The sequence below is a fragment of the Aidingimonas halophila genome, assembly GCF_900106955.1.
In the GTDB taxonomy this organism is placed as follows: Bacteria; Pseudomonadota; Gammaproteobacteria; order Pseudomonadales; family Halomonadaceae; genus Aidingimonas; species Aidingimonas halophila.
This window is the reverse complement of the sequence record NZ_FNNI01000002.1, coordinates 401,703-459,373: the sequence shown is the minus strand read 5'-3', so window position 1 is coordinate 459,373 and position 57,671 is coordinate 401,703. Positions and strand designations below refer to the sequence as shown.

Below are 57,671 nucleotides of genomic sequence, written 5' to 3'. Positions count from 1 at the left end.
TCGACGTATTCGGTGATTTCACCTGAGGGCTGTGCGTCGATTCTCTGGAAAAGCGCCGAGAAGGCCTCTGAGGCGGCTCAGGCGATGGGCATCACGGCTGAACGGTTGAATGAACTGGGGTTTGTGGACACCCTGATCGATGAACCTCTGGGTGGTGCACACCGCCAGCCTGGCGAAACCGCCGAACGCATCAAGCATGCCTTGCTCGCGAGCCTGGATCGTCTGCAGTCCATGGAGGTCTCGGCACTGTTGGCACGGCGTTACGACCGGTTGATGAGTTACGGCGCTCCGGCCTGAGCGTCATGACGGCACGTGAGGTGGCCCCTCCGGCTTCATGTCTCTCCAGTCATTAGTCGATCATGCCCTGGCGGAGACACCGCCAGGCAGTGCTGTGTGGGTTGCGCTTTCCGGTGGGCTCGACTCATCACTGCTGTTGTGGTTGGCAACCGAGGCGAACCGCCACTACGACCGTGATCTTCACGCCTTGCATATCAATCACGCCTTGCAGGGCGCTGCTGCCGATTTCGAAGCACACTGCCATCGCCTATGTTCCTGGCTCGGGATCCCGTTGCGCGTCGAACATGTCGATGTGCCCGATGACAGCGATCTCGGTCCGGAGGGAGCAGCGCGCCAGGCGCGCTATGCCGCATTCATGCGATGCGTCGCCGAAGGCGAGACTCTGTGGCTGGCCCAGCACCGGAATGACCAGGCAGAAACCTTTTTGCTGGCGGCGCTGCGCGGTAGTGGTACGCGTGGATTGGCCGGCATGAGCCGAGTGCGCGACTGGCATAACCGCCACCTTATGCGTCCGTTCTGGGCTGTGCCTCGCGCCAGGCTGGAAGCCGCCGCTCATGAATTGAAGGTACCCTGGATCGAGGATCCGACCAATGCAGATACTGCGTTCGACCGTAATTTCCTGAGACATCAAGTCCTGCCACTATTGCGATCACGCTGGCCGGCAGTCGACAAGTCGCTGGCGGCGTCGGCGCGGCTCGCTGGCGAAGCGGATGCGTTGCTTGACGACCTGGCGTCCTTGGATCTGGGAACGGTAGGTGGGGAGCCCGGCTGTCTTTCCATTTCCCGGCTATTGCAACTCAGTGAGCCGCGGATGCGGCTTCTGCTGCGCTATTGTTGCCAGCAACTCGGCCTGCCCACCCCGCCAGCGGCGCGCCTGACGACCCTCATCGAGCAGTTGGGGAGTCGTCGGGATGCCTCGGTTCATGTGGCGTGGAACGGCGCTGAGGCGCGTTGCTGGCGTGATGGCCTCTATCTGCAGTCCCCCGGTGTCAGTATGCCTTCCGATTGGCAAGCGGTCTGGGATGGCCTCTCGACACTGGAAACGCCGCTGGGACCACTGCGTTGGCAACTTCTCGCCCCTTGGACCGGAACCATCGAACTGCACGTTCGGCCGCGGACCGGGGGGGAGCGGTTGAAGTTGCCGCAGCGTGGTCATCGGGATCTCAAACGCCTGCTCCAGGAACAGCATGTGCCTCCTTGGCAGCGTCGGGCGTTGCTCGTGATCTGGCATGATGATCAGGTCGTAGCCGTAGTGAACCCTGTCGGAACCTTTGGCCTGTGTGCCGAATGCTGGCAACTCATGTCGTTCTGACATCGAGAGTGAAGCCGGCGGCACGCTGGTATTCGACCTCTTGTTCGAGGTCATTGATGATCAGGGCGAGTTCGGGGAGGTGCCGATCCAACGTGATGTCGAGCCTGTCACCTTCGGCCTTGATGGAGAGTTGTGTCATGGCACGTTCCGGCCGTGAATGGTTGAGAATGACCGCCAGGCGAAGCAAGCGTGCCAGCTTGGCCAGTACCGGGCGGAAACCGGCCGGCACTGTCTCGAGTTCCTTGGTCGGAAACTTGCGACGGTGGGCGCGAACCAGGAATGCCAGCGCCTGTTGTTCAGGGCGGGAAAATCCCGGCAGATCGGAGTTGGCAATCAAGTAGGCGCCGTGGCGGTGAAATTGGCTGTGCGAGATGGCCAACCCGATTTCATGTAATTGGGCAGCCCAGTCGAGATATTCGATCTGCTCGTCGCTGAACGGCCAGTCTGACGCCAGTTGTGTCAGGCAGGTTCTGGCCGTTTCGCCGACATTGTCAGCCTGACGGGGATCGGTGCGGTAACGTTGGCGTAATGCCTCCAGCGTCTGTAGACGCGAGTCTTCAGCAGTATGGCGGCCGGCGAGATCATAGAGCACGCCTTCGCGCAATGCGCCGTCGGAGTAACGCATATGGTCGAGTTCGAAGGTATCGAAAATAGCGCACAGGATGGCCATCCCGGCGGGAAATACCGTGGCGCGGTCCGCTTTCAACCCTGACATGGAGAGTTTGTTGAGCTGCTTTTGCTTCAGGATGCGCCCGCGCAGTGCCCATAAGCCTTGTCGGGTGATGATCCCTTCCGGTCCATCGCCATGAGCGGCGATAACGGCGGCGGCTGCTTTGATCGTGCCGCTGGATCCTACCGGGTCGCTCCAGCCGAGCTCACGATAATGACGGCGTATGTGGGCCAGTTCGGAGGTTGCGGCGAGTTGCGCCTTGCGAAAGCGTTTCTCGCTGATTTCACCGTTGGCAAAGAAGCGCTGGGTATAAGCGACGCACCCCATGTGCAGGCTTTCCAGAGCCAAGGGTTCGAACTGCTCCCCGATGATGAATTCCGTCGAGCCGCCACCGATGTCGACGATGAGTCGTCGGCCATGAACGTCCGCCAGCGCGTGGGCAGCCCCCAAATAGATCAGGCGGGCTTCTTCGCGTCCGGAGATGATTTCGATCGGATGGCCGAGCACCGTTTCCGCCCGTTCTATGAATGTCTGACTGTTCTTGGCGTCGCGCAGGGCATTGGTGCCCACGACACGAAACCCGGTGGAAGGAATGTCGGCGATGAAAGGGTAGAAGCGTGTCAGACAGTCCAGGGCCCGACTCATGGCAGCGTCATTGAGATAGCCATCCTCCTCGAGGCCCGCTGCCAACTGGACTTTCTCGCCTTGTTTGGCTACTACCTGCAGTTGTCCGCCAATGTGATTGGCGACCAACAGATGAAAACTGTTGGAACCGAGATCGATGGCCGCCAGACGGCGAGGTTGAGAGGGCGTTGAGTCGGGCATCCTGCGAATGGCCGTGGGCGTGGTCATGACGTATCCCTTCGCTCAATATGGGGTAAGGTTGCGGGGCGTTGAAGGGCTTGTCAATCGGTGACCGCAGGCTGGTGATCGATCAAAATGCATCTAAGGGTTGCGTTTCATGTCGTGCTTTACTAACATCGAGTCGTTCGCCTGTTCCGAATGCTTCCCGACCGCGTCGCGGTCATATTCCAAGTCGTCAGATAGCCCGCTGATTCATTCGATGGTGCATAAGCATCATTATTGTTAATCAGGCGACACAATGAATGATCATAACGCCTCTTTCGTGTCCTCTCTGGTCGCTGTCTCCCCTGTGGAGAGATTAATGGCAACCAGCAAGCGTCTACCGTCAGCCTGAATGAAGACGGGTAGGAACGTGCGGCAACACTAAAGTGGCTGAACCCAGGGCTCTGAACGCATCACGCGGCGTATCGTCACCGCCTCCTGTCGTTTCCCGGCGCATAGCCGCCCACGCTGACACGAGCAATTTCTGAACGAACCGATGAATCTTACCGAACTCAAGCAAAAGACCGTTCCGGAGCTTTTGGATATCGCCCGAGAAATGGGCATCGATAACCTGGCCCGGTCACGCAAGCAGGACATCATCTTCTCCATCCTGAAGCGGCATGCAAAAAGCGGCGAGGATATCTATGGAGACGGTGTGCTGGAAATTCTGCAGGATGGCTTCGGCTTCCTCCGCAGTTCCGACAGCTCTTATCTTGCCGGCCCGGACGATATCTACGTCTCGCCTTCGCAAATCCGTCGCTTCAACCTGCGCAAGGGCGATAGCATTGCTGGCAAGATTCGTCCGCCTAAAGAGGGCGAGCGTTACTTCGCGCTACTCAAGGTCAGCCAGATCAACTTTGACAAGCCGGAGAACGCCAAGCACAAGATCCTGTTTGAGAACCTGACGCCGCTGTTCCCTCAAGAGCGACTCGTGATGGAGATCGGCAACGGTTCGACCGAGGATCTCACAGCCCGGGTCATCGACTTGACCGCGCCGATCGGAAAAGGCCAGCGTGGCTTGCTCGTCTCGCCTCCCAAGGCTGGCAAGACGCTGATGTTGCAGAATATCGCGACCTCGATAACCCGCAACAATCCCGAGTGCCACTTGATCGTGTTGTTGATCGACGAGCGTCCGGAAGAGGTGACCGAGATGTCACGAACCGTGCGTGGTGAAGTGGTCGCTTCGACCTTCGACGAACCGCCGGCCCGACACGTTCAAGTGGCCGAAATGGTTATCGAAAAGGCCAAGCGCCTGGTCGAGCATAAACGGGATGTGGTCATTCTTCTCGATTCCATCACCCGTCTGGCACGCGCCTACAATACCGTGGTCCCGTCATCGGGCAAGGTGCTGACCGGCGGGGTCGATGCGCATGCTCTGGAGAAGCCCAAGCGTTTCTTCGGTGCCGCCCGCAATATCGAAGAAGGGGGCAGCCTGACCATCATTGCCACCGCTCTCGTGGAGACCGGCTCGAAGATGGACGAAGTGATCTTCGAGGAGTTCAAGGGCACCGGTAACATGGAGGCGCACCTGGATCGCAAGCTGGCCGAGAAACGTGTCTATCCGGCTCTGAACATTCGCCGTTCCGGTACCCGTCGCGAGGACCTGATTGCCTCGGAAGACGAGATGCAGCGGATGTGGATTCTGCGTAAGCTCCTCAACCCCATGGAAGATGTGGCAGCGACTGAATTCCTCATCGATCGCTTGAAGGATACGAAGACCAATATCGAATTCTTCGAAGCCATGAAACGCCGCTGATGGGAAAGCAGGGCCCTCGATACTCCTCGTGACGGTCTGCTCATGTCATGCGGAGGTCTTGCCGGAATTCGCGCCTTGCTGACCACTGTTCATTATTCTCCGTCAGTTGTGGGCGGAGTGGGAGCAGAAAACCGGAGGGGTAGCATGTTATGCTGCCCTTTCGTTTTTCCGGTCACGGGATAGTCGATGAAATATAAGGACTTGCGGGACTTCATCGCGACGCTGGAGGCACGGGGGGAGCTACAGCGGGTCACTGCTGAGGTCGATCCCTACCTGGAAGTTACCGAAATTTGCGACCGAACGCTGCAGGCTGGTGGACCAGCGCTGCTGTTCGAGAATGTCAAGGGCCATGACATGCCGTTGCTCGGTAACCTCTTCGGCACGCCCGAGCGAGTGGCTGCCGGCATGGGACAGGAGAGCGTCGAAGCGCTTCGGGAAGTCGGCAAGCTGCTGGCCTTTCTCAAGGAGCCGGATCCCCCCAAGGGATTTCGCGATGCCTGGGACAAACTGCCGATCGTCAAGCAGGTCATGAGCATGGGGCCCAAGACCCTGAGCAAGGCACCGGTCCAGGAAGTGGTTCTGGAAGGTGACGAGGTCGATCTGGACCGGTTGCCGATCCAGCACTGCTGGCCCGGCGATGTGGCACCGCTAATCACCTGGGCTCTGGTGGTCACGCGAGGGCCGGAGAAAACGCGTCAGAACCTGGGAATCTACCGTCAACAGAAGCTCGGCAAGAATCGCCTGATCATGCGATGGCTGGCGCATCGTGGCGGTGCCTTGGACTTCCTGTCGTTTCAGCAGCAGTATCCAGGGGAACCATTTCCAGTGGCCGTGGCACTGGGGGCCGATCCGGCCACCATCCTGGGCGCCGTGACGCCTGTGCCGGACAACCTTTCCGAATATGCCTTCGCCGGTTTGCTGCGCGGATCGCGGACCGAACTGGTCAAGTGTGGTCATGCCGATCTGGAGGTTCCGGCCTCGAGTGAAATCGTTCTGGAAGGGTTCATTTATCCGGAAGACGTCGCCGAGGAAGGGCCGTACGGGGATCATACCGGTTATTATAATGAGGTAGAAACGTTCCCGGTGTTCACCGTCGAGCGTATCACGCATCGTCGCGACCCGATCTACCACTCCACCTACACCGGCCGTCCACCGGATGAGCCGGCAATTCTCGGACTGGCCTTGAATGAAGTCTTCGTGCCGATCCTTCAGAAGCAGTTCCCTGAGATCGTCGACTTCTACCTGCCGCCCGAAGGATGCTCATACCGCATGGCCGTGGTCACCATGAAGAAGCAGTATCCCGGCCACGCCAAGCGTGTGATGATGGGAACCTGGAGCTTCCTGCGCCAGTTCATGTACACCAAATTCGTGGTGGTGCTCGACGATGATGTCGATGCGCGTGACTGGAAAGACGTGATCTGGGCCATTACCACCCGCATGGATCCTGCACGCGACACGGTGATGGTAGAGAACACTCCCATCGATTATCTGGATTTTGCCTCACCGGTCGCAGGACTGGGCTCGAAAATGGGGCTGGATGCGACTCGCAAGTGGTCCGGCGAGACTGACCGGGAATGGGGGGTTCCCATCGTCATGGATGAAGCGGTCAAGTCTCGTGTCGAGGCACGCTGGAGCGATCTGGGCATCGATCTGCCTTCCGCTTTCCCCAATGACAAGAGGACATCATGACGGCTAGGACGTTGACCTGCCAAGTTACGACGGTTGAGGACCTGACACCCGATGTGTTTCGTGTGCATCTGGCAGGCCGTGCCGAAGCCATGGTCCATGCACCGGGCCAGTATCTTGAACTCCAGCTCGACGAGATGACCTGGGTGCCGTTTTCCATTGCCAATGCCCATGTCGGCGATGGCTTCCTGGAATTGCATATCCAGCATTGGCCGGAGCGTGAAAACTCCGCACGCCTGCGGGAACTGATGCAGCATGCCGCTCAACTATCCCTGCGCCTGCCGGGCGGCGACTGTATTCTGGATACGTCCAGCCGGCGTCCTTTGACCTTGATTGCGGCGGGCACCGGATTCGCACAGATGAAAGCGATCGTCGAGGCGTCGCTTACTGCTGATGCCTCGCGCGAAATCGATTTGTGGTGGGCCGTGCGTGAACGACGGGATCTCTATCTGGAGAGCTTGCCGCGCGAGTGGGCGGATGCCTATCCTGGTTTTCATTTCCATGGCGTCATCGAGGCGGAAGCACCCGAGGGATTCGATGACGTGCGCGTGAGTGCGCATCAAGGGCGCATCGATGAGGCCCTTGACCACTCGGTCGATTCGCTGGCCGGTCGTGACGTCTATCTTTCCGGATCACCGGGGATGGTTTATAGCTGTATCGATACCCTGACTGCCCGTGATCTGGAGCCATTGCGAACCTTTTCCGATGTCTTTTCCTACGCCCCGCGGGAGCCGCTGTTTCCTCATCATGATCTTCCCCGGAAAGAGGAGAAGCTGACATGAGTGCGGCTCCCATTCTGATCACAGGCGGCGCCCAACGCCTGGGACGCTACTGTGCCGAGCGACTGCTGGATGATGGTCATCCGGTGATCATTAGCTATCGTCGGGAACGTGATGAACTGGCGTCACTCAATGAATTGGGTATCGTGACACTGCCGGCGGACTTCTCCACCGAGGCCGGTATCCACGATTTCATCCGGCGCCTCAAGAGCGAGACGAGGTCATTGAGGGCAATCGTTCACAATGCCAGCGATTGGGCGCCAGATACCTTGGGTGAGGATGCTGGGCACACGTTCGAGCAGTTGTTCCGCGTGCATATGCAAGCCCCTTATCTGGTCAACCTCCATACCCGGGAACTGCTGGAAGCCGGTGATGAACCACAGCGTGATATCATCCACATGACCGACTACGTCGCTCAACGCGGTTCACGCAAGCATGCGGCCTATGCAGCGACAAAAGCCGGCCTGGAGAATCTCACTCTGTCCTTCGCCGCGATGTATGCACCTGCCATCCAGGTCAATGCCATCGCGCCAGCCTTGATCATGCTCAATGAGGATGATGATGCTGTCTACGCCGAAAAGGCCAAGGCCAAGTCGGCCATGCAAATGATTCCCGGCCCTGATGTGATCTACCAGAGTCTACGTTATCTGCTCGACAATCGTTTCGTGACTGGAGTGACGTTACCAGTCGATGGCGGGCGTCATCTGCGTTAGACTAGCCTGAGTCAGCCAATCACATGGCTTGTCAGAGACGCTCAGCCATGTAATATTAGCACCAATATATTTATTGATTGGAGTCTTCATGGTGTTCACTGTTGACACAACCCCCTTGTCGTCCGCACAGACTGTGGTCGATAAGGTCGTGTGCAAGATGAACGCTGCATCCGGCTTCTGGCGCTATTGGTTTAGCGTCGGCGCGCTGTTGGTCGGAAGATAATATCCAGACCAAGAGGCGCGCCCGATGAGCCGGGTTGCCTCCACTGTTTCATGACCCCCGGTCGGCAACCCGATCGGGGGTTGTTCGTTTCTGGACGGCTGTATGATCAGGAAAACGAGGAGAAATTGACATGTTCGACCGACACACTGTTAGCACTATGCCCAGCCTTGCTCTCTATGCCTATGGGTATGGTAGCTGGCGATTTAGTGGCTGTCGGTCGGTTCAGTGTGCCACCTCCGGCCGGCATCGCATCGGTGGCGAAACGACCCGATGTTCGATAATGTGCCGGAGTGTTGACCATGAATGCCGAGCTTGATCTTTGCGATAACGATACCTCTCATCAAACCCTGCCGACCCCGAATGCGTTGCGTCAGCGCCTGCCGGTGACCGACTCCCTGCAGCAGGCCATCGATGCTCAGCGCGATGCGGTCAAAGCCATTCTCGATGACCGTGATGACCGGATGCTGGTGATCGTCGGCCCCTGTTCCATCCACGACCCCCGTGCCGCGCTGGAGTATGCAGAGCGCCTTGCTGAACTGTCATCGCGAGTTGATGACCAACTGTTGCTGGTCATGCGTGCCTATGTCGAGAAGCCACGCACTACGGTTGGCTGGAAAGGCCTGGCCTATGACCCTTACCTGGATGGCAGTAATGACATGGCGTATGGCCTTCAGGTCTCGCGATCATTGCTGCGCGATATCACTGCGCTGGGCTTACCGGTGGCGACGGAACTGCTACAGCCGATGGTGGCGGCTTACCTCGATGATCTTCTGGCCTGGACAGCGATCGGTGCCAGAACCACGGAGTCACAGATTCACCGTGAACTTGCCAGCGGTCTTGAAGCCGCCGTGGGATTCAAGAATGCAACCGACGGGGGGCTCGATGTCGCTATCGATGCCATGTGTGCTGCAGCGCATCCACAACGTTATTTCGCCATGGATCGAGATGGGCGTCCGGCAATGCGTGACACTAGGGGCAATTCGGCAACACACGCGGTCTTGCGCGGTGGTCATTCGGGACCCAACTATCATGCCGAGGCCATCGCACGGTGTCGTGAGGCATTGAGGACAGCCGGCGTGGCGCCGCGTCTGATGGTCGATTGTAGTCACGCCAATTCCTGCAAGGATCATCGCCGCCAGGGAGGGGTATTACGCGAGGTGCTGAATCAACGCCTGGCGGGGGAGGACAGCCTGATAGGCGTGATGCTGGAAAGCTCCTTGCAAGAAGGTAAGCAATCGCTGTCATCATCAGAACTCGCTTATGGCGTATCGATCACTGATGCTTGCCTAGGGTGGGATGAGACACAGGTCTTGCTGCAAGAAGCGGCCGAACGGTTACGATACGACTGAATGGACGCAACGACGTGGTGCCCGGATAATGTCCGGGCCATGTTCATGACCCAAGGAAAACGATGGCAACGATCTTTCGATTCGAGTCGCATGACCCTGATCGCTATCGCCGGAAGGCACGTATCATCAGCCTATCGATGTCCGCTCAGGTCATCGTGCTGGCGGTGGTCTTCTCTCAATTGTTGAGTCTGGGGCTCGACGGCGGATTATGGCGCTATCTGACAGGCATACTGCTGGCATTACTGGCAACCAGTCTGATATTTGCCATATTGCTGGAGCGCCCCTGGATGGCTGAGATGCGCTACGCATGGGAGCTCAGGCAGCGACTCTCTCAAGTACGCGGGTATCTGCCAACGCTGCGACAGGCGATCGAGGAGAACAATCCGACGGCGCTTGAGGTGCTTGCTTTCTATCATCAAGGGCTCGAGCAACTTGCTGCCCTCAATGGACGTACTCTCGACGATGATACCGAGCGCCAGGCCGAAAAGGCGGTTGTACGGCAACGCCGTGAAGCGCACGGTATGCCACCGACGGTCGATGGGTTCGATCCGGAAGATTTACGCGCCTTCAAGAAGAGCTGATGCGTTGTCGCCTACGCCTTGCTGGCATAGGCGTAGAGCAAGGTTTCCTGGGCACTGATAGGCGCATGCTCGCCGGGCTCTTGTTTGATATAGCTACCGTCACTCTGCAGTAGCCAACTCTGGCAATTGTCGACCAGATAGGTCTCCAGATCCTTGCGCACCCGAGCGGCCAGCTTCTTGTTGTTCAATGGAAAGCCTGTCTCGACACGATGAAACATGTTGCGCTCCATGAAATCGGCACTCGAAGCCCATACCTCGGATTTACCGTCATTGTAAAAGTAGAAGACCCGTGTGTGCTCCAGAAACCGGCCGATGATCGAACGGACACGGATATTGTCCGAAATACCTGGCACCCCGGGACGCAGGCAGCACATTCCTCGAATGATCAGGTCGCACTCCACGCCTGCCTGAGATGCCCGGTAGAGAGCGCGAATCAGTTTGGGCTCGGTCAAGGAGTTGCACTTGATGATCAGATGAGCCCGCTGCCCTCTTTCGGCATGGCGTGCCTCGCGGTCGATCATTGCGACCAACTGCTCGTGAAGGGTGAAAGGGGCATGCAGCAGGCGTTCGATATGGCGCGCTTTGCCCATGCCGGATAGCTGCTGGAATACCTTGTGAACGTCTTCACAAAGTGTCTCATCGGCAGTCAGGAGGCTGTAATCAGTGTACAGCTTGGCTGTTTTCGAGTGGTAGTTTCCGGTTCCCAAATGGGCATAATAACGCAGTTCCCCATGCTCCCGCCTGACGATATGGAGCAGCTTGGCGTGTGTCTTGTACGCCATGACGCCATAGATGACGATGGCACCCGCTTCCTGAAGCCGTGACGCGAGTTGGAGGTTATCGGCTTCATCGAAACGAGCCCTCAACTCGATGACGACAGTCACTTCCTTGCCGTTACGTGCCGCATCGACCAGTGCGCTGACGATCGGGGAGTCGGCACCGGTTCGATACAACGTCTGCTTGATGGCCAGGACCGATGGGTCACGAGCGGCTTCGGCCAATAGGTCCTCGATGGGCGCGAACGACTGGAAGGGGTGATGGAGCAGGATGTCTCCGGCCGCAATGGTATCGAATAGGCTGTTCCCTTTGGTCAGTACCTTGGGGAGTCCTGGTGTGAAGGGGCGATATCGCAATTCCGGTCGGTTGACATCCGCCAGCACCGCCATCATCCGGGTCAGGTTGACCGGGCCGTTGACGCGATACAGGTCCTGCTCATCGAGTTCGAACTGTTTGAGCAGGAAGGCCGTCAGATTGTCGGGACAGTTGTCCGCCACTTCCAGTCGCACGCCGCTACCGTAACGTCGTGCCAGCAATTCGCCCCGCAAGGCCGATGCCAGATCGGACACGTCCTCGGGATCCACCGACAGGTCGGCGTTACGCGTCAGTCGAAACTGATAACAGCCGCGCACTTCCATGCCGGGAAACACGGACTCGGCGTGGGCATGGATCATCGATGACAGGAAGACGTATTCGCTGTAGCCATCATCACATAACGATTCGGGCAGAGCGATCAGTCGTGGTAGCGAACGCGGTGCGGGAAGAATGGCCAGGCCACCCTCGCGTCCAAAGGCGTCCTTGCCATCCAGTTCGACGATGAAATTGAGGCTTTTATTGACCAGCCTGGGGAAGGGATGAGATGGATCCAGCCCGATAGGGCTTATCACGGGCATGATCTCTTCATCAAAATAGTCACGTACCCATGCTGCCTGAGCCGGACTCCAGTCACTGCGACGACGAAAACGCAGGCCTTCCTCGTTAAGAGCCGGGATCAGAATGTCGTTGAGCACTCGGTACTGGCGTTCAACTTGTTCATGGACAATGCGTGATATCTCTGCCAGGACGCTGCGAGGCGCCATGCCATCGGCGCCACTGTCCTCGTGGCCCAAGGCGATTTGATGCTTCAACCCGGCGACTCGGATCTCGAAGAACTCATCGAGATTCGAGGAGAAGATCAGCAGGAACATTAACCGGTCGAGCAGTGGATGCGACGTGTCCAGAGCCTGCTCCAGTACCCGGATATTGAACTGCAGGTTGGTCAGTTCTCGATTGAAGTAGAGTGTCGGATCGTCGAGTTCGGTTTCCGGCGATGGTGACGATTTGGCATGGATGCCGGTACGCGTGCGGTTGATCCGCAGGGGGGGCGGCTCGCTTGAAACACTGCCATCACTAACCGAAGTGGAATGGGACGGCGTATTACGGTCAGTCTCATCGTTATGGCGGTGCGAATCTTCCATCATGGCTCCATGAGGTCGGGAAGGACGCACCTTCCCGTATCATTGCGTTAACAATCGTGCCGCACGTTTGGCAAAGTAGGTCAGAATGCCGTCGGCACCGGCGCGTTTGAAGCACAGCAGTGATTCGAGCATGACCGTATCGGCATCCAGCCACCCCTGCTCGAATGCTGCCATGTGCATGGCATATTCCCCACTGACCTGATAGGCGAAGGTGGGGACCTGCAATTCATTCTTGACGCGACTGACCACATCCAGATAAGGCATGCCTGGCTTGACCATGACCATGTCGGCCCCTTCTGCCAGGTCCAGGGCAACCTCATGCAGCGCTTCATCACTGTTGGCCGGATCCATCTGATAGGTACGCTTGTCGGCCTTGCCCAGGTTGGCAGCGGAACCGACAGCATCACGGAAAGGACCGTAGTAGTGCGAGGCATACTTGGCGCTATAGGCCATGATACGCGTGTTGTGCAGTCCTTCTTGCTCGAGCACACTGCGGACGGCGCCGATCCGCCCGTCCATCATGTCGGAGGGGGCCACGATATCGGCCCCGGCCTCGGCATGAGACAGCGCTTGTTTGATCAGTGTGTCCACAGTGCGATCATTGAGCACATAACCCTGTTCATCGAGAATCCCGTCCTGGCCATGGCTGGTGTAAGGGTCCAGGGCCACGTCGGTGACGATACCGAGTTCCGGCAAGGCCGCCTTGAGTTCCCTGACGCATCGTTGAATCAGTCCCTCGGCATGGTAGGCCTCTTCGGCCGACTCGGTCTTCACCCCGGGGTCCACTACCGGGAATAGCGCCAGGGCAGGAATACCCAGCGCCATGGCTTCACGGGCTTCATCAAGCAGAAGATCGACCGACAGCCTCTCGACACCAGGCATCGAGGGTACCGGTTCGCGTTGTCCGGAACCTTCCATCACGAAAACGGGCCAGATCAGATCATCCGGTGTCAGCGTGGTCTCGCGCATCATGCGGCGAGAGAAGTCCTGGGTTCGCATTCGGCGTAGCCGCGTCGCTGGATAGCGACGTGAGTTACTGAAGCTCAAAGTGTCTCTCCGGTCGAATCACGCCTTGACCGCCGCTTGCCACATCATGCTCGCTGGAGATGACGATTGTGTGACAGGCAGGTGTCGCGAGGCATTGATGAAAACGTCTTGATGTATTCCCGCAGTATACCAGTGCCCTACCAAGCCGACAGTGCCGACTTGTCGCACCGCGATCGAGGTTGATCGAACCCTGGAAGCGCGTCAGTCGTCCTGGCTGTCATCGTCGGCATCGGGGGAGGGCCGTCGGTGGACCAGACGTCCGAACAGGATGCCTACTTCGTAGAGCAGATACATGGGAATAGCGAGCAGGCTCTGGGAGATGATGTCCGGGGGAGTGAGCAGCATCCCGATGACGAAGCAGGCCAGCACGATATAGGGGCGCTTTTTCGATAGGCTTTCCACGCTCGTCACCCCGGAGAAGATCATCAGGAAGGTCGCGATGGGGATTTCGAAGGCGACGCCGAAAGCGAAGAAGAGCTTGAGGACGAAATTGAGATACTGGTTGATATCGGTCATGACCGCCACATTCTCCGGTCCCGTCTGGGTGAAGAATTCGAACAGCAGCGGAAAAACCACGTAGTAAGCGAACGCTGCCCCGCCATAGAAAAGCAGGACGCTCGATGCCAACAAGGGGATCGCGATGGATTTTTCGGTATCGTAAAGTCCCGGCGCAATGAATGACCACGCCTGGTGCAATACGTAAGGCACCGCGACGAAGACGGCCACCACCAGCGTCAGCTTGAAGGGTGCCAGAAAAGGAGAGGCGACTTCGGTGGCGATCATCTGGGAGCCTTCCGGAAGTAATGCCATCAACGGCTGAGCCACGAAGCTGTAGATGTCGTTGGAGAACGCATAGAGCGCCAGAAAGATGACGCCAATGGCGATCACCGAACGCATGAGTCGCGAACGCAACTCGATCAGATGCTCGATCAGCGGTGCCTGGGAACTGTCCGGATCCTTGGGGTCACGCGAGTCGGTCATGTTGACGAGTCGTCCTTGTCAGCAGGCGCAGGGGGCTCGGGTGAGTCCTCCTTTTCGGGCGAAGGCGAGGCGGCACGGCGTGACAGTGCCTGATCGAGACGTTCTCTGACCTTGCCTGGATTGTCCTGGTCGGCCTTTTCACGGGAGCCAGCGTCAGGGGGCGTGTCACTGTGCGTTCCCTTGTCGGCAGGCGTATCGGGCTCGGCGTAGCTCTCGACATCCCGCTTGACCTTTTTCAGGCTGTCATCGAGTTTTTTCTGCTGCTGGTCCAGTTTCTGGCGTAGTTCTTCGGCTTCCAGCTGTGCTGAAATCTCACGCTGCATGCCGGATACGGTCCGCTTGATCTTGCCGATCCACAACCCGAGCGTACGCGCTGCTTTGGGCAGCCGCTCCGGACCCAGTACCAGTAGACCCACCACACCCAGAAGCAGTAGCTCCAGGAAGCCTATATCGAACATGGCCGTTTATTTTCGCTCGTCCTGGTCCTCGACCTTATGCTCGGCCTTGACGTCGTAGGTCGTGCCCTGATCATCTTCGTGACTGACACGCTGTTGGGTATCGTTTTTTTCGTCGTCTTTTTCTTCTTCATGCATGGCCTTCTTGAAGCCCTTGACGGCTCCCCCCAGGTCACCTCCGACGTTACGCAACTTCTTGGTGCCAAAAATCAGGATGATGATTCCCAGCACGATCAGGAGTTGCCAGATACTGATACCACCTAACATAGTGTTTCTCCCAATGTCTGGCTTGAAGCCAGGTTAATCGGCCGAACGGGCGGCTTTTTCGTCTAAACCGGAGACACCAAAACGTCGCGCCAGTTCGTTCAGGACATCGTCGTGAGCAATGCCCAGATGTGAAAGCATCACTAAGCTATGAAACCACAGGTCGGCCGTTTCGGCGATCACGGCCTGACGATGCGTTTCAACGCCGGTTTGTGCATCCTTGGCTGCCAGGATGGTCTCGGTCGCCTCTTCGCCGATCTTTTCCAGTATCTTGTTCAACCCCTTGTGATGCAACGAGGCGACATAAGAGTGTGCAGGGTCGGCTGAGCGGCGTTGTTCGAGTATCTCTGTCAATTGTTCGAGTGTGTCACTCATCGAAATGCTTTCCTCATGCTCATGTCTGCATCGTATGGCAAGACAGGTTTCAGTGCCAGGCCAATAGTATGACGCCCAAGGCAGCAACAGCGAGTATCGGCCATGGTTGATTCAGGGCCCACTCCAGCAGAGGCTCCCAGGCCAGGGCGAGCGCGAGTAACAGAAGGCCGATACGCAGCCGACGCGCGCTGCGTGTGGTTCGTCGCATGTGTCGACTTACACTGTCCACGGCATTCGCCTGGCGGCGGCGCTGCTTATGATCGATATCGGCACGCATCAAGGCCTGATGTGCCAGCACAGGTAGCTCGGGGAGTTGGCGTGTAAGCTCCGGTGCCTGTCGTTTGAGAGAGCTCCAGAGTCCCTGCGGCCCGGCACGTTCACGCATCCAGCGTTCCAGGAAGGGTTTAGCGGTGCTCCACAGGTCGAGGTCGGGATAGAGCTGGCGCCCGAGCCCTTCGATATTGAGCAGAGTCTTCTGCAATAGCACCAGTTGCGGCTGGACTTCCATGTTAAAGCGCCTGGCCGTTTGAAAGAGTCCCAGCAGTACCTGCCCGAACGATATGTCCTTCAGCGGCTTTTCCAGTATTGGCTCACACACGGCGCGTATCGCTGCGGCAAATTCGTTGGCACGCGTATCTTCACCCACCCAGCCTGATTCGATATGCAATGCAGCGACCTCATAGTAGTCCTGATGGAAGAAGGCGAGCAGGTTGCGTGCCAGATAGTCCTGGTCCTCGCGGGTCAGGCTTCCGACGATACCGCAGTCGATAGCGATGTATTGCGGGTCATGATGCGCTCCCTGGGTGACAAATATATTGCCGGGATGCATGTCGGCGTGAAAGAAATTGTCGCGGAACACCTGGGTGAAAAAGATCTCCACCCCGCGTTCGGCAAGTTTGCGAAGATCGGTTCCCTGGGTCCTGAGTGCCTCCATGTCGGCGACCGGCACGCCGTATATCCGCTCCTGTACCATGACGCGACGACGAGACAGTTGCCAATGGATGGCAGGCACATACAGTAGCGGGGAGTTCTTGAAGTTACGTTTGAGTTGGGAGGTGTTGGCGGCTTCCTTGTGGAGGTCAAGTTCGTCGAAGAGGGTCGCCTCGTAGTCGGACACGACTTCTATTGGCCTTAGTCGTCGCGCTTCCGGTATCCATTTGAGTAAATGCGCCACGCGATACATCAGGGCGATATCCTGCCGCATCACTCGCTCGATACCTGGCCGGATGATCTTGACGACGACCTCCTCTCCATCGTGTAGACGAGCCGCATGAACCTGGGCGACCGAGGCTGAGGCAAGCGGATGACGATCAAAGGCAACAAATGCTTCGGCCAACGGTATTTCCAGCTCTTGCTCGACGAGCCTCACCGCTTCGTCCCCGGAGAAGGGAGGAACCTGGTCCTGCAGCCGTCTGAGTTCATCGGCGATATCCGGTGGCAACAAATCACGACGTGTGGAGAGCATCTGTCCAAACTTGATGAACACGGGGCCCAGAGCTTCCAGCGCCAGACGCAGTCGCTCACCATGTGGACGCTGGCCGACGGGTATCAGGCGCAGGGGGGAGAGACGGAAAGCCAGTCTTGGCAGCCATGGAAGGCGGTCCAGGGGAATCAGTGTGTCCAGGCGAAAGCGCGTGATGACCCAAAGTATGCGCAGCAATCGAAAGGTCATGCTACCCTCCGCCGCTGGTCCATGCGTCGCTGGAGACGGGCAATACGGGCATCGAGTCGATCCAGGGTCGTGTCGAGTTCAGTGAGATGATCGCGTACCACCTCCGCCTGAGCACGGCCGGGCAGTAAACGCGCTTCTTCGAAGACATAGTCACGCAAGTCCGCGCTCAACTCGCGACGAATGCGATGCTCGAACCGCATGACATAGCGAAGGCTTTCGGCAAGGCCATGAGCGGGAGTATCGCCGAGCCAGGTTGCCAATGCGCCTTCCCAGTCGAGATCCATATCCAGGAATAAATCCCGGATCGCCTCGAGCCGCATGACACTTCCACGAACCCTCATGTGTCCATTGAACATTAGCTGTTCGATAGAGTGCCCAGTCAATAGCTCGCGCATTGTCCGTTCGTCGAGCTCGACGTCGATATCGCCCGAGCGATCATTCGCCGGCAGGCCGTGCATCAAGGCCACGCCGTCAGCAGAAAATGACAGGGTCAAGTCGTAGCGGGGCCGGGTGACGCGAAGTCGCAGCCGCGTTCCCGCCAGCCGCGACAGCCTTGTGGAGGCTGCCGGATCTCTGGCCAGCACGACGTTGAGACACCGTTCCAGAGCGGAGATCCACATTACAGTTTGATGCCACGATGCAGGGCGACGATGCCGCCGGTCAGGTTGGTATAGTCGACGCGCTCCAAGCCCGCGGATTCCATCATCGACTTGAGGGTCTCCTGGTCGGGATGCATGCGGATCGACTCGGCCAGATAACGATAGCTGTCGGCATCGCCCGCCACCCACTCCCCTATACGAGGCAGAACCTTGAAAGAGTACTCGTCATAGACGCGTGACAGTATCTGATGGAGCGGTTTGGAGAACTCCAGAATCAATAGCCGGCCCCCCGGCCTTAAAACACGGGCCATGGAGCGAAGGGCGGCGTCCTTGTCCGTCACGTTGCGCAAGCCAAAGGCGATGGTAATGCAATGGAAATGATTATCGGGGAAAGGCAGGCATTCGGCGTTGGCCTGAACGTATTCCACGTTGCCCCCCACTCCCTGATCAAGGAGCTTTTCACGACCGACACGCAGCATGGACTCGTTGATGTCCGCCAAGACCACGCGTCCTTCGGTACCGACTCGCTGTGCAAACGGAAGTGCAAGATCGCCTGTGCCTCCGGCAATATCCAGGACCTGGTGTCCTTTGCGCACGGCAGCACGTTCTATGGTCAGGCGCTTCCAGTACCGGTGGATGCCCAGCGACATCAAGTCATTCATGACGTCATAACGGGCGGCAACCGAGTGAAAGACGTCAGCAACCCGTGAGGCCTTCTCCTCGAACGGCACTTCCTGGTAGCCGAAGTGTGTCGTGCGTTTTTCCATCAGGGATCCCTGGTCAGACTGCGAGTGGAGATATTGTAGCGTCCCGATGCCGCACTTGTCTTTGTGAGGGGGTGTGGAGCTTACAACTCCTTGAACTGAATCGTCTTGGGTTGCCGAGACTCACCGGCCTCTTCCAGTCGTCGCAGGTAATCGGCCCAGTTGGCCTCCTGGTTGACCGCCAATGAATAAAGGTAGTCCCAGCTGTACAGGCCGCTGTCGTGGCCATCGTCGAAGTGAAGCTTGAGCGCATAGCGGCCGGCTTGGGTAATGTTCTGCAACCCCACATCCTTTTTGCCGACCTGGAGTACGGCGGTATCGCCACCATGTCCACGAACCTCGGCTGACGGTGAATACACCCGCAGGTATTCGACGGACAAGCGATAGCTTTCACCATTCTGGTAAGCCAGTTCCAGTTCGCGGGATTTCTGATGGTAGTGCACGCGAGTGGGAATGGGAGCTGACATAAGACACCTTCGGTAAACGGTGAGTCTGGAGCGATCAGTCATCCATGAGCCAGGAACTGGGGGCTAGTGAACCGTCGCAATTGTTCGTCTGCCCACCCTGTGTCCGGGTCTGGGGCCAGGGCAGTGGGGGTAAGGGGTCGTTCACTGACACCTTACCCTCCACTCTTGCTTACAGCTGCTGGTTCACGGCTGTAGTTAAAGAATGTACCGCGACAGATCTTCGTCGACGGCCAGTTCCCCCAGTTGCTGATTGACGTACGTGGCATCGATGGTCAATGGGCTGCCCAGGTCTCCCCCCTTGAAGGACGCTTCATCCAGTAAGCGTTCCATGACGGTATGCAGCCGGCGGGCACCGATGTTTTCGGTCCCTTCGTTGACCTGCCAGGAGATTTCTGCGATTCGCTGGATCCCGTCCTCGGTGAACACGACGTCCAGCCCATCGGTTGCCAGGAGTGCCTGGTACTGCTTGGTCAAGGCTGCAGACGGCTCTGTGAGGATGCGCTGAAAATCATCCGGCGTTAATGCCTCGAGCTCGACCCGGATCGGCAAACGGCCCTGCAACTCGGGAATCAGATCCGAAGGCTTGGAGAGGTGAAAGGCACCCGAGGCAATGAACAAGATGTGATCGGTACGCACCATGCCGTGCTTTGTCGATACCGTGGAGCCTTCGATCAGGGGCAGAAGGTCGCGTTGCACACCTTCACGGGAGACATCGCCGCCACTCGACTGGCCGCTGCCTTTGGCGACCTTGTCGAGCTCGTCGAGGAAGACGATGCCGTGTTGCTCCACCGCATCGATGGCACGACGTTTGATCTCCTCTTCGTTGACCAGCTTGGCAGCCTCTTCATCACGCAACAGTTGCCAGGCATCCTTGACGGTCACCCGTTTGGTTTCGGTCTTTTGCTTGCCCATGTTGGCAAACAGACTCTGGAGTTGATTGGTCATGTCCTCCATGCCCGGCGGTGTCATGATATCGATGCCGCCGGATTGGGGGGTGACCTCGATGTCGATTTCCTTGTCGTCGAGTTGTCCTTCACGCAACTTCTTGCGGAATGTCTGGCGAGTCGCGTTCTCGGTACGAGGTTGATCCTCCTGCCCGCGTGGCGGTGGGAGCAACGCATCGAGGATCCGGTCCTCGGCGGCGTCATCGGCTTTGTGACGGACCTCCTCCTTGGCCTGCTCACGTACCATCTTGATCGCGGCTTCGGTCAAATCGCGCACGATCGATTCGACGTCCCGACCGACATAGCCGACTTCGGTGAATTTGGTGGCTTCCACCTTGATGAAGGGGGCACGTGCCAGCTTGGCAAGACGACGAGCGATTTCGGTTTTGCCCACTCCTGTGGGACCGATCATCAAGATGTTCTTGGGCGTCACTTCCGGGCGCAGGTCGTCGTCCAGTTGCATTCGACGCCAGCGATTTCGCAGTGCGATGGCGACGGCGCGCTTGGCCTCTTGTTGACCGATGATGAATTGGTCGAGCGCGTGGACGATCTCGCGGGGGGTCATCTGGGTCATGATTCAAAGCTCTTCCAAGGTAATCTGGTGATTGGTATAGACGCAGATATCGCCGGCGATCTCCAGAGATTTTTCGGTGATGTCGCGGGCCGACAGATCGGTGTTTTCAAGCAATGCCCTGGCGGCGGACAGAGCAAAGTTGCCACCCGATCCGATAGCGATGATGCCCCGCTCGGGTTCGACCACGTCGCCGTTACCGGTGATGATCAGTGAGGCATGCTTGTCGGCAACCGCCAGCATGGCCTCGAGTCTGCGCAGTGCACGATCGGTGCGCCAATCCTTGGCCAGCTCCACGGCGGATTTGACCAGGTGGCCCTGATGTTTCTCCAACTGGGCTTCGAAGCGTTCGAACAGTGTGAAAGCATCGGCTGTTCCGCCGGCAAAGCCGGCCAGCACCTGGCTTCGATAAAGGCGTCGTACCTTACTGGCATTGCCCTTGAGTACGGTATCGCCCAGTGATACCTGGCCGTCGCCGGCCAAAGCAACCCGTTCACCGCGGCGTACGGAAACGATGGTGGTCATTGAGAGGCTCCGTCGCGAGGGGAGGTATGAGCCAGCCCCGATATGGTTGGGCACCCGGTGCCGTCGTCAGGCAGGGCGCCATTGGAAACGTTATCCGTGACGTGTGGGCAGGGTCGGGTAAAATCAAGCGTCTCTGGTTAGATTATCCCACATGAGACCGCTACCGCGGCCAACTCAATTGCGTACTTGAATCATCAAGGGTTCAATGCCCTGTGCCATCATGAGGTCCTGGGCGCGATTGAGTTCCTTGTCGTTCTGATAGGGACCGACCTGGACACGGTAGACGGTATTACCATCATTGGTCTGCACTTCATTGACACTCGTTGTCAGCCCGACATCCCGCAAACGCCCGGCCATCCCGTCGGCATCGCTTGACTGGCGAAATGAAGCGGCCTGGAGCATGTAGCGCTGATTCGTATCGCCATCGTCGCCGCTACCGTCATCAGCATCGGCGATACGGGCGAGCTCTGCGGCTATCGGATCCGATGCATCTTCATCACCACTGTCCTCGGTGCTTCCGGTATCCGTTGTCGCGTCGGCCGTTGCCGTTGCGGTATCGACCACGTTTTCCATTCCGGGCGCAACGACCTCGGATTCCGGGAGCAGCGTGTAGAACTCGAAAGTCGGCATTTCGCCCGACTCGCCCCCGTTGGTCTCTGTGTCGGAGCCACCCGACTCACCGGGTGTGGCGGTGCGCTCCGGCGAGGGCGTCTTGGGCAGTACGGTGGCCAACGGCTCGGGAGCCGAGTCCTGCATGTACTGGGCCAGGAAAAAGCCGGCCACCAGCCCACCGACCCCCCAGAGCCAGCCAGGCAGGCCGGAATGTGTGGGCTTTTTCGCTGACCGCTTGCGCGTGGTAGCACCACGCCTGGAACCCCCTTTGCGAGCCGCCATCGATCACATCTCCTCTGGAGCACTGACACCCAGCAAGTCGAGCCCGTTTCGGATTACCTGGCGTGTGGCCAGCCCCAGTGCCAGGCGAGCATTACGGAGAGAGGGATCCTCGACCATGACCTTGACGGCGTTGTAGCAGGTGTGGAAATCGCTTGCCAGTTCCTGGAGGTATTGAGCGACATGCTGTGGTTCATGGCTTCGTGCAGCGTGGGCGACGACCTCGGGGTAACGGGACAGGCGATTCATCAGTGCCTTCTCCTGGTCGGTCGTCAACTGTGACAGATGATCCATGGCAAGGTCATGATCGAACCTCTGCCCCTCGTTTTCCGCTTTACGCAGAACGCTGCAGACGCGGGCATGCGCATACTGGATGTAGTAGACCGGATTGTCGTTCGATTGCGAGCGAGCCAGGTCGATATCGAATGTCAATTGCGAATCGGCACGTCGCGCCGCCAGGAAATAGCGTGTGGCATCACGGCCGACTTCATCGATCAGGTCACGTAACGTGACATAACTGCCCGCTCGTTTGGACAGCTTGACCTCGACGCCTGATCGGGTCACCAATACCATCTGGTGGAGCACGTAGTCCGGCCAGCCGTCAGGAATCCCGGTTTCCAGCGCTTGTAAGCCGGCGCGAACACGGGTCACGGTGGAGTGGTGGTCGGCACCTTGCTCATTGATGACTTGTTTGAAACCGCGCTGCCACTTGTCGAGGTGATAGGCAACATCGGGGAGAAAGTAGGTGTATTCGCCATCCGACTTGCGCATCACCCGATCCTTGTCATCCCCGAAGTCGGTGGTGCGCAGCCACAGGGCACCGTCCGCTTCGTAGGTGTGACCGCCGTCGATCAGGCGTTTGGCAGTCGCCTCCACGTTGCCATCCTCGTAGAGAGAGGATTCGAGGAAGTACACATCGAATTCGACACCAAAGGCTTTCAGATCAAGGTCTTGTTCACGACGTAGGTAGGCGACCGCAAAGTCGCGAATGGCATCGATATCGTCGGGGTCCGTCTTTCCGGTCACGTGGCGGTCATCGGCATGGACCGTCTCGCCTGCCAGATAGCTCTTCGCGACATCGATGATGTAGTCACCCCGATAGCCGTCTTCCGGCCAGTCGTCGTCCTCGGGGTCCAGCCCTTTGGCCCGAGCCTGAACTGACCTTGCCAGGTTGGTTATCTGGGCACCGGCATCGTTGTAGTAGAACTCTCGGGTTACATCATGACCGGTTGCTTCCAGTAGTCGGCAGATGCTGTCGCCAATGGCGGCGCCACGACCGTGGCCGACATGCAAAGGGCCGGTAGGGTTGGCGGACACGAATTCCACCTGCACTTTCTCGCCGGCGCCGGTCAGGTTGCGCCCGAAGCTGTCGCCGGCATCGAGTATCCGGGCAACGATCTGTGCCATGGCATCGGTCGCTGCAAAGAAATTGATGAATCCCGGGCCGGCAATCTCCGTCTGTCGGATGGCCGCACTCTCGGGCAGGGCTGCGACCAATGCATTGGCCAGATCCCGCGGGTTCTTGCCTGCCGGCTTGGCCAGCATCATGGCCAGGTTGGTGGCATAGTCGCCGTGAGCCTTGTCCCTGGTGGCCTCGACTTTGATGGTCGGGTCGATGTCATCGGGGACTTCGCCCTGCTGTTTGAGCGTGTTGAGCGCATCCCCGAGCAGCGCAGTAATCGTCTCTTTCATGGAATCCGAGTGTCCTGTGGCTCTGGCGTAACGTCGTCGTCGACAGTGATGATCTCGTACAGAAGACGTGAAACCGTCGGTATCGTCAGTGGGTGACCGCCTATTATCGACAAATGGGCTGTGGCTTTAAACCCTGGCCGGCTTCGTCGGGGGCTCATGAACAGTATGCGTGAGATGGCGACTCTTCGAACTCACCGCTTGTGTTTCTTTTTTAGCTCAACGTTTGTGGGTCGATATCCAGTGACCACCGGACACGCCGGGCCTGGGATGACCTGTCCAGCCAGTCAATGAGCCAGGCGCTGGCTTCGTGGAGCTTGCTCCGATGGGTGCTGGAAAGCATCAACTGTACATGATAACGCCCTTGTCGGCGCTCCATGGGCGCGGGCACCGGACCCAGGCATTGGGTGTGGGCCTGATCGGTCAGTCTGGCTTTCACCGCCTGGGCAGCGGTGTCCGCCAATGCCATGACATCCCCTTCGCGGGGGCTTTCGAAGCGCGCCAGGGCAAGGTATCGATAGGGCGGGAGCGCCGCAACGCGACGCTCCTCCAGGAGCGAATCGGCCAGCGCTTCATAGCCCTTTTCGGCCAGTAGTGAGAGATGTGGGTCATCGCTGTGCAACGTTTGGACGAGTACCCGACCGGGGTGGTGGGCCCGGCCCGCGCGCCCGGCGACCTGTTCGAGCAGTTGGGCGCTGTGTTCCAGCGCGCGAAAGTCGCTGGCATAAAGTCCGGCATCGGCGTTGACCACAACGACCAGGGTAACGTGCGGTAGGTGGTGGCCCTTTGCCAGCATCTGCGTCCCGACCAAGAGACAGGGAGTGCCGCGCCGGACCTCGTTGAGCGTGTGCTCCAGTGCATCCTTACGCCGCGTACTGTCACGGTCGATTCGGTGGACCGGCGTGTCGGGAAACAAGTCGGCCAGTGTTTCCTCGGCCCGTTCGGTGCCCGCCCCCAAGGGACGCAGGTCGGCGCTGCCACAGTCAGGGCAGGCATCGGGGAGCGAGTGACGGGCTTCACAGTGATGACAGGCAAGCAGAGGCGGCTGACGGTGCAGTGTAAGCCGCGCATCACAGTGACTGCATTCGGCCATCCAGCCACAAGACTGGCAGGCCAGCGTGGGAGCGAATCCACGCCTGTTGATGAACACCAGGACCTGATGGCCGGCACGCAGTGTCGCTTCGATGGTATCGATCACACCGGGAATCAGTCCTCCTCGATTCGTACGTCCGCGCATGTCGACCAACTCAAGGCGCGCCGGCGCGTGGCGGCTGGCACGTTGTGTCAGTCGAAGGTGTCGGTAATGTCCGCTACGCGCATTGGCAAGGCTTTCCAGGGAGGGGGTGGCACTTCCCAGAACGATCGGGATGCCATGATGTCGTGCTCTGACCAAGGCCAGGTCGCGAGCATGATAGCGAAGGCCGTCTTGCTGTTTGAGAGAGGTGTCGTGTTCTTCGTCGACGATGATGGCTCCCGGCCGGGCCAGGGGAGTGAAAACCGCCGAGCGCGTACCGATGACGACTGGAGCACGACCGCTCATGGCGGCGAACCAGGCATCGAGACGTTCGGTGTCCGTCAGTCCGGAGTGCATCGCAACCACAGGCACCTGGAAACGTCGTCGAAAACGGGTCAGCGTCTGAGGTGTCAAGCCGATTTCGGGGACCAGAATCAGCGCCTGCCGATCGCGTTTGATCACGGCCTCGATCAGTTGCAAGTAGATTTCCGTCTTGCCGCTACCGGTCACTCCATGCAGCAAGCAGGGATGAAAGCTGTCCAGACCCTCGTGCAGGATAGCGCGTGCCGCAGCTTGTTCCTGGTTGAGTGTCAAGGCCGGCTCCGCCAGGATATGTTGAGGGCGCGGGGCCTCGATGACCGGCTCGGCGTGCGCATAAGCCAAGCACTTGTCGCGCAATCCCTCCAGCTGCTCCCGGGTGAATCCTTGTGCGGTAATAGCCGAATGGACCAGGCCTCGGGGGTGCTGATGCAGCAATTCGAGCAGCGCACCCTGGCGTTTGGCACGCCCCAGATCGGCGGCACGCACGCCTTTGCCTTTGTCGGTAAGATGCCAGCGTTCCTGCGTGCGGGCAGCCAGTGGCCGTCCCTGCCGAAGCCGTGCCGGAAGACTCTGGTGGAGGGTGTCTCCCAGCGCATGCTGATAGTAGCGCGACGCAAAGCGCCCCAACCATAACCAGTCGGCCGGTAGTGGCGCATCATCGATCCAGGCCAGTATGGGTTTGAGGTCACTAGCGGGCAGTTCGCTGTACTGCCGACATTCGATGATGATACCGACCAACTCACGACGACCAAAGGACACCCATACCCGCTGTCCGGGACGCCATCCGGTCGGTGGCCCATCCTGGTTAGGCCGGTAGTCGAACAAGCGACGTACCGGAGTAGGTAGTGCAACACCTAGCACGGTGGGGACGTGGATATCCGTGTTTGTCAATTGGCCTCCGGGAATGGCTCTGCTAGAATATGCGCCCTCTATGGCGTTTCCCGCCTGAGATAACCGGTCCGCGGCGCTGCATATGGCAACCGCGGTTGATAACCTGTATGCGGTGCCTGGCTCGTGATCAGGTGGCGGCATACCGCTCAAGAGGCATGACGATGAAACAAGCTATCCATCCCGAATACAAGCGTGTGACCGCAACATGTTCTTGCGGCGCAACCTTCGATGTCGGCTCCACCGCGGATCAGGATCTCTACCTGGACGTGTGCTCCCAGTGCCATCCGTTTTATACCGGCAAGCAGAAACAGGCAACGACCGGCGGTCGTGTCGAGCGTTTCAACAAGCGCTTTGGAGCCGCGATTCGTCGCAACTGAGCCAAAACTTGGCTAACGCACCGCGCCTTCTACCGAAGGCGTTGCGCCACGAGGCCCGCTTCTCGAGAGGAGCGGGCCTCGTGTTTCTGAGCGTGACAACCATACGGGCCAACGGCGCATATCGAATAAGCTCTATCTTATGGTTTTCGAAGCGCCTATAAGGTTTGATATATAATTGGAAATGTTTTTCATGATTTTCAGCAAACTCCAATAAAGACAATGACTTGAGGCAAGTTGTCGCCGGAACGGTTTTTCTATATTCTGGCGCGACATCCTCACGACATGATCGGACGACACGCATGACTGACGCCAAGAAGCAAGCGGCTCTGGATTACCACTCTCAGCCGATTCCCGGAAAGCTCTCCGTTGAACTGACCAAGCCGACCGATTCTGCAAAACACTTGGCCCTGGCTTATAGCCCCGGTGTGGCCGAACCGTGCCGCGAAATCGCCAAGGACCCGGAAAATGCCTACCTTTATACCGGTAAGGGGAATCTCGTTGCAGTGGTTTCCGATGGTAGTGCGATTCTCGGCCTGGGAAACCTGGGGCCGCTGGCCAGCAAGCCGGTCATGGAAGGCAAGGGCGTATTGTTCAAGAAATTTGCCGGCATCAACTCCGTTGATATCGAGGTCGATGCCGAGAGCCCGCAAGCCTTCGTCGATACCGTGGCGCGCATTGCCGATACCTGGGGTGGGATCAACCTGGAAGACATCAAGGCGCCTGAGTGTTTCGAGATCGAGCGATCCTTGATCGAGCGCTGTAACATTCCGGTCTTTCATGACGATCAACATGGTACGGCCATCGTGACGGCAGCCGGTCTTCTGAACGCATTGGACATTGCCGGCAAGGCGCTCCAGGATGCCAGAATCGTGTGTCTGGGGGCCGGTGCAGCTGCCGTGGCATGCATGAAGCTGCTGGTTTCCTGCGGTGCCAAGGCGGAACATATCGACATGCTCGATCGCAAGGGAGTCATCCATGGCGGTCGCGAGGACCTCAACCAGTACAAAGCCATGTTTGCTACCGATACCGATCGTCGTACCCTTGATGACGCGATCGACGGTGCGGATGTCTTTGTCGGTTTGTCGGGCCCCAACCTCCTGTCACCTGAACAGCTTCAGAGCATGGCGTCCAATCCCATCGTGTTCGCGTGCTCCAACCCGGATCCCGAGATACATCCGGACGTGGCCAATGCCACCCGCGATGATGTGATCATGGCAACGGGTCGTTCCGATTATCCCAACCAGGTTAACAATGTATTGGGCTTTCCTTTCATCTTTCGGGGAGCGCTCGATGTTCGCGCTACTCGCATCAATGAAGAAATGAAAGTGGCCGCTGTACATGCATTGAAGGACCTGGCGCGTGAAGAAGTGCCGCAAGTGGTGCTTGATGGCTATGAGATTGAGTCTCTCTCCTATGGCCGCGGATACATTATCCCGACGCCATTGGACCCCCGCCTGTTGGGGTGGGTTGCCTCTGCAGTCGCACAGGCGGCAGTGGATTCCGGTGTGGCGCGCAAGCCGTATCCGTCGAACTATCCGTTGCAGAGTGTTGACGACATCTACGGTTGATGGCCCTGCATGCCATGACGAGCACAGGAAAACGCCGGCCTTGGCCGGCGTTTTCTCATCTGCATCATTCCCAGCTATACAGAATCGACGCGCTGGTTGTCATGTCTCGTCGCGAATCGGTCTCTTCAGGAGGCTGTGAATTACGCTTGATCTCATGGGATAGGCGTAACGCCAGCCGCGAATTGAGTTTCGCTGTCAGTGCTGATAGCGAGCGCGTGGTGACGTTGTCCTGAGTGCCCTCCATGGAGAACTCCTGTGACAATGACGCCGTTGATGAGAAGTCCCATTCATAATCCAGGGCACCGTAGGCGACCGCCTGGTTTTCGACGCTATGGTTATCCGCGAGGGTGTCGCGCCGATATCCTGGCCCCATTTCCAGGGACAGTTTGTGAGCCTCGTTATCCAGCACTTGACGGCCATACCCGCCGATGGCTGCCAGTTGCTGATCATAGCCACTGAAGCGATCCTTTTCCCACCGAGTGAAGCCGAACAAATAATGGGGGCCGTTGAAATCGTACCGCTCGCGCCAGGCGGCCAGATACTGTTCGGCACTGGTTTCATCATCCCTCGAGACATTGCGGATCTCGCCGCGAAGGCTGTGTGTCCAACGTTCTTTCAGCCAGGTGAGGGTGCCTTTCGAGATCAGCGATTGGCTATTGGTGTTACCTGACAATCGCGTGTATCCCAGCTCGATATCCCCGCTGAAGTGGGGATCCTCTTCATCTGGTGCCGGAGGGGAATAGAACGGATCCGCATGGCTGACGGAAGCGCTGAGCGACAAGAACAGCGTAACAGCCAGACTCACCATCAATAGTGGCATCGAAAAGCTCCATGGGTTGCCAATCGAATGGATGGGCTCCACGCAGGCTATGTGTCATCAGCGATCGCCGGGCGGCAATCCTGCCACCCGACGCGGTCAGTCATCAAAAGATGGCTTCGTACGTTCCGGTACCCTGGGAACCGCTATCGTCTTCGAGTTCACGGTCCATGGTACGTGGTTGGTAGTCAGGTACGTGGTCGGCACGGAACAGTTCCTCGATACCCCCTTGCTGGCCGTCATGCAGCCGCCGTCCCGTTTCCGGATCGATGCGTTCCGTGACGATCGATTCCGGACGTTCCGGAGCGGCTTCGGGCCGGTCTTCCAGGGCGCTGGCCATGAAGTCCATCCAGATGGGAAGAGCGGCCTGGCCGCCATATTCCCCCGTCGTCTCATAGTTGTCCTTGCCGACCCAGACGGTGGCGACGAGGTCGTCGTTGAAACCGGCGAACCACGCATCCCGATAGTCATTGGTAGTGCCGGTCTTTCCGACAATGTCCTCACGGCCCAATTCCATGGCTTTCCGACCGGTGCCGCGCTCGATGACATCGCGTAGCATGTCGCGCAGGATGAATACCGAGGCGGGATCCGCGACTCGTGGTGCTACGGCGTAGGTTTCGCCGTCGATTTCCACTTCGGTATCATCCTCGCTGCAGTCGCGGCAGGCGACCCGGGGAGAAGCTTCGTCTACGACTTCACCATCCTCGCCACCGCGGATGACCCGCTCAATGAACCAGGGAGAGACCTGGAAGCCGCCATTGGCCAGCACGGCATAGGCATTGGTCATTTCCAGGGGAGTCAAGTCGGCGCTTCCCAGAGCGAGTGACAAACCGTTCGGGAGTCGGTCCCCGGCGAAGCCGAACCCTTCCAGGAACTCTCGGGTCTGATCCAGTCCAAGTTGCCGCAACAGACGCACCGTCACCAGGTTACGGGATTGGGCCAGAGCCTCGCGCAGGCGTGTCGGTCCGCGGAATTCACCGCCGGAGTTGACCGGACGCCAGGTGTCGCCGGCATCGGCCATGACGATGGGGGCATCGTTGATGACCGTGGCAGCGGTCATCTCATCACTTTGCAATGCCGCCAGGTAGATGAATGGCTTGAATATCGACCCCGATTGCCGTTTGGCTTGCGTCGCTCGGTTGAATTTGCTGGCCGAGAAGCTGAAGCCGCCTTGCAGGGCGCGAATGGCGCCCGTATCGGGCTCGATGGCGACGATCGAGCCTTCCGCATCGGGGCGTTGTGAAAGCCGCCATTCGTCATCATCATTTTCGAGAATACGTACGAGATCGCCGCGGCTGGCGATATCCGCGGCCGAAGAGGGGACGGCTCCTCGGCTGTTGGCGCTTTGATAGGGGCGTGCCCATTCCAGGCCATCCCAGTTAAGTGTGATCAGCTCGCCATCCCGGTTGAGAACCCGCATTTCCTGCCCTTCGCTTTCCACGACGATAGCGGGTTGAAGCGGTCCGTAACCCGGTGTTCGTTCCAGCACACGCAGCCAGTTGCTGACATCGCCATCGATGCCTTCGATTTCCGTCTCACTGCTCTCAGCGGCCTGCCGGGCGGTTTCCATGACTTCAGGCGATTCCGACAGCTCTTCTTCCAACCCGCTACGTTCGGTCTGTTCCTGGGCCTCGACGAGGCTGGCGGGCAGGTCGGTCTCCTCAGGGCCACGCCAACCGTGACGGGTGTCATAATCGATCAGCCCTTTCGTCAGCGCAGCCTGGGCCTTTGGCTGGAGCTCGCTGTCGAGCGTCGTGTGAATATGATACCCGCTGGTGTAAGCCTCCTCGCCATAGCGTTCGACAGCGAACTGGCGTGCCATCTCCGACATGTAGGGGGCATCGACCTCGACCTGTGCCGAGAACCGGCGTGCCGTCACGGGGGCGGCGACCGCCTCTTGGTAAGTGTCCTGGTCGATATAATCCAGCTCGCGCATCCGGTACAGAATCCAGTTGCGTCGAATCAAGGAGCGCTCCGGATTGGCGAGAGGATTGAATTGAGAGGGGGCTTTCGGTAAACCGGCGATCATCGCCTGTTGGGCTAGCGTCAACTCATCGAGAGGCTTGTCGTAATAGGTCTCGGCCGCCGCGGCAATCCCATAGGCCCGATTGCCGAGGAAGATCTTGTTGACGTAGAGCTCGAATATCTCGCCTTTGTCGAGCACCTGTTCCATCTGCAGGGCGAGCAGGATTTCCCGAATCTTGCGGGTATAGGTGCGATCGAGGTTCAACAAGTAGTTGCGGGCCACCTGCATGGTGATGGTGCTGCCCCCGGACTGTATGTCGCCACCGCTGGCGGCCAGTTCATAGGCCGCCCGGGCCAAACCCTTGGGGTCAACACCGGGGTGATCGAAGTAGCTGCTGTCCTCAGCGGCCAGCAAGGCATTGATCATATCGTCGGGTATGTCGTCGAACTCGACAGGGATACGCCGCTCGTCGCCGTATTCGCCGATAAGCTTGCCATCTCGCGTAAAAATGCGCAGCGGTGTTTGCAGTTCGAAATTCTGCAGCTGACGGACGTCTGGTAGACCGGGAGCGAAATAGAGTGCAGCGCCGACCACGACTAGCAGGCTGGCAGCGCCGAGAGAGAGGGCAAGCCAGACCAGCGGTACGATTAACTTTTTGAACAGCTTCATGAAATAGTATTACCCGTGATGATCGGAAGCATTCGGACGGCGATGAGATGGATGTTCCTTTGAAGCGGCCATTATAGGAATTTGGTTGCGGTCGCACCAGCATTGAAACCAAGACAATGTGTTCGGCGATGAGTTTCTGCGATATCATGTATTTTGTGTTGCTAATATGGTCCGCATCTGGACAGGATGTTCAGCGCTAGGCGAGCGGACGACCGACAAGGATTCGTTGGGAGACAAACCAGGTGTGGTCGAGAAGGTCCGGTCAGGGAACGATCGGGATCGATATCACTTCAACGGCGGTCAGGGCCATTGAACTCAAGCGGACGGCCTCAGGATATCGCGTTCTGGGTCAGGCGGAGCAGCCGTTGCCGGCACAGGCAGTGGTGGAGCGCCGTGTTCAGAATGCGACAGCCGTTGTCGCGTCGATCCGTGCAGCGTTGGGACAGGGCAGTTTCACTTCGCGCCATGCCTGCGTGGCAGTACCCTCGAATGCCGCCATCACCCGGGTCCTTCCGATGCCGGCCTCCTTGCATGAGGATGAAGTCGAAGCACGGATTCCTCTTGAGGTCGGAGACGATTTCCCCTTCCCGTTCCATGATGTCGCCTTCGATTTTCAGCGTTTGCCTACGACAACGGCTGACGATGAGCAGCAGTCCATCCTGCTGGTTGCCTGTCGGCGCCAATACGTAGAACTGTTGTCCGATATCGTCACTCGGGCAGATTTGCACCCTTGCAGAGTCGACCTGGAGACACTTGCCATGGGGCGAGTGTTGTCAGCCTTTCATGCCGGTGACGGCGACCAGGCAGCCGGTGTCGCACTGCTTGATGTCGGTGCTGAGTCCAGTGCCCTGCACGTATTTCAGAATGAGCGCAGTCTTTATAGTCGAGATCTTCCGGTCGGTGGGCAACGACTGATCGATGATGTCTGTAGTCGATATCGGGTGACCCGGGATGAAGCTGTGAGCGCCATGCGTTGCGGGAATCTGCCGTCAGCGTACGAGAGGGAAGTGCTGGTCCCCTTCGTCGAGACATTGGGCCAACAGGTCGGGCATTCCCTGCAGCTCTTCGGTACGACGGGACAGCAGGAAGACGTCGGTGAATTGATCCTGGCCGGTAGCGGAAGTTTGATTCCTGGACTTCAGGAGCGACTGACGGCACATGGCCGTCTGAAGGTGGCGGCAGCCGACCCATTTGGCGCCCTGGCGGTCGCCGGTGCGGATGTCAATCAGGGGGTGATGGCCACAGCGCCTGCCTGGGTTACCGCTTGCGGGCTGGCGATGAGGTCGGAGCGGTGAGTATTGAAATCAACTTGTTGCCCTGGCGTGAGCAGCTGCGGCGTCGACGTGCCCGACGTTTTTACCGTACGTTGGTGATGTCCGTATGCCTGACTGCCACCGTGTGTGGAGGAATGGCGATTCATTACCGCCAGGCAGTCTCGGCCCAGGAAAGGCGCAACCTGCTCATTGAGGCTCGTATTCAACGGCTTGGCCGCGACATGCCCTCGATCGACGCATTGAAAACCGACCGCCAGCGGATACAGGCGGAGGTGGATGCCCTCACCCATTTACAGTTTCGCCGTCCGCGCAGTGTGCGTGTGATGAACCAGCTGGTCATGACGCTTCAGGAAGGGGTCCATTACCGTCATGTCTCGCGCCGGGGTCAGACGCTGCATATCGTCGGTCTGGCCCGGGACAATGCGCGCGTGTCAGAACAGTTGAGTGCGCTGGGAATGTCACCGGCGTTCGATTCGCCTGTCCTGACTGAAGTCGAGTCAGACATCGATGGACAGCGACGTTTCGAACTCAAAATGAATCAGGCCATGAGAACGTTCCATGAACCTGAGTCGTGAGTGGCGAGCTTTTCGCGATGTGGACTGGCGTGATCTGGACCTCAAGGAGGCAGGACGCTGGCCCGGCATGCTTCACTTGTTGTGCTGTTTCGTGTCGGTGGTGCTGGTCATGGTGGTGATGGGGTGGTATCTGGTGCTGCCGACCAGACAGGCCTGGCTGGATGCCCAGCAGCGCGAGGAGTCGTTGCTGCTCGACTATCGGCAGGAAATTGCCAAGGCCGCCATGGTGCCCGGTCTGCGGAACCGAATTGCTGAGCTCGAGGCGCGCAGTGAGACGTTGAAGGCCATGCTGCCTGATGAGGAGGAAATTCCGGCGGTCGTGGATGCTATCAACGATATTGCGCGGGATAACCAGCTTGCCGTCGATTTCATTCGCCTCCGAGCCCCGGTTCGGGAGCCATTTTATACGGAATCCGGGTTCGATATTCAGGTGAGGGGTGACTATCACCGCATAGCTGCCTTCCTGTCGGGGGTGGCGAACATGTCCTTTCTGGTGACACAGCACGATTTTACATTGGCGCCAGTCGACAGCGGTTCGAACGAGTTGCGTCTATCGATGTTGGTACGCACTTATAGCGATCGATGGGATACGGATGTGAAGGCTTCTCGGGGAGAGCGATGATGCGTTGGCCTGAGGTCGCGATTTGGGGAGTGCTGGCATCGCTTGCCGGGTGTGTCGACCCCGATCTGAGTGGCCTTGAACGACGATTGGCTGCCCAGGCCTCCTCTACCGGTTCGTCGCAGAGTGTCCCGAGCTATGTGCCGGTCTATCCCCGTTTCGCTTATCACCATGGTGATAAGCGGAGTCCTTTTCTTGCCAAGGCTCGCGATCCGCAGGCTGACATCATGGATAGCCAGTCTGAAAGGGCCGAGCAGCAAAGATCCAGGGTGTCGCTAGCAGCCTTCAAGCTGGAGGATTTGGCCCTGGTTGGCACCCTTGCCGTTGGAGAGCGGTACTCGGCCTTGATCCGTGACCCCCGAGGGCGTGTTCACTTGGTGCAGCCGGGCGCCTATCTGGGAGACAGTGCTAGTGAGGTCGTAGCGATAGACGCTACCCGCATGACGATTGCCGAAAAGAGACCTGACGGGCAGGGAGGCTGGGCTCGACATATCAGTCGTCTGTCACTCGATGATGACACGGGGAATGGAACAAGCGAATGATGCAAGGGAGGAAGGGGGTGCGTATTGTGGCCGTCCTGTTGGCAGTGGGGCTGTCGCCGACAGGGTTCTGGATATCGCCAGGCATCGCCGCTGAGGCGGCGGGATTCCGTCCGGATGGGCATGATGGGTCGGGTGTCGAACCTGCATATGGTAGCGAGCCGTTATCCCTGAACTTTCGGTCAATCGATGTTCGGGAAGCACTGGCGGTCCTTGCCGAATATACCGGTTTGAATCTTGTGGTCAGTGACAGTGTGCAAGGAGAGGTCACTCTGAGTCTGGTGGATGTCCCCTGGAATCAGGCACTGGGTCTGATACTTCAGAGCCAGGGACTGGACAGCCGGCAGGAGGGTAATGTCCTGCTTGTTGCACCGGCCGGGGAATTCGCTGATCAGCGACGCGACGTACTTGATGCGCAAAATGAAGAGGAAGCGCTGCTCCCGTTGGAAACCGCCTATCTGGCCGTGCGCTATGCTAAAGCGGAAACGTTGGCCGAGATGCTACGCGGCAGTGACGGGCCTGGGTGGCTATCTGAGCGTGGACATGTCAGTGCCGATGGGCGTACCAATACCCTGCTTCTCCAGGATATCCCCGAACGGATCGAGCGAGTTCTCGAGGCCGTGAAAAGGCTCGATATCGCCGTTCGCCAGGTGCAGATCGAGGCACGTATCGTCATTGCCCGTGATAGTGTCACCAAGGAGTTGGGCGTCAACTGGTCGGCGTCGAGTACGGGGGGATTTCAGCAAGCTGACGACAGGACGGGCTTCGGTGCTCGTGAAAGCAATCCGCAGGGGCTCGATCGTGCCATGGGGGGATTACAGGTGGATCTTGGCAATCCGGCCCAGGCCATGACCGGATTGAGTTTCGGTTACCTCTCGGGTGATGTATTGCTCGATCTGGAACTTCGGGCGCTCGAAAGTGAAGGCAAGAGCCAGACCATTTCGCAGCCGCGTGTCATCACGGCGAACCAGCGTCAAGCAGTGATCAAGCAAGGCACCGAGATCCCTTATCAGGAGGCCACATCCAGTGGTGCAACCAGCACGGACTTCAAGGAAGCGGTGCTGTCACTGGAAGTCACACCGCAAATCACTCCCGACGACCGTATCATCATGGACTTGGCGATCAATAACGATACGGTGTCCGACCGCAGTGTCGATGGGGCTCTGGCCATTGATACCAGCCAGATCGAAACGCAGGTTCTGGTCGGTGACGGAGAGACGGTGGTATTGGGAGGTATCCTCTCCAGCGAACAGATGAGCAGCCTGCTCAAGACCCCCTTGCTGGGTGACCTGCCGCTGCTGGGTCAACTATTTCGCTATACCCAAGACGCCAGTGAACAGGTAGAGTTATTGGTATTCATTACCCCTCGAATCATCGATGACAATATGGCCGTTCGCTAATGCAGGATCTTCCCAATCTGTTTCTGGTGGGCCCTATGGGGGCCGGAAAGAGCACGATCGGCCGTCTTTTGGCGGCCGAGCTGTCTCGTGAGTTCTACGACAGTGATCACGAGATTCAGCGTCGTTGTGGCGCAGATATTCCCTGGATTTTCGATGTCGAAGGTGAGGCCGGGTTTCGCGAACGTGAGCAGCAGATGATCGAAGAACTGACGGGCAAGGAGGCTGTCGTGTTGGCGACGGGTGGCGGTGCTGTCCTGCGTGAGGCCAATCGACGGATGCTGCGGGAACGGGGAACGGTCATCTACCTTTACACGACCGTCGAACAACAGTTGCGCCGGACTGCCAAGGATCGCAATCGTCCCCTGCTCCAGAATGGCAACCCTGAAGAGATCTTGCGCACCATGTTCACCAAACGTGATCCGCTGTATCGCGCCACGTCCGACCTCGTGGTGCGTACCGACCGGCGAGGTCCACGGTCTGTGGCCAACGAGATCGTCCGCCGCATCAAACGCTTGGTCGATCCATTGAAGTGCAATGCCTGATATCCGTCTACGTCGGCCCTAACCATGCAAGAGAGTGTCATGCCCCCCAGCCAAGCACCCCGTACCTTGACCGTCGAGCTCGGTGAGCGCAGTTATCCCATTCATGTCGGCCCCGGCCTTCTCGGTGATTCCCGGTGGATCCAGCCCTATCTCGCCGGGCGTCAGGTCATGGTGGTCACCAATGAGACCATTGCCCCGCTGTATCTCGATCGCTTCAAGCAAGGCCTGCCGTCTGACCTCGACGTTCGAGAAGTCGTCTTGCCTGATGGCGAGCACACCAAGACGCTGGAATCGGTTGCCTGCATCTGGGATGCGTTGTTGGCGGCGGGCTTCAATCGCAGGTGTACGCTGGTCGCGCTGGGCGGCGGTGTCATCGGTGATATGGTCGGCTATGCTGCCGCTTCCTATCAGCGTGGCGTGGCATTCATCCAGGTGCCAACGACGCTGTTGTCGCAGGTCGACTCATCCGTGGGCGGCAAGACCGGCGTCAATCATCCTCGCGGCAAGAACATGATTGGCGCGTTCTGGCAACCAAGGGCCGTTCTCGTCGATACCGATACGTTGTCCTCTCTTCCATCACGTGAGCTATCGGCAGGCCTGGCCGAAGTGATCAAGTACGGGCTGATTCGCGATGTCGGCTTTCTGGAGTGGCTGGAAGCACGGATGACCTCGCTTCGGGAGTTACAGACTGACGCCCTGCGTGAGGCCATTCTGCGCAGCTGCGCGATCAAGGCAGAAGTGGTCGCGGCAGATGAGACCGAACAGGGTGTACGCGCCTTGCTCAATCTCGGTCATACCTTTGGCCATGCCATCGAGGCTCATCAGGGCTACGGCGCCTGGTTGCACGGCGAAGCGGTCGGTGTCGGCATGGCGATGGCGGCCGAGATGTCGCGCCGGCTCGACTGGCTGGCGCCATCGGACGTGTCGCGTATCCGTGCCGTCATCGATGCGGCCGGGCTGCCTCTTTCGGCACCGGCATCCATGACGTCAGACGATTTCCTCGCGGTGATGCGCCTCGACAAGAAGAATATCGATTCACGTATCCGTCTGGTGCTCCTTCAGACGGTCGGCTGTGCCTATGTCGAGGAAGCTGTACCGAATGCGTCACTCGAAGGCTTGCTGGTCGATTATCCCCGAATCTGATCCTGTAGCCCGCATGGGAAGGGTCTTGTGAACCGTAATCCGCATGTCTCATGCATGATTGGCATGAGGGCGCGGTGCGGTTGCCGGTTCACGATTATATCGTTATTCCCAAACTGTATCGTTAACTCAAGCTGCTGATATATATCGCAAATTTGTCGTGTTTTACGAAAAAACGGTGTTTTTTCACTAACTTGGGTGGGGTTTTGCGAGCCGAGGAATTGCGTGTAGGGATAGGCGTCGCTATGCTGTACGGCCTTTTCTCGCGCCAGAAAGACGCATTTTTTTGAATAAAAATATGAAAAATAACCTTTCAATATAGCATTTGTTTTCCTCGGAAACAATATACAGATTCCTGGTTGAGGCACGCCCATGAAACGAGGTTTACACCAGCCCGGCGAGTACCGTGACAACTGCGGCTTTGGCCTGATTGCCCATATGGAAGGCCAGGCAAGCCACGAACTGCTCAAGACGGCCATCGAGTCACTGACCTGTATGACACATCGCGGCGGTATCGCCGCCGATGGTAAAACAGGTGATGGGTGTGGCTTGTTGCTGAAGATGCCTACGGGCTTCATGCGTGCCGTCGCACAGGAAAGCCTGGGCGTGGAATTGGGCGATGGCTTCGCTGTTGGCTCCATCTTCCTGCCCGACGATGATGCCCGTGAACGTCGGGCACGCGACGTGCTGGAGTCGGAGTTGCAAGCGCGAGGATTGTCGGTGCGTGGATGGCGCAATGTGCCGACGAACGCTAGCGTGTGCGGGCCCATGGCCAAGGAGTGTCTACCACGCATCCGCCAACTCTTCGTCGAAGCGGACGATGACCGTCTTGACGCCAAGCTCACCGTCGACCTGTTCATGGCGCGCCGGCGTGCTGAAGAGCAACTACGCGATGAGGAAGACTTCTACGTTTGTTCGCTGTCGACACGTGTGGTGTCTTACAAGGGCTTGATGATGCCCGTCGACCTCCCGACCTTTTACCCGGATCTGGGTGATGAGCGTCTGGAAACATCGATCTGTGTCTTCCATCAGCGTTTCTCGACCAATACGGCTCCACGTTGGCCGCTTGCCCAGCCGTTTCGCTTCCTGGCCCACAATGGCGAGATCAATACGATCGAGGCCAATCGTGGCTGGGCCAATTCGCGTAAGGAAAATTTCGTCAACGAGCTGCTGCCCGACATCACCGAGCTCGACGAGATCGTCAATACGACGGGATCCGACTCTTCGAGCATGGATAACATGCTTGAAGTGTTGATGGCCGGTGGCATGGATATCTATAACGCCATCCGCATGATGGTTCCGCCGGCGTGGCAGAACGTCGAAACCATGGATGGCGAACTGCGTGCCTTCTATGAATACAACTCCATGCACATGGAGCCCTGGGACGGTCCGGCGGGCATGGTCATGACCGATGGCCGCAATGCCGTCTGCATGCTCGACCGTAATGGCTTGCGGCCGGCACGTTGGGTGGTGACTCGTAACGGTTTCATTACCCTGGCTTCGGAGATCGGCACCTATGATTATCAGCCGGAAGATGTCGTCGCCAAGGGGCGCGTTGGTCCGGGGCAGGTTCTGGGGATCGATACGGAAACCGGTGAGTTGCTGCATACCCAGGACATCGACAACCGGCTCAAATCGGCCTATCCCTACAAGCGCTGGTTGAAAGACCAGGCGCAATACCTGGAATCGGCTCTGACCGAGCTGGCGCGTTTCCAGCCGCTCGACGCTCGCGAGTTGAACGTCTATCAGAAGATGTTTCAGGTCAGTTTCGAGGAGCGCGATCAGTTGCTGCGGCCGCTGGCCGAGAGCGGGCAGGAAGCCGTGGGGTCGATGGGGGATGATACCCCGATGGCCGTGTTGTCGCGCCATGACCGTTTGTTGACGGACTATTTTCGACAGAAATTCGCTCAGGTGACCAATCCCGCTATCGATCCGTTGCGCGAATCGATAGTGATGTCACTCGAGACTTGCTGTGGCGCCGAACTCAACGTCTTCGAGGCGACCCCGGAGCATGCCCACCGCCTGATTCTGACGACGCCGATCCTGTCGCCGCGTAAATTCACCGCACTGGTCACCCAGGATGATCCCGCTTTCGCCAGCCACAGGTTGTCGCTGGCTTATGACCCGCAGGAAATGGGACTGAAACAGGCGATCCTGGCGTTGTGCCAGCAAGCCGAACAGGCTGCCAGGAACGGCAAGGTGATTCTGGTGCTGTCCGATGCGCAACTGGAGAAAGGGCAGCTGCCGATTCATGCTGTCCTGGCGGTTGGTGCAATTCACCATCACCTGGGGCGCCTGGCGCTGCGGCCTCGGGTCAACCTGGTGGTCGAGACCGGCTATGCCCGTGACGCTCATCAGATGGCGGTTCTGTTCGGGGTTGGTGCCACGGCGGTCTATCCGTGGCTGGCCTACCAGGTCATGGCTGACCTGCATCGCACCGGTGAGTTGGCAGGTAGCCCGGCCGATACCCGCGAAAACTATCGCAAGGGCCTCCAGAAGGGATTGTTCAAGATCCTCTCCAAGATGGGGATATCGACGCTGGCTTCCTACCGTGGCTCACAATTGTTCGAGGCGGTGGGTCTCTCATCCGACGTGATGGATCTGTGTTTCGCCGGCATGGCGTCGCGCATCGAAGGAGCCGGTTTCAGTGAACTGCAGATGCAGCAGGAATTGCTGGCCCGCGATGCCTGGATACCGCGTAAGGGCATCGCCCAGGGCGGGTTGACCAAGTTCGTGCATAACCATGAATACCATGCTTACAACCCGGATGTGGTAATGGCCTTGCAGGAAGCTGTCCAGCAGGGCAGTTATCCCAAGTGGAAGAGGTTTGCCGAATTGGTCAACGAACGGCCAGTGGCAACCATTCGTGACCTGCTCGAGCTCAAGGCTGCATCCGAGCCATTGCCTCTTGAGGAAATCGAGCCGGTCGAAGAATTATTACTGCGTTTCGACAGTGCCGGCATGAGTCTCGGTGCGTTATCGCCGGAAGCCCATGAGGCATTGGCCCAGGCGATGAATGAAACCGGCGGACGCTCCAACTCTGGCGAGGGCGGGGAGGACCCGGCACGTTACGGCACCATTCGAAGCTCCAAGATCAAGCAGATCGCTTCGGGACGCTTCGGCGTCACACCCGCTTACCTGGTCAATGCCGAGGTATTGCAGATCAAGGTCGCCCAGGGGGCCAAGCCAGGCGAAGGCGGCCAGTTGCCGGGTGGCAAGGTCAATGAGCTGATTGCCCGGCTGCGCTACTCGGTGCCGGGCGTGACATTGATCTCTCCGCCTCCGCACCACGATATCTATTCGATCGAAGATCTGGCGCAGTTGATCTTCGACCTCAAGCAGGTCAATCCCGACGCTCAGGTATCAGTGAAACTGGTCTCCGAGCCGGGTATCGGCACCATCGCTACCGGTGTGGCCAAGGCCTATGCGGACCTGATTACCGTCTCCGGCTACGATGGCGGCACCGCGGCGAGCCCCATTACCTCCATCAAGCATGCCGGTAGTCCCTGGGAACTGGGCTTGCCCGAGGTGCACCAGGCGTTGCGTATCAACGGGCTTCGCGACAAGATCCGCCTGCAGACCGATGGCGGCCTGAAGACCGGGCTGGATGTGGTCAAAGCCGCCATTCTGGGGGCCGAGAGCTTCGGTTTCGGTACTGCACCGATGGTGGCGCTGGGCTGCAAGTACCTGCGCATCTGCCATCTCAATAACTGTGCAACCGGTGTGGCCACTCAGCACCAATACCTTCGTGATGAACACTTCCGTGGCACCGTGGATATGGTCAAGAACTATTTCCGTTTCATCGCCGAGGAAGTGCGTGAGTTGATGGCGATGCTGGGTGTCAGGAAACTCACTGACCTCATCGGGCGTACCGATCTGCTCGAAATGATCGAGGGGCAAACGCCTTCACAGCGTAATCTGGACATGACGGCGCTGCTGGAGAACGATTTCGTGCCGGCCGACGCACCTCAGTTCTGCCAGGTCGATCGCAATGTGCCGCATGACCCGGGGAGCAAGAACAAGGAAGTCCTGGATACCCTGTTACCGGCAATCGAAGCCAAGTCGGGGGGGGAGTTCTCGTTTGAGATCACCAACTGCGACCGTTCGGTCGCTGCGCTCAGCTCCGGGGCCATCGCCAAGCGCTACGGAGAAGAAGGGCTCGAGGCTGCGCCGATCACCGTGCGTTTCAAGGGAGTGGCCGGACAGAGCTTTGGGGTCTGGAACGCACGTGGGCTGAATCTCTATCTGGAAGGCGATGCCAACGATTACGTCGGCAAAGGCATGAACGGCGGGCGTATCGTGATCGTACCGCCGCCTGAAAGCACCTTTGAAAGCCACAAGACCGCGATTATCGGTAATACCTGTCTTTATGGGGCCACTGGCGGCAAGCTGTTTGCCGCCGGCCAGGCCGGGGAACGTTTCGGCGTGCGCAATTCAGGCGTCCACGCCGTGATCGAAGGGGCCGGTGATCATTGTTGTGAGTACATGACCGGGGGGCTGGTCTGTGTGCTCGGTGAAACCGGTGTCAACTTCGGGGCCGGTATGACGGGCGGTTTCGCCTATGTCATCGATGAGGATCGAACCTTCGTCGACAAGTACAACCACGAATTGGTGGAGATCCAGCGTATCAACACCGAGACCATGGAGGCTTATCGTCGCCATCTGCGGGAGGTCATCGAGGAGTATGTCGCTGAGACAGGATCCAAGCGTGGGCAGGCCATTCTCGATGACTTCAGTGCTTACATTCGCCACTTCTGGCTGGTGAAGCCCAAGGCAGCGAGTTTGAATAGCTTGTTGGCCGAATCCCGTCGGCGGCCCGAGTAAGCGGAGGAGACGCAACCATGGCAAGTCAGCTGAACAACGATTTTCAGTTCATCGATGTGGGACGTCAGGACCCGCAGAAGAAAGCCGCGCGCACCCGGTCCAAGGAGTTTGCCGAGATTTATGAGCCTTACAAGCCGCAGGAAGCGGCCGGTCAGGCGCATCGCTGTCTGCACTGTGGTAACCCGTACTGCGAATGGAAGTGCCCGGTGCATAACTACATCCCCAATTGGCTGAAGTTGGTCAGTGAGGGCAACATACTGGAGGCGGCCGAGCTGTCGCATCGTACCAATTCCTTGCCTGAGGTATGTGGCCGGGTCTGCCCTCAGGATCGGCTCTGTGAAGGTGACTGTACTCTCAACGATGGTTTCGGTGCGGTCACGATCGGCTCGGTGGAGAAGTACATCACCGATACCGCGTTCGCCCTGGGTTGGCGCCCTGATATGTCCGGTGTGGAGTGGACCGACAAGCGGGTTGCCGTGATCGGCGCCGGACCCGCTGGACTTGGCTGTGCCGATATCCTGGTCCGCAATGGCGTCACGCCGGTGGTCTTTGATCGCTACCCGGAAATCGGCGGTTTGCTGACCTTCGGGATCCCCGAATTCAAGCTCGAGAAACATGTCATGGAACGTCGCCGTGCGGTGTTCGAGGAGATGGGCGTAGAGTTTCGACTCGATACCGAAATTGGCAAGGACGTCGGTATTGAAGCGCTGCTCGAGGAATACGATGCCGTCTTCATGGGCATGGGAACGTACAAATACATGCAGGGAGGATTCCCTGGTGAAGACCTTCCTGGTGTGCACAAGGCGCTTGATTACCTGGTGGCCAACGTCAATCATTGCCTGGGATTCGAGAAGGATCCTGCCGATTATGTCTCGTTGGAGGGCCAGCGCGTTGTGGTACTGGGTGGTGGTGATACCGCCATGGATTGCAACCGCACGGCGATTCGTCAGTCTGCTGTCAGCGTCACCTGTGCCTATCGTCGTGATGAAGAGAACATGCCGGGCTCCAAGCGCGAGGTGGCCAACGCCCGTGAAGAAGGTGTCGAGTTCCTGTTCAATCGTCAGCCGGTCGCCGTGATTGGTGACGACAAGGTTGAAGGGGTCAAGCTGGTCAGAACTCGTCTGGGTGAACCGGACGAAAATGGCCGCCAGCGACCGGAAGTCGTGCCAGGTTCCGAGGAGATCCTGGCGGCTGACGCGGTGATCATCGCGTTCGGTTTCCAGCCTACCGATATCGAATGGCTGGAGCCCAATCGCATCATGACGGACGACCGGGGGCGTATCCAGGCATCCGAGTATGGCACTTTTGCCTTTCAGACCAGCAATGAAAAGATCTTTGCGGGTGGGGATATGGTGCGTGGTTCCGACTTGGTGGTCACGGCGGTTTATGAAGGCCGACAAGCCGGCGAAGGTATCCTCGACTACCTTGGGGTATAAGGGCATAAGCTGGTGGTTACAGGCTACGAGTCAGGTGTGGCGTATTGTTGCAGCAATGCGTCCTCCTTTTCGTGGTCGTTAGCCCGAAATTGAGCCGTTAGGCCGAATCTGCTACTCTGTCGTCCCATCCTGGTGCGGTTTCCTGCTGCGCCCATAGCTCACGTTTCGACAGGTTTTCCATGACGCGATATATCTTCGTGACCGGCGGTGTTGTGTCCTCCCTCGGCAAGGGCATTGCGTCGGCATCACTGGCGGCAATTCTCGAGGCACGCGGCCTGAAGGTCACCATGCTCAAGCTGGATCCCTACATCAATGTGGATCCCGGCACCATGAGCCCCTTCCAGCACGGTGAGGTGTTCGTGACCGAGGATGGGGCCGAAACCGATCTCGACCTGGGGCACTACGAGCGCTTCATCCGCACCAAGATGACCCAGGGCAATAACTTCACCACCGGCCGTGTCTACGAAAATGTCCTGCGCAAGGAGCGTCGTGGCGATTACCTGGGGGGGACGGTACAGGTGATTCCCCATGTCACCGATGAAATCAAGCAGCGAATCTATGAAGGCGGCAAAGGGTTCGATGTTGCCCTGGTGGAGATCGGTGGCACTGTCGGCGATATCGAGTCATTGCCGTTTCTCGAATCGATACGCCAGATTCGCAGTGAGGTCGGTGCCAGCCAGGCGATCTTCATGCATCTGACCCTGGTGCCCTATATCAAGACGGCCGGAGAGACCAAGACCAAGCCGACGCAGCATAGCGTCAAGGAACTACGCTCGATCGGTATCCAGCCGGATATTCTCATCTGTCGTAGCGAAGTTGAATTGGAAGAAAGTGAACGGCGCAAGATCGCGCTGTTCACCAATGTGGAAGAGCGTGCCGTAGTACCGCTTCAGGATGCTGACAGCATCTATCGGATTCCTCTGATGCTCAGTGAGCATGGACTGGATGAATTCGTGTGCGACAAGCTGCGTCTGGATGCTGCCGAGGCGGACTTGTCCGAATGGATTCGGGTACTGGATGCCAAGCTCAATCCTCTCAAGTCGGTCAACATTGCCATGGTCGGCAAGTACATGGAATTGCTCGACGCCTACAAGTCGCTGAATGAAGCGTTGGTCCATGCCGGGATTCAGGGGCGTGTCAAGGTCAACGTCGATTACATCGATTCCGAAGATATCGAGCGCCACGGCATCGAGCGGTTGGCGGGAAAGGATGCCATCCTGGTGCCCGGAGGGTTCGGCGAGCGTGGTGTCGAGGGCAAGATCGCGACGGCGCAATTCGCGCGCGAGAATCACATCCCTTATCTAGGGATCTGCCTGGGGATGCAAGTGGCGGTGATCGAGTTTGCCCGCCATGTAGCCGGCTGGGCCGACGCCAACTCCACGGAGTTCACGCATGACACGCAGCATCCGGTGGTCGGCCTGATTACCGAGTGGCTCAGTCCCGAGGGCAAGATCGAGCTCCGTGACGAAGCATCCGATCTGGGGGGAACCATGCGACTGGGAGGGCAGGTCTGCCACCTTCTCAAGGACAGCAGAGCGTTCGAGGCTTATGGTACCGATGAGGTCGTCGAGCGCCATCGTCACCGCTATGAAGTCAACAATCAGTTCATCGAGGGGCTCGAAGAGGCTGGTCTGGTCGTATCGGGACGCAGTCTCGATCAGTCCTTGGTGGAAATGATCGAGTTGCCTGATCATCCATGGTTCGTGGCATGCCAGTTCCACCCGGAATTCACATCGACGCCCAGGGACGGCCATCCGCTGTTCACCGGCTTTGTGAATGCTGCCCTGACCAAGAAGCAGGAGCGAGCTCGACAGCAAGGTCAACATCAAGGCTGAAAGGCGCCGGTAAGGCGAGGAGACTGGATGACGACACAGCACACGATCGAATTTGCCGGCCTGAAAGCCGGCAATTCGCTACCTTTCATGCTGCTTGGCGGTATGAATGTACTGGAATCCCGCGAGCTGGCTTTTGAAGTGGCTGATGCCTACAGTGATGTCACGACACGGCTCGGTATTCCCTATGTCTTCAAAGCCAGCTATGACAAGGCCAATCGCAGCTCGGTGCATTCCTTCCGTGGCCCCGGGATGGAGGAGGGGCTCAGGATTCTGTCCGACATCAAGTCGCGTTTCGGTGTCCCGGTAATTACCGATGTCCATGAACCATGGCAGGCGGCACCGGCGGCTGAAGTCGCCGATATCATCCAACTGCCAGCCTTTCTGGCGCGTCAGACCGACCTGGTCGTTGCGATGGCCGAGACCGGAGCGGTGATCAATATCAAGAAACCGCAATTTCTGGCTCCGCACGAAATGCACCATATCATCGGCAAATGCGAAGAAGTCGGCAACCGTCGGCTCATCCTTTGCGAGCGCGGCACGAGCTTTGGTTACAATAACCTGATCGTGGATATGCTGGGCTTTGGTGAAATGAAACAGACCGGTTACCCGCTGTTTTTTGATGTCACGCACTCACTGCAGCGCCCTGGCGGCCGCTCCGACAGTGCCGATGGGCGGCGTGCGCAAGTCGCGGAATTGGCACGTGCGGGGATGGCCGTAGGATTGGCCGGCCTGTTCCTGGAATCACATCCGGATCCGGATAATGCCAAATGCGATGGCCCTTGTGCCTTGCCTTTGGACCAACTCGAGCCATTTCTGGCTCAACTCAAGGCCCTGGACGATCTGACCAAGGGCTTTCCAGCGCTTGAGATTTCCTGAGCGGAGCCGTGAACGACCGACTCGTATTCGATCAACGCTGACCGACGAAAGGATCAAACCATCATGACCAAGATTGTTGATGTTAGCGCCCTCGAGGTGCTCGATTCCCGCGGCAATCCGACCGTCCAGGCAGAAGTGACGCTCGAGAGCGGCGCCAAGGGGGTTGCCTGTGCGCCCAGTGGTGCATCCACGGGCTCCCGTGAGGCCCTGGAACTACGTGACGGGGACAAAAACCGGTATTTGGGCAAGGGAGTTCTCAAAGCGGTAAACGCGGTGAATGATGCGATCCGTGACCGTCTGCTGGGCATGGATGCACGCGATCAGCGCCAGCTCGACAATGCCATGCTTGAACTCGATGGGAGCGACAACAAGGCCAATCTGGGCGCCAACGCTATCCTCGCTGTCTCACTTGCGGCAGCCAAAGCGGCCGCGAATGCACAGGGACATGACCTATATACCCATATCGCCGGGCTATTCGGACGTCAGGGACAGTACATCATGCCGGTGCCCATGATGAATATCCTCAATGGCGGAGAACATGCCGACAACAATGTCGATATCCAGGAATTCATGATCCAGCCCGTCGGCGCGCCGAATTTCCGTGAAGCCTTGCGCATGGGGGCCGAGACATTTCATGCGCTCAAGAAAGTGCTCGCCGCACGTGGTCTGTCCACGGCTGTAGGGGATGAAGGGGGATTCGCTCCCAATCTGGGGTCCAATGCCGAAGCGCTCGATGTCATCAAGCAGGCGGTCGAGAATGCCGGTTATCAGTTGGGCAAGGACATTACCCTCGCATTGGACTGCGCCTCCTCCGAGTTCTATAAGAACGGGCAATACGACCTGGCCGGTGAGGGAAAGACGTATGACGCGAATGGATTCGTCGACTATCTGGCCGAGCTGTGCGATCAGTACCCGATTGTCTCGATTGAGGATGGCATGGACGAATCCGATTGGGTCGGTTGGAAAGCACTGACCGACAAGCTGGGCGACCGTGTCCAGCTGGTCGGGGATGATCTGTTCGTGACCAATACCCGGATTCTCAAACGGGGCATCGACGAGCGTATCGGTAACTCGATCCTGATCAAGTTCAATCAGATCGGTTCGCTGTCGGAAACGCTGGATGCTGTGAAAATGGCGCAGGATGCCGGATTCACGGCGGTGATCTCCCACCGCAGTGGTGAAACGGAGGATACGACGATCGCCGATCTTGCTGTTGCGACGAATGCGGGACAGATCAAGACCGGTTCGCTGTGTCGTAGTGATCGTGTCGCCAAGTACAATCGGTTGCTGGTGATCGAGCAGGCGCTGGGTACTCAGGCCAGTTATCCGGGGCTCAAGGCGGTCAAGGGACAATGAGCCATTGAGGTGATATCGGTTATCGCCTTGTGATCGGCCTGCCGGTGTAAGCGATTTCCTAAGGTTTTGTAGGAAATCGCTTACATATCGCCGAAGAATTTGACGATAGTGGTTAAAAAATGATCAATTCGTCCATGTATTAAATAATGCAACTCCTTGAAATTAAAGAACTCATGCTTAGAGTTCAAGCCTCTGATTCCTTGCGGCTTCAATTTCTGACCACCTTGAGAACTTCTCTTCAGCTGCCAAAATGAACCCGGGATGTGGAAAAGCGAGGAGCGCTTTTCCGGCAGGATGCCAACGGGATGCTAGTCGTGGTGCGCCGAGTGTGACAGGAGGTCGCCTCTCGGCAGGGAAGTCACCAAAGGAATCGAGCCAAGGGAGTGGCTCAAAGGAGTAGCTGGGAGCGGGCGACCTTCGGGTCGCCTTTTTTTGCTGATGGCCCACGATCATGGGCCATCAGCATGTTCATTCTCGTTCGAGATACTCCAGCTTGCCCGGTTTGCCATCCCACTCTTCCGCATCTTCCGGAGGGTCCTTCTTCTCGGCGATGTTCGGCCATGTCTCAGCCAGTTCGGCATTCAGTTCCAGAAACTGTTTCTGATCGTCGGGCAGCTCATCTTCTGAGTAGATGGCCTCGGCGGGACATTCCGGTTCACAAAGGGCACAGTCGATGCACTCGTCGGGATGAATGACCAGGAAATTGGGCCCTTCATAGAAGCAGTCCACCGGGCAAACTTCGACGCAGTCGGTGTACTTGCATTTGATGCAGTTCTCGGTGACGACGAATGTCATGGAATCTCCTAGGTCATGGCCGCTGAAGGTCGTAGCCACGGGTCGGTACATGTTATAAGCGGCTCATCTATTATAAGACGCCATTCTAATGGCGGTTTATTTTAGTCGCCTCCCTCATACCCGACAAGACACGCCCGTCTGCACAGGCAGAACGTTTGGGCATGAGCTCATGTCGTCGGGCAAATATCGGTAATAACATCGATACGGTGCGTTGTCATAGACTGTCTCGCCACTCGTATAGCATGTTCAGTGCCTGACGGGGCGTCAGATCGTCCAACTCAAGGGAGGCGAGCGCTTCGATCAACGGGTGGGGTGCCGTCGCGAACAGGTCAGCCTGTTGTGGATGCGGCGTCTTGTCGTTGGATATCGTCGAGTTGTGACGATGCCCCTGGTCGATCTCCTGCTGTTCCAGATTGGCAAGCTTCTCGCGTGCCCGACTGATCACCTCCTGTGGCACCCCCGCCAGTTGGGCAACCTGCAGCCCGTAGCTCTGGCTTGCCGGCCCTTCTTCGACACGGTGCATGAACACGATACCGTCCTTGTGTTCGGCAGCAGTCAGATGCACGTTGGCAACGCCGTCGATCTGATCCGCCAGGGCGGTCATTTCGAAATAGTGGGTCGCGAACAAAGTGAAGGCACGTGTTCGGGTCAGGTGTTCGGCGCTGGCCCAGGCCAGCGACAATCCGTCGAATGTGCTGGTACCTCGACCGATCTCATCCATCAACACCAGGCTGTGGTCGGTGGCGTTATGCAGGATACTGGCGGTTTCGGTCATTTCGACCATGAAGGTCGATCGACCACCGGCCAGGTCGTCGCTGGAACCGATGCGGGTGAAGATGCGATCCACCGGGCCGATATCGGCACTGTCGGCCGGAACGAAGGCGCCGGTATGGGCCAGTAGGGTGATCAGGGCCACCTGACGCATGTAGGTCGATTTCCCTCCCATGTTGGGGCCGGTAATCATCAACATGCGTCGTGAGTCACCGAGGTCGAGGTCATTGGGTACGAACGGCGTATCGCTGACCTGTTCAACGACCGGATGACGACCGTTATGAATGTGGATGCCTGGTGCTTCACTCAAGCGAGGACGGGTAAAATCCAGTGCCTGTGCCCGCTCGGCGAATGTCGTCAGGACATCCAGGGCCGACAACGCCCGGCTACTGGCCTGTAGTGCATCGAGATCGGCATTGAGCGTTTCGAGCAGCGATTCGTAGAGTTGCTTTTCACGTGCCAATGCCCGTGATTTGGCCGACAGCGCCTTGTCCTCGAACTCCTTGAGCTCGGGAATGATGAAGCGCTCCGCATTCTTTAGCGTCTGGCGACGAATATAGTCGGCCGGCGCCTCGCGGGCCTGGGCCCGGGGGATCTCGATGTAATAGCCGTGAACTCGGTTGTAGCCGACCTTGAGGCCGGACAGGCCGGTGCGCTCGCGCTCGCGAATCTCCAGGTTGACCAGGTAGTCGCCGGCATGCTCGGCGAGGCCGCGATATTCATCGAGCTCTGCATCGAACCCCTCGGCGATGACGCCGCCGTCGCGGATCACGACAGGTGGCTCGTCGACCAGGGCTCGGTCGAGGGTGTCGGCCAACTCCGGATAGGGACGGATGTGGTGTTTCAGGTCATCCAGTGCCGATCCCTCCTCGAAATGTGCCAGTGACGACCGGAGTTCAGGCAGTGTATTGAGGGCCTCGCGAAGGCGGGCCAAGTCGCGTGGACGAGCGCTGCGCAAGGCGACGCGTGCAAGAATGCGCTCGATGTCGCCGACCTGTTTGAGCGAATCGCGCAGGCTGTCGTACCCGTCGTCATCGAGCAGTTGCTGGATGGCCGCCTGGCGAGCACTGACCTGGGTGTGGTCTCGTAAGGGACGATTCAGCCAGCGTTTGAGCAGGCGCGATCCCATCGCCGTCGACGTGGTATCGAGTACGCTGGCCAGCGTGTTGTCGGTGCTGCCGCTGAGGTTGGTGTCGATTTCCAGGTTGCGTCGGCTGGCCGCATCGATGATGACAGCGTCGTCGCGACTTTCGACACCGATCGCCGTGACGTGGGGCAAGCGTGAGCGTTGGGTGTCGCGGGCATAATCGATCAGTACCCCGGCGGCCGTCAGGGCGGTCTCCAGGTGTGTACAGCCAAAGCCACGCAGGTCGGCAACCTCTAGTTGATCGCATAGAATGCGTGTCGCCGATGCCGGATCGAATAGCCAGTCGCTCTGTCGGCGTAAGCCGCGACGCTCGGACAGGGCGCCGGGCAGGGAGGCGCTGTCGGCTGCCAACAGTTCCGCCGGATCCAGCCGCTGCACTTCAGCCAACATTTCCGTATCCCCCTCGACCTCCAGCACATTGAAACGGCCGCTGGACAGCTCCAGCCAGGCCAGCCCCCAGCGTTGGCCAGCATGATAGAGTGCTAACAGAAGATTGTCGCGACGGGCGTCCAGCAGGGCTTCATCATGCAGGGTGCCGGGCGTGACGATGCGAACGACCTGGCGCTCCACCGGGCCCTTGGCGGTGTTGGGGTCGCCCATCTGCTCGCAGATGGCCACCGATTCACCGGACTTCACCAATCTTGCCAGGTAGCTCTCTGCGCTATGATAGGGCACGCCGGCCATGGGAATTGGCTGGCCGGCCGACTGACCTCGCTGGGTCAGCGTGATGTCGAGCAATTCCGCGGCACGCTTGGCATCATCATAGAACAGCTCATAGAAGTCACCCATGCGATAGAAGAGCAGCACGTCCGGGTGTTCGCGCTTGATCTTCAGGTATTGCGTCATCATGGGGGTATGCTGAGGGCTTGCCTGTGACATGGACATCCTTGACAGTAGGTCGCTGAGGCGCTGTTGGCCGCACGATGCGGGAGTCTGCATTTCGTCGACAACGCCGTTATTCTACGCCGATGAGATGCATCCGTCAGGATGTCGGTGGACCAACCAGGGGGCAACGCATGTCCGATGTTGTCGATCAGGCGGTGGACACGACGCCGCTCGCCGAGCGCTTGAGAGATCTTTGTCGCCAGCAACGGGTCAGGATCACGACAGCTGAATCCTGCACTGGAGGTGGCGTGGCCAGTGCCATCACGGAAGTGGCCGGTAGTTCCGACTACTTCGAAACCGGGTATGTGACTTATGCCAACGTCGCCAAGTCTCGATTGCTGGGTGTGCCGACCGAAGTGATCGACTCGCAGGGTGCCGTCAGTCGAGCCGTCGTCGAGGCGATGGTGGTCGGTGCCTGCCGGGAAAGTGGAGCCGATCTCGGCGTGGCCGTCAGCGGTGTGGCCGGCCCCGGTGGTGGTAGCGAGACCAAACCGGTGGGAACGGTATGGTTGGCCTGGGGTGATATCCGGCAGCAGCAAGCCGAGCAATGGCATTTCTCCGGTGATCGCCGTGCCGTGCGGTTACAGTCGGTGCAAGTGGCTCTGCAAGGGCTGATTCGATGGCTGGAAAGTCCGGAAAAAATGTAGAATGAGAGCTAGGCGGCGGACGATTTTTTCGCCATACTACTGTGCAGCCATACAGTACTTTCCCTTTTGACGAGACCAGGAGGCCATGCATGGCAAAGGACGAGAACCGTTCCAAGGCGCTGGACGCCGCCCTCTCCCAAATCGATCGCCAGTTCGGCAAGGGGACAGTGATGCGCCTGGGCGATGCGCCGCGCGTCACGATGCCTTCGGTGTCCACCGGGTCCCTGGGTCTGGATATCGCCTTGGGTATCGGCGGGCTACCGTTCGGTCGGGTCGTGGAGGTCTTTGGTCCCGAGTCGTCGGGTAAGACGACACTGACACTGTCGGTAATTGCCGAGGCACAGAAGCAGGACAAGACCTGTGCCTTCATCGATGCCGAGCACGCGCTCGATCCGAGCTATGCGGAAAAATTGGGCGTCAATCTCGATGATTTGCTGGTGTCTCAACCGGATACCGGTGAACAGGCCCTGGAGATCTGTGACATGCTGGTCCGCTCCGGCGGGGTCGATGTGATCATCATCGACTCGGTGGCCGCCCTGACCCCGCGCGCCGAGATCGAAGGCGAAATGGGGGACTCCCATGTCGGACTGCAGGCACGCTTGATGTCGCAGGCACTGCGCAAGATCACCGGTAACATGAAGAATGCCAATTGCATGGTGGTCTTCATCAACCAGATTCGCATGAAGATCGGTGTCATGTTCGGTAGTCCCGAAACCACCACCGGTGGCAATGCGCTCAAGTTTTATTCCAGCGTGCGTCTCGACATTCGCCGTACCGGCTCGGTGAAGCAGGGGGACGAGGTGATCGGTAACGAGACTCGCGTCAAGGTGGTCAAAAACAAGGTGGCGCCACCGTTCCGTCAGGCCGAGTTCCAGATCCTTTACGGCAAGGGGATTTACCACGCTGGCGAGGTCATCGACCTTGGTGTGCAATGCAAACTGATTGACAAGGCAGGCGCCTGGTACAGCTATCAGGGCAGCAAGATCGGGCAGGGCAAGGCCAATGCCGCACAGTATCTCGAGGACAATCCGGCCATTCTGGCAGAGATCGAGTCCCAGATTCGGGCGCAGTTGCTGGCGCTACCGGAGTCCTCCAAGGAGGAGGCTGGTGAAACCGGTGATACAGTGACTGCCGACGATGAACGCAATGAATTGTTGTGATGTCGTCATCATGAATGCCTGATGGTGTCGCAGGAAGTGAGATATGGTGTCTTCCTCTCAAGATGCGCAGGCGTCATCACCCCGGGATGACGCCATTCGGCTCCTGGCCCGACGTGAATATTCACGGGCGGAGTTGGCCTCGCGACTGGCGGCTAAAGGGCATGCCTCTCAGGCCATTGGGGAATGCCTGGATACCCTGGTCGCTGAAGGCCTGCAATCGGATCGACGTTTCGCTGAACACTTCATTCGTTCACGTATCGCCCGCGGTCAGGGGCCAGTCAAGATTCATGCCGAATTTGGTCAGCGAGGTGTCGAACGTGAATGGATCGACGCGGCTCTGGCCGAAGCTGATGTCGACTGGCGCGAACTGGCGTGTGAAACATTGGCCAAGCGCTTCTCCGGTCCTGGCGAGGGGCCGCGTGACCGGGCCCGGCGCGAACGCTTCCTGGCGGGTCGTGGTTTCGACTTCGAGCAGGTTCGCTACGCACTGGCCCACGCCTGGGATGATGAGCCGTGATACAGGCATGAATGTGGATTGGCGCTGAAAGTTACCCCAAGTCTGCGTTATAATGATGGCTTTGCATGGCCTCGAGCCGCTTCGCATATCGCCACGGATTCATTATGAAAAGCGCAGATATCAGACAGGCCTTTCTGACGTACTTCAAGGAGCAGGGCCACACCATCGTACCGTCGAGTTCGCTGGTTCCCGACAACGATCCCACCCTGTTGTTCACCAATGCCGGCATGGTGCCGTTCAAGGATGTATTCCTTGGCCGCGATCCACGCCCCTATGTGCGGGCCACCTCGGCACAACGCTGTGTACGCGCCGGCGGCAAGCACAACGATCTCGACAACGTCGGCTATACGGCCCGCCATCACACCTTTTTCGAGATGCTGGGCAATTTCAGCTTCGGTGACTATTTCAAGCGTGACGCCATCCGCTTTGCCTGGGAATTTCTCACTGAGCGGCTGGGGCTTCCCGCCGAAAAGTTGTGGGTGACAGTGCATGTCAGCGATGACGAAGCCGAAGAGATCTGGAAACAGGATATTGGCGTCGACCCCGAGCGCTTCTCCAGGCTCGAGGACGACAACTTCTGGCAGATGGGAGATACCGGCCCCTGTGGCCCCTCCTCGGAAATCTTCTTCGATCACGGCCCCGATGTCTGGGGTGGGCCTCCCGGCAGTCCCGAGGAAGATGGCGATCGCTATATCGAGATATGGAACCTGGTCTTCATGCAGTATGATCGCGATGCCAGCGGTACGCTGACTCCACTGCCCAAGCCGTCGATCGATACCGGCATGGGGCTGGAGCGTGTGGCGGCCGTACTGCAGGGAGTGCATTCCAACTATGAGATCGATCTCTTCCAGAACCTGCTGAAGGCGGCATCCGAGCTGACGGGGCATGATGATCTTCTTTCGCCCTCATTGTGCGTGATCGCCGACCATATCCGCTCCTGCGCATTTCTGATCGTCGATGATGTATTGCCTTCGAATGAAGGCCGGGGCTATGTCTTGCGTCGAATCATTCGCCGCGCCATTCGGCATGGCCACAAACTGGGAGCGAAAGAGCCGTTCTTTCACAAGCTCGTGGCTGCACTCGATGCCGAGATGGGCGATGCCTATCCCGAATTGCGCAAGGTGCGTGACCGGATCGAGAGTATCCTTGCCAAGGAAGAAGAACAGTTCGCGCGGACCCTCGATCATGGCATGGGACTGCTCGAAGAGGCGCTGGAGTCACTCGATGGCGATGTTCTGTCCGGCGAGACGGTATTCAAGCTCTACGATACGTATGGCTTCCCCTTCGATTTGACGGCCGATGTCTGCCGTGAACGAGGCGTGACCCTCGATGAGGTCGGTTTCCAGCGAGAGCTCGAAGCTCAGCGCGAACGGGCACGTGCCGCCAGTCAGTTCGGCACCGATTATTCCGCAACGCTGGAGCTTGACGGCGAAACCGCCTTTACCGGTTATGATCGGCTCCAGGATACTGCCGATGTCGTGGCTCTGGTCGATGAACAGGGCAATCCGCTGAATGCGCTCGAGGCCGACCAACGAGGCGTGGTGGTGCTGGATCGCACGCCGTTTTATGGCGAGTCCGGTGGGCAAGTCGGAGATACCGGCTATCTGTATTTCGATTCGGGGCGTTTTCAGGTAACCGACACGCAGAAACAGGGCGGTCACCACTTGCATCATGGTGTACTGATCGAGGGGAGACTCGATGTCGGTGCTTCGGTAACACCCCAGGTCGATGAAGCGCTACGTGCTGCCACGGTTCGCAATCATTCAGCAACACACCTGATGCACAAAGCCTTGCGTCTGGTATTGGGCGATCACGTGCAACAGAAAGGATCGTTGGTCACGGCGGAACGACTGCGTTTCGATTTCAGCCATTTCGAGGCCATGACACCGGATCAATTGGCCGAGGTCGAGTCAATCGTCAATTCACAGATACTGGCGAATGCCCCGACCCGGATCGAGCACATGAGCCTCGATGATGCCAAAGCCAAAGGTGCCGCGGCTCTGTTCGAAGCCAAATACGCCGATAATGTACGTGTGCTGACCATCGGGGCCGATGACTTTTCCATCGAACTCTGCGGGGGCACCCATGTCGCTCGTAGTGGGGATATCGGCTGTTGCCATATTTTGTCCGAAACGGGCATTGCCGCCGGCGTGCGACGCATCGAGGCAATCACCGGTGAAGCGGCACTGGCCTATCTTCGTGAACAGGAAGCGCGGTTGGCGCGTGTTGGCGAACGGCTCAAGGCCAGACCCGAACAGGTCGAGAGTCGGGTCGAATCGCTTGTCGAGAGCCACCGTCATCTGGAGAAGGAACTCGAGCGACTCAAGGCCAAACTGGCCAGTGCCGCTGGTAGTGACATGATCAGCGAAGCGCGTGAGGTGGCCGGCGTCAAATTGCTGGCCAAGCAACTCGACGGTGTGTCAGGCAAGGAACTGCGTGGTGTGCTGGACCAGCTCAAACAGAAGTTGGGGTCTGGCGTGATCGTGCTGGGTGTGGCCGATACCGAGGCCAACAAGGTTAATCTGATTGCCGGAGTGACCGAGGACCTCACCAGCCAGATCAAGGCAGGCGAACTGGTCAATCACGTGGCTGCCCAGGTCGGCGGTAAAGGAGGCGGTCGTCCGGATATGGCTCAAGCCGGTGGCAGTAACCCTGGTGCGCTTCCGCAAGCGCTTGCCAGTGTCACGGACTGGGTCGAGTCACAGCTCGTTTGAGTCGGCCGGGTCGGGGTGTCCGGCCCGGCGAAAGCCCATTCACCCGTTCGGCGACAAGCCGAATGTCAATGCAACCAGGGTAAACTGTCTATGGCGCTATACGTACAGAAATTCGGCGGGACGTCGGTAGGTTCCGTCGAGCGCATCAAGGCCGTAGCGAACAAGGTCAAACGCTTCCGCGACGAGGGCCATCAGGTCGTTGTGGTCGTCTCGGCCATGAGTGGTGAAACCAATCGTTTGATCGAACTTGCCGAACAGATCAACGATGAGCCGACCCCACGCGAGATGGACATGCTGGTTTCCACCGGCGAACAGGTCACCATCTCGCTGCTTGCCATGGCACTTCATCGACTGGGGGTGCCGGCCACGTCGTATACCGGTGCACAAGTGGGTATTCAAACCGACAGTGCTTACACCAAAGCCCGCATTCAACGCATTGATACCGAGGATCTCCGTGCCGACCTCGATGATGGCCAGGTCGTAGTCGCCGCCGGGTTTCAGGGCGCCGATGATGAGGGCAATATCACCACGCTCGGTCGCGGAGGCTCGGATACGACAGGTGTAGCCCTCGCTGCGGCATTAGGGGCCGACGAGTGTCAGATCTATACTGATGTCGATGGTGTTTATACGACCGATCCTCGTGTCTGTTCCCGGGCGCAGCGTCTGGAAACCATCACTGTCGAGGAGATGCTCGAGCTGGCGAGTCTGGGGTCTAAGGTATTGCAGATCCGGGCGGTGGAATTCGCCGGTAAGTACAATGTTCCGCTGCGTGTGCTGTCCAGTTTCGAGGATGGCCCCGGTACCCTGATTGTTGCTGAATCAGATCAAGAAGAGGATTCCATGGAAGAACCGCTGATTTCCGGTATCGCGTTTACCGACAAAGAAGCCAAGCTCACCCTGCTCAACACCCCCGACGTGCCGGGAGTCGCTTCTCGTATCCTGGGCCCGATTGCCGATGCCAACATCGAAGTCGACATGATCGTCCAGAACGTGGCTCCGGTGGGTGACTATACTGACTTCACCTTTACCGTAGCCAAGAGCGATTACAAGCAGACCATGCAGATCCTCAAGGATCAGGTCTTGCCG

Annotated in this window: 47 protein-coding genes (2 of these 47 cut by a window edge); 27 read left to right on the top strand and 20 right to left on the bottom strand. The window is 58.4% G+C overall.

Features of this window, described 5'->3' with window-relative positions; genetic code table 11:
* A protein-coding gene (locus BLW01_RS05475; RefSeq protein WP_092568474.1) for an acetyl-CoA carboxylase carboxyl transferase subunit alpha crosses the window boundary here: on the top strand, nt 1-297 show its 3' portion. Its footprint begins 657 nt before the window's first position; the window shows 297 of its 954 coding nt (coding positions 658-954); its start codon lies beyond the left edge, outside the window; it ends in the stop codon at nt 295-297.
* A gap of 37 nt (nt 298-334) precedes the next feature.
* Complete coding sequence (tilS, locus tag BLW01_RS05470) at nt 335-1,609, top strand: tRNA lysidine(34) synthetase TilS (RefSeq protein ID WP_092568473.1); 1,275 nt, start codon at nt 335-337, stop codon at nt 1,607-1,609.
* On the opposite strand, the gene ppx is transcribed toward tilS, so the two are convergent.
* Nucleotides 1,596-3,131, bottom strand: a complete 1,536-nt coding sequence (gene ppx, locus BLW01_RS05465; protein ID WP_092568472.1) for an exopolyphosphatase — start codon at nt 3,129-3,131, stop codon at nt 1,596-1,598. The genes tilS and ppx overlap by 14 nt on opposite strands.
* A gap of 490 nt (nt 3,132-3,621) precedes the next feature.
* Between ppx and rho the strand changes: the two genes are divergently transcribed.
* From rho to BLW01_RS05435, 6 genes are all read left to right on the top strand, one after another.
* Entirely contained in the window at nt 3,622-4,881 is a 1,260-nt protein-coding gene (rho, locus tag BLW01_RS05460; RefSeq protein WP_092568471.1) for a transcription termination factor Rho, read from the top strand.
* 186 nt (nt 4,882-5,067) lie between these two features.
* Nucleotides 5,068-6,570 (top strand): 4-hydroxy-3-polyprenylbenzoate decarboxylase, encoded by a 1,503-nt coding sequence (ubiD, locus tag BLW01_RS05455; RefSeq protein ID WP_092568470.1) that lies wholly within the window; start codon nt 5,068-5,070, stop codon nt 6,568-6,570.
* The gene (locus BLW01_RS05450) at nt 6,567-7,349 is read left to right on the top strand and encodes a ferredoxin reductase domain-containing protein (RefSeq protein WP_092568469.1); all 783 of its coding nucleotides are present in this window, start codon (nt 6,567-6,569) and stop codon (nt 7,347-7,349) included. The genes ubiD and BLW01_RS05450 overlap by 4 nt, the downstream gene beginning before the upstream one ends.
* Complete coding sequence (gene folM / locus BLW01_RS05445) at nt 7,346-8,059, top strand: dihydromonapterin reductase (protein ID WP_092568468.1); 714 nt, start codon at nt 7,346-7,348, stop codon at nt 8,057-8,059. Before BLW01_RS05450 ends, folM begins: the two co-directional genes overlap by 4 nt.
* A gap of 522 nt (nt 8,060-8,581) precedes the next feature.
* Nucleotides 8,582-9,631 carry a 3-deoxy-7-phosphoheptulonate synthase gene (locus BLW01_RS05440; protein WP_092568467.1) on the top strand — a complete coding sequence of 350 codons (1,050 nt, stop codon included), beginning with the start codon at nt 8,582-8,584 and terminating at the stop codon, nt 9,629-9,631.
* A 62-nt stretch (nt 9,632-9,693) separates the two neighbouring features.
* Complete coding sequence (locus BLW01_RS05435; protein ID WP_092568466.1) at nt 9,694-10,212, top strand: DUF3087 family protein; 519 nt, start codon at nt 9,694-9,696, stop codon at nt 10,210-10,212.
* An 11-nt stretch (nt 10,213-10,223) separates the two neighbouring features.
* Here the strand turns inward: BLW01_RS05435 and ppk1 are convergent, their stop codons facing one another.
* The 15 genes from ppk1 to BLW01_RS05360 all read right to left on the bottom strand — a co-directional run bounded on the left by ppk1 (nt 10,224) and on the right by BLW01_RS05360 (nt 26,277).
* Nucleotides 10,224-12,446, bottom strand: a complete 2,223-nt coding sequence (ppk1, locus tag BLW01_RS05430) for a polyphosphate kinase 1 (protein WP_092568465.1) — start codon at nt 12,444-12,446, stop codon at nt 10,224-10,226.
* Between the two features lie 39 nt (nt 12,447-12,485).
* A complete protein-coding gene (gene hemB, locus BLW01_RS05425) occupies nt 12,486-13,493 on the bottom strand; it encodes a porphobilinogen synthase (protein ID WP_092568464.1) in 1,008 nt (335 codons plus the stop codon).
* Nucleotides 13,494-13,694: 201 nt separating this feature from the next.
* Nucleotides 13,695-14,474, bottom strand: coding sequence for a twin-arginine translocase subunit TatC (gene tatC / locus BLW01_RS05420; RefSeq protein WP_092568463.1), 780 nt, complete (start codon nt 14,472-14,474; stop codon nt 13,695-13,697).
* Entirely contained in the window at nt 14,471-14,932 is a 462-nt protein-coding gene (tatB, locus tag BLW01_RS05415; protein WP_092568462.1) for a Sec-independent protein translocase protein TatB, read from the bottom strand. The genes tatC and tatB overlap by 4 nt, the downstream gene beginning before the upstream one ends.
* Before the next feature lie 6 nt (nt 14,933-14,938).
* Complete coding sequence (gene tatA / locus BLW01_RS05410; protein ID WP_092568461.1) at nt 14,939-15,196, bottom strand: Sec-independent protein translocase subunit TatA; 258 nt, start codon at nt 15,194-15,196, stop codon at nt 14,939-14,941.
* Nucleotides 15,197-15,229: 33 nt separating this feature from the next.
* Nucleotides 15,230-15,568, bottom strand: coding sequence for a phosphoribosyl-ATP diphosphatase (locus BLW01_RS05405; RefSeq protein WP_092568460.1), 339 nt, complete (start codon nt 15,566-15,568; stop codon nt 15,230-15,232).
* A 49-nt stretch (nt 15,569-15,617) separates the two neighbouring features.
* Nucleotides 15,618-17,240 (bottom strand): ubiquinone biosynthesis regulatory protein kinase UbiB, encoded by a 1,623-nt coding sequence (gene ubiB / locus BLW01_RS05400; protein WP_092568459.1) that lies wholly within the window; start codon nt 17,238-17,240, stop codon nt 15,618-15,620.
* Entirely contained in the window at nt 17,237-17,860 is a 624-nt protein-coding gene (locus BLW01_RS05395) for a ubiquinone biosynthesis accessory factor UbiJ (RefSeq protein ID WP_092568458.1), read from the bottom strand. Before BLW01_RS05395 ends, ubiB begins: the two co-directional genes overlap by 4 nt.
* Nucleotides 17,860-18,606, bottom strand: a complete 747-nt coding sequence (gene ubiE / locus BLW01_RS05390; RefSeq protein WP_092568457.1) for a bifunctional demethylmenaquinone methyltransferase/2-methoxy-6-polyprenyl-1,4-benzoquinol methylase UbiE — start codon at nt 18,604-18,606, stop codon at nt 17,860-17,862. The genes BLW01_RS05395 and ubiE overlap by 1 nt, the downstream gene beginning before the upstream one ends.
* 80 nt (nt 18,607-18,686) lie before the next feature.
* Nucleotides 18,687-19,070 (bottom strand): gamma-butyrobetaine hydroxylase family protein, encoded by a 384-nt coding sequence (locus tag BLW01_RS05385; protein ID WP_092568456.1) that lies wholly within the window; start codon nt 19,068-19,070, stop codon nt 18,687-18,689.
* A 195-nt stretch (nt 19,071-19,265) separates the two neighbouring features.
* Entirely contained in the window at nt 19,266-20,588 is a 1,323-nt protein-coding gene (gene hslU / locus BLW01_RS05380) for an ATP-dependent protease ATPase subunit HslU (protein WP_092568455.1), read from the bottom strand.
* Nucleotides 20,589-20,591: 3 nt separating this feature from the next.
* The gene (hslV, locus tag BLW01_RS05375) at nt 20,592-21,110 is read right to left on the bottom strand and encodes an ATP-dependent protease subunit HslV (RefSeq protein WP_092568454.1); all 519 of its coding nucleotides are present in this window, start codon (nt 21,108-21,110) and stop codon (nt 20,592-20,594) included.
* Between the two features lie 174 nt (nt 21,111-21,284).
* Nucleotides 21,285-22,004, bottom strand: a complete 720-nt coding sequence (locus BLW01_RS05370) for an SPOR domain-containing protein (protein WP_092568453.1) — start codon at nt 22,002-22,004, stop codon at nt 21,285-21,287.
* Between the two features lie 3 nt (nt 22,005-22,007).
* A complete protein-coding gene (gene argS, locus BLW01_RS05365; protein ID WP_092568452.1) occupies nt 22,008-23,693 on the bottom strand; it encodes an arginine--tRNA ligase in 1,686 nt (561 codons plus the stop codon).
* Nucleotides 23,694-23,904: 211 nt separating this feature from the next.
* Nucleotides 23,905-26,277: a primosomal protein N' gene (locus tag BLW01_RS05360; protein WP_092568451.1), complete on the bottom strand. Its 2,373-nt coding sequence runs from the start codon at nt 26,275-26,277 to the stop codon at nt 23,905-23,907.
* A 20-nt stretch (nt 26,278-26,297) separates the two neighbouring features.
* On the opposite strand from BLW01_RS05360, the gene rpmE reads away from it, so the two are divergent.
* Nucleotides 26,298-26,513, top strand: coding sequence for a 50S ribosomal protein L31 (rpmE, locus tag BLW01_RS05355; RefSeq protein WP_092568450.1), 216 nt, complete (start codon nt 26,298-26,300; stop codon nt 26,511-26,513).
* Between the two features lie 299 nt (nt 26,514-26,812).
* Nucleotides 26,813-28,081 (top strand): malic enzyme-like NAD(P)-binding protein, encoded by a 1,269-nt coding sequence (locus tag BLW01_RS05350; protein ID WP_092568449.1) that lies wholly within the window; start codon nt 26,813-26,815, stop codon nt 28,079-28,081.
* A gap of 64 nt (nt 28,082-28,145) precedes the next feature.
* On the opposite strand, the gene BLW01_RS05345 is transcribed toward BLW01_RS05350, so the two are convergent.
* Together BLW01_RS05345 and BLW01_RS05340 are read right to left on the bottom strand one after the other, a co-directional pair.
* Nucleotides 28,146-28,901: a DUF481 domain-containing protein gene (locus tag BLW01_RS05345; protein ID WP_229806388.1), complete on the bottom strand. Its 756-nt coding sequence runs from the start codon at nt 28,899-28,901 to the stop codon at nt 28,146-28,148.
* Between the two features lie 103 nt (nt 28,902-29,004).
* Nucleotides 29,005-31,533, bottom strand: a complete 2,529-nt coding sequence (locus BLW01_RS05340) for a penicillin-binding protein 1A (protein ID WP_092568448.1) — start codon at nt 31,531-31,533, stop codon at nt 29,005-29,007.
* A gap of 242 nt (nt 31,534-31,775) precedes the next feature.
* Between BLW01_RS05340 and pilM the strand changes: the two genes are divergently transcribed.
* The 12 genes from pilM (at nt 31,776) to eno (ending at nt 47,949) form a co-directional block, all read left to right on the top strand.
* A complete protein-coding gene (gene pilM / locus BLW01_RS05335; protein ID WP_175529777.1) occupies nt 31,776-32,828 on the top strand; it encodes a type IV pilus assembly protein PilM in 1,053 nt (350 codons plus the stop codon).
* Entirely contained in the window at nt 32,825-33,382 is a 558-nt protein-coding gene (locus BLW01_RS05330) for a PilN domain-containing protein (RefSeq protein WP_092568446.1), read from the top strand. Before pilM ends, BLW01_RS05330 begins: the two co-directional genes overlap by 4 nt.
* Nucleotides 33,366-34,004 (top strand): type IV pilus inner membrane component PilO, encoded by a 639-nt coding sequence (locus tag BLW01_RS05325; RefSeq protein ID WP_092568445.1) that lies wholly within the window; start codon nt 33,366-33,368, stop codon nt 34,002-34,004. Before BLW01_RS05330 ends, BLW01_RS05325 begins: the two co-directional genes overlap by 17 nt.
* On the top strand, nt 34,001-34,543 hold the full coding sequence (locus BLW01_RS05320; protein WP_175529776.1) for a pilus assembly protein PilP: 543 nt from the start codon (nt 34,001-34,003) through the stop codon (nt 34,541-34,543). Before BLW01_RS05325 ends, BLW01_RS05320 begins: the two co-directional genes overlap by 4 nt.
* Entirely contained in the window at nt 34,540-35,940 is a 1,401-nt protein-coding gene (locus tag BLW01_RS05315; RefSeq protein WP_092568443.1) for a type IV pilus secretin PilQ, read from the top strand. The genes BLW01_RS05320 and BLW01_RS05315 overlap by 4 nt, the downstream gene beginning before the upstream one ends.
* Complete coding sequence (aroK, locus tag BLW01_RS18640; RefSeq protein ID WP_092568442.1) at nt 35,940-36,482, top strand: shikimate kinase AroK; 543 nt, start codon at nt 35,940-35,942, stop codon at nt 36,480-36,482. Before BLW01_RS05315 ends, aroK begins: the two co-directional genes overlap by 1 nt.
* A gap of 39 nt (nt 36,483-36,521) precedes the next feature.
* On the top strand, nt 36,522-37,625 hold the full coding sequence (aroB, locus tag BLW01_RS05305) for a 3-dehydroquinate synthase (RefSeq protein WP_229806387.1): 1,104 nt from the start codon (nt 36,522-36,524) through the stop codon (nt 37,623-37,625).
* Nucleotides 37,626-37,994: 369 nt separating this feature from the next.
* Nucleotides 37,995-42,446: a glutamate synthase large subunit gene (gltB, locus tag BLW01_RS05300; protein ID WP_092568440.1), complete on the top strand. Its 4,452-nt coding sequence runs from the start codon at nt 37,995-37,997 to the stop codon at nt 42,444-42,446.
* Nucleotides 42,447-42,463: 17 nt separating this feature from the next.
* Nucleotides 42,464-43,882 (top strand): FAD-dependent oxidoreductase, encoded by a 1,419-nt coding sequence (locus tag BLW01_RS05295; protein ID WP_092568439.1) that lies wholly within the window; start codon nt 42,464-42,466, stop codon nt 43,880-43,882.
* A 179-nt stretch (nt 43,883-44,061) separates the two neighbouring features.
* Nucleotides 44,062-45,717, top strand: a complete 1,656-nt coding sequence (locus tag BLW01_RS05290) for a CTP synthase (protein WP_092568438.1) — start codon at nt 44,062-44,064, stop codon at nt 45,715-45,717.
* A 27-nt stretch (nt 45,718-45,744) separates the two neighbouring features.
* Nucleotides 45,745-46,593: a 3-deoxy-8-phosphooctulonate synthase gene (kdsA, locus tag BLW01_RS05285; protein WP_092568437.1), complete on the top strand. Its 849-nt coding sequence runs from the start codon at nt 45,745-45,747 to the stop codon at nt 46,591-46,593.
* A 63-nt stretch (nt 46,594-46,656) separates the two neighbouring features.
* Nucleotides 46,657-47,949: a phosphopyruvate hydratase gene (gene eno / locus BLW01_RS05280; RefSeq protein WP_092568436.1), complete on the top strand. Its 1,293-nt coding sequence runs from the start codon at nt 46,657-46,659 to the stop codon at nt 47,947-47,949.
* Nucleotides 47,950-48,417: 468 nt separating this feature from the next.
* Here eno and fdxA read toward each other — a convergent pair whose 3' ends face one another.
* Entirely contained in the window at nt 48,418-48,744 is a 327-nt protein-coding gene (fdxA, locus tag BLW01_RS05275) for a ferredoxin FdxA (RefSeq protein ID WP_092568435.1), read from the bottom strand.
* Nucleotides 48,745-48,958: 214 nt separating this feature from the next.
* On the bottom strand, nt 48,959-51,541 hold the full coding sequence (gene mutS / locus BLW01_RS05270; RefSeq protein WP_092568434.1) for a DNA mismatch repair protein MutS: 2,583 nt from the start codon (nt 51,539-51,541) through the stop codon (nt 48,959-48,961).
* 137 nt (nt 51,542-51,678) lie between these two features.
* On the opposite strand from mutS, the gene BLW01_RS05265 reads away from it, so the two are divergent.
* The 5 genes from BLW01_RS05265 to BLW01_RS05245 form a co-directional block, all read left to right on the top strand.
* Nucleotides 51,679-52,194 (top strand): CinA family protein, encoded by a 516-nt coding sequence (locus BLW01_RS05265; protein WP_092568433.1) that lies wholly within the window; start codon nt 51,679-51,681, stop codon nt 52,192-52,194.
* An 89-nt stretch (nt 52,195-52,283) separates the two neighbouring features.
* The gene (recA, locus tag BLW01_RS05260) at nt 52,284-53,354 is read left to right on the top strand and encodes a recombinase RecA (protein ID WP_092568432.1); all 1,071 of its coding nucleotides are present in this window, start codon (nt 52,284-52,286) and stop codon (nt 53,352-53,354) included.
* A gap of 43 nt (nt 53,355-53,397) precedes the next feature.
* Complete coding sequence (locus tag BLW01_RS05255; protein WP_092568431.1) at nt 53,398-53,871, top strand: regulatory protein RecX; 474 nt, start codon at nt 53,398-53,400, stop codon at nt 53,869-53,871.
* A gap of 104 nt (nt 53,872-53,975) precedes the next feature.
* Complete coding sequence (gene alaS, locus BLW01_RS05250; RefSeq protein ID WP_092568589.1) at nt 53,976-56,585, top strand: alanine--tRNA ligase; 2,610 nt, start codon at nt 53,976-53,978, stop codon at nt 56,583-56,585.
* A 90-nt stretch (nt 56,586-56,675) separates the two neighbouring features.
* Nucleotides 56,676-57,671: the 5' portion of an aspartate kinase gene (locus tag BLW01_RS05245; protein WP_092568430.1), read on the top strand. 255 nt of this gene lie beyond the right edge of the window; the window shows 996 of its 1,251 coding nt (coding positions 1-996); its start codon is at nt 56,676-56,678; its stop codon lies beyond the right edge, outside the window.

What these genes read in the sequence shown, in the direction of transcription:
- BLW01_RS05325 (WP_092568445.1), top strand. Translation starts at nt 33,366, where the DNA reads ATGAACCTGAGTCGTGAGTGGCGAGCTTTTCGCGATGTGGACTGGCGT.
- folM (WP_092568468.1), top strand. Translation starts at nt 7,346, where the DNA reads ATGAGTGCGGCTCCCATTCTGATCACAGGCGGCGCCCAACGCCTGGGA.
- gltB (WP_092568440.1), top strand. Translation starts at nt 37,995, where the DNA reads ATGAAACGAGGTTTACACCAGCCCGGCGAGTACCGTGACAACTGCGGC.
- ubiD (WP_092568470.1), top strand. Translation starts at nt 5,068, where the DNA reads ATGAAATATAAGGACTTGCGGGACTTCATCGCGACGCTGGAGGCACGG.
- tilS (WP_092568473.1), top strand. Translation starts at nt 335, where the DNA reads ATGTCTCTCCAGTCATTAGTCGATCATGCCCTGGCGGAGACACCGCCA.
- recA (WP_092568432.1), top strand. Translation starts at nt 52,284, where the DNA reads ATGGCAAAGGACGAGAACCGTTCCAAGGCGCTGGACGCCGCCCTCTCC.
- rpmE (WP_092568450.1), top strand. Translation starts at nt 26,298, where the DNA reads ATGAAACAAGCTATCCATCCCGAATACAAGCGTGTGACCGCAACATGT.
- BLW01_RS05395 (WP_092568458.1), bottom strand. Translation starts at nt 17,860, where the DNA reads ATGTGGATCTCCGCTCTGGAACGGTGTCTCAACGTCGTGCTGGCCAGA.
- ubiB (WP_092568459.1), bottom strand. Translation starts at nt 17,240, where the DNA reads ATGACCTTTCGATTGCTGCGCATACTTTGGGTCATCACGCGCTTTCGC.
- BLW01_RS05320 (WP_175529776.1), top strand. Translation starts at nt 34,001, where the DNA reads ATGATGCGTTGGCCTGAGGTCGCGATTTGGGGAGTGCTGGCATCGCTT.
- tatA (WP_092568461.1), bottom strand. Translation starts at nt 15,196, where the DNA reads ATGTTAGGTGGTATCAGTATCTGGCAACTCCTGATCGTGCTGGGAATC.
- BLW01_RS05345 (WP_229806388.1), bottom strand. Translation starts at nt 28,901, where the DNA reads ATGCCACTATTGATGGTGAGTCTGGCTGTTACGCTGTTCTTGTCGCTC.
- BLW01_RS05370 (WP_092568453.1), bottom strand. Translation starts at nt 22,004, where the DNA reads ATGGCGGCTCGCAAAGGGGGTTCCAGGCGTGGTGCTACCACGCGCAAG.
- ppk1 (WP_092568465.1), bottom strand. Translation starts at nt 12,446, where the DNA reads ATGGAAGATTCGCACCGCCATAACGATGAGACTGACCGTAATACGCCG.
- ubiE (WP_092568457.1), bottom strand. Translation starts at nt 18,606, where the DNA reads ATGGAAAAACGCACGACACACTTCGGCTACCAGGAAGTGCCGTTCGAG.
- mutS (WP_092568434.1), bottom strand. Translation starts at nt 51,541, where the DNA reads ATGTCACAGGCAAGCCCTCAGCATACCCCCATGATGACGCAATACCTG.
- BLW01_RS05350 (WP_092568449.1), top strand. Translation starts at nt 26,813, where the DNA reads ATGACTGACGCCAAGAAGCAAGCGGCTCTGGATTACCACTCTCAGCCG.
- BLW01_RS05440 (WP_092568467.1), top strand. Translation starts at nt 8,582, where the DNA reads ATGAATGCCGAGCTTGATCTTTGCGATAACGATACCTCTCATCAAACC.
- BLW01_RS05265 (WP_092568433.1), top strand. Translation starts at nt 51,679, where the DNA reads ATGTCCGATGTTGTCGATCAGGCGGTGGACACGACGCCGCTCGCCGAG.
- BLW01_RS05360 (WP_092568451.1), bottom strand. Translation starts at nt 26,277, where the DNA reads ATGCCGCCACCTGATCACGAGCCAGGCACCGCATACAGGTTATCAACC.
- BLW01_RS05450 (WP_092568469.1), top strand. Translation starts at nt 6,567, where the DNA reads ATGACGGCTAGGACGTTGACCTGCCAAGTTACGACGGTTGAGGACCTG.
- aroK (WP_092568442.1), top strand. Translation starts at nt 35,940, where the DNA reads ATGCAGGATCTTCCCAATCTGTTTCTGGTGGGCCCTATGGGGGCCGGA.
- tatB (WP_092568462.1), bottom strand. Translation starts at nt 14,932, where the DNA reads ATGTTCGATATAGGCTTCCTGGAGCTACTGCTTCTGGGTGTGGTGGGT.
- BLW01_RS05340 (WP_092568448.1), bottom strand. Translation starts at nt 31,533, where the DNA reads ATGAAGCTGTTCAAAAAGTTAATCGTACCGCTGGTCTGGCTTGCCCTC.
- BLW01_RS05405 (WP_092568460.1), bottom strand. Translation starts at nt 15,568, where the DNA reads ATGAGTGACACACTCGAACAATTGACAGAGATACTCGAACAACGCCGC.
- BLW01_RS05295 (WP_092568439.1), top strand. Translation starts at nt 42,464, where the DNA reads ATGGCAAGTCAGCTGAACAACGATTTTCAGTTCATCGATGTGGGACGT.
- aroB (WP_229806387.1), top strand. Translation starts at nt 36,522, where the DNA reads ATGCCCCCCAGCCAAGCACCCCGTACCTTGACCGTCGAGCTCGGTGAG.
- alaS (WP_092568589.1), top strand. Translation starts at nt 53,976, where the DNA reads ATGAAAAGCGCAGATATCAGACAGGCCTTTCTGACGTACTTCAAGGAG.
- hslU (WP_092568455.1), bottom strand. Translation starts at nt 20,588, where the DNA reads ATGACCCAGATGACCCCCCGCGAGATCGTCCACGCGCTCGACCAATTC.
- BLW01_RS05255 (WP_092568431.1), top strand. Translation starts at nt 53,398, where the DNA reads ATGGTGTCTTCCTCTCAAGATGCGCAGGCGTCATCACCCCGGGATGAC.
- eno (WP_092568436.1), top strand. Translation starts at nt 46,657, where the DNA reads ATGACCAAGATTGTTGATGTTAGCGCCCTCGAGGTGCTCGATTCCCGC.
- BLW01_RS05435 (WP_092568466.1), top strand. Translation starts at nt 9,694, where the DNA reads ATGGCAACGATCTTTCGATTCGAGTCGCATGACCCTGATCGCTATCGC.
- fdxA (WP_092568435.1), bottom strand. Translation starts at nt 48,744, where the DNA reads ATGACATTCGTCGTCACCGAGAACTGCATCAAATGCAAGTACACCGAC.
- tatC (WP_092568463.1), bottom strand. Translation starts at nt 14,474, where the DNA reads ATGACCGACTCGCGTGACCCCAAGGATCCGGACAGTTCCCAGGCACCG.
- ppx (WP_092568472.1), bottom strand. Translation starts at nt 3,131, where the DNA reads ATGACCACGCCCACGGCCATTCGCAGGATGCCCGACTCAACGCCCTCT.
- BLW01_RS05290 (WP_092568438.1), top strand. Translation starts at nt 44,062, where the DNA reads ATGACGCGATATATCTTCGTGACCGGCGGTGTTGTGTCCTCCCTCGGC.
- BLW01_RS05315 (WP_092568443.1), top strand. Translation starts at nt 34,540, where the DNA reads ATGATGCAAGGGAGGAAGGGGGTGCGTATTGTGGCCGTCCTGTTGGCA.
- rho (WP_092568471.1), top strand. Translation starts at nt 3,622, where the DNA reads ATGAATCTTACCGAACTCAAGCAAAAGACCGTTCCGGAGCTTTTGGAT.
- kdsA (WP_092568437.1), top strand. Translation starts at nt 45,745, where the DNA reads ATGACGACACAGCACACGATCGAATTTGCCGGCCTGAAAGCCGGCAAT.
- hslV (WP_092568454.1), bottom strand. Translation starts at nt 21,110, where the DNA reads ATGACCACCATCGTTTCCGTACGCCGCGGTGAACGGGTTGCTTTGGCC.
- BLW01_RS05385 (WP_092568456.1), bottom strand. Translation starts at nt 19,070, where the DNA reads ATGTCAGCTCCCATTCCCACTCGCGTGCACTACCATCAGAAATCCCGC.
- argS (WP_092568452.1), bottom strand. Translation starts at nt 23,693, where the DNA reads ATGAAAGAGACGATTACTGCGCTGCTCGGGGATGCGCTCAACACGCTC.